The following is a 57,340-nucleotide window of genomic DNA, read 5'->3' on the forward strand; positions in this document are numbered from 1 at the left end:
CACGCACGTCGGCGAGAACATGCTCTCCCGGCTGCGAGACGGCGAGCTCGAGCTCACCCCGCACCGCACCAGCGTCCTGCTGCAGATGGTCGACACCGTCCGCTCCCTGCTGACCACCATCGAGGCCAGCGGTGGCGAGGGTGGCGTGGACGTCTCCGCCGTCGTCGCGAACATCAGCGCCGCCATGGAGAACGGCGACGGGCCGGCCACCGAGGCTCCCGCCGCCGAGGCCGCCCCGGCCGCGAAGGCGCCGGCCGCTAAGAAGGCCCCCGCTGCCAAGAAGGCCCCCGCCAAGCGCACCACCCGCGCCAAGGCCGCCCCGGCCCCCGTCGTCGAGGAGACGATCGAGGAGCCGGTCGCGGAGCTGCCCGTAGACCTGCCCGTGGAGCCGGCGCCGCCGGCCGTCGTCGCCGAGGAGAACCCGGTGTCCGAGCCCGCCGTCGCAGACCACCCCGAGGGGGAGGCTGCGCACCCCGACGCCGCCGGCGGCCAGGCCCGCCGGGCCGTCGCCGACAGCACGATCCGGGTGGACGTCGACCTGCTCGACGAGCTCATGCTGCTCGTCGGTGAGCTGGTCCTCACCCGCAACCAGATCGTGCAGTACGTCGGACGCTCGACCGACACCGACCTGGTGCGCGCCTCGCAGCGCCTGAACCTGATCGCCAGCGAGCTGCAGGAGGGCGTCATGAAGACGCGCATGCAGCCGATCGACCACATCTGGTCGAAGCTGCCGCGCGTCGTCCGCGACCTGGGCCTGCAGCTGAAGAAGTCCATCCGCCTGGAGATGGAGGGCCGGGAGACCGAGCTCGACAAGACCCTCCTCGAGGCGGTCAAGGACCCGTTGACCCACCTCGTCCGCAACTCGGTGGACCACGGCATCGAGGCGCCCGAGGACCGCAAGAAGCTCGGCAAGCCGGCCGAGGGTGTGCTGACCCTGCGCGCCCGCCACGAGAGCGGCCAGGTCGTGGTCGAGGTGGCCGACGACGGCGCCGGGATCGACCCGGTGAAGCTGGGCGCCAAGGCCGTGCAGCGCGGTCTGCTCACGCAGGAGGCGCTGGGCCGGATGAGCCCGGCCGACATCCTCCAGCTGATCTTCCTCCCCGGCTTCTCGACGGCGGCGGCGGTCACCAACGTCTCCGGCCGCGGTGTCGGCATGGACGTCGTCAAGACCAACATCGAGTCCATCGGCGGCACCATCGAGGTCGAGTCCGACCCGGGCGTGGGCACCGTCTGCCGGCTGCGCATCCCGCTGACGCTGGCGATCGTCCCGGCGCTCACGGTCGAGTGCGCCAACGACCGCTACGCCATCCCGCAGATCAGCCTGCAGGAGCTGGTCAGCCTCGACGCCGAGAAGGCCGCCAACGCGGTCGAGGAGGTCGGCGGCGCCCAGGTCTACCGCCTGCGCGGCGAGCTGCTCCCGCTGGTCCGCCTGACCGACGTCCTGGGTCTCACCTCCGAGCGGCACGACGGCCACGTCGTCATCGCCGTCCTGCGGTCCGAGGGCCGGCGGTTCGGCCTGGTCGTCGACCGGGTTATCAACACCGAGGAGATCGTCGTCAAGGCCGTCGGTGGCCAGCTGAAGGCGATCGGCCTCTACTCCGGCGCCACCGTCCTGGGCGACGGCACGGTGGCTCTCATCCTCGACGTGCAGGCCCTGGCCCGCCGGGCCCTGCGCACCGAGAGCGTGGACCGCCAGGAGTCCCGCGCCTCGGTGAGCGAGGCCGCCGCGGCCGAGACCGAGCGCCAGCGGATGCTGCTGGCGGCGATCGGTGGCGGCCGCCGGGTGGCGATCCCGCTCGACACGGTCACCCGCCTCGAGCAGGTCAAGACCGAGACGGTGGAGAAGGTCGGCAACCGCGAGGTGGTCCAGTACCGCGGCGCGATCCTGCCGATCGTCCGGCTGGACCGGCACCTGGGCGCCTACGGCGAGACCGACCAGGAGGTCCTCGAGGTCATCGTCTACTCCGACCACGGCCGCAGCGTCGCGATCGTCGTGGAGGAGATCCTCGACATCGTCGACGGCGAGGCCGCGGTGCGCAGCGACATCGACGACATGGGCCTGCTCGGCTCGGCCGTCCTCGGCGACAAGGTGACGGAGCTGCTCGACGTCCGCGCCGCGATCCTGGCCGCCGACCCGGCGTTCTACTCGCACCCCACCACGACGCCGGCCGGCGTCCCCGACTCCCTGCTGGAGGTCTGACATGACCGCCCCGACCGCAGCCCCCGCCACCAGCGGGCAGCTGGCCACCTTCCGGCTCGACGGCGACCTCTACGGCGTGGAGGTGGAGCACGTGCAGGAGGTGCTCCGCAGCCAGCAGCTCACCCGCGTCCCGTTGGCGCCCACCGCCGTCGCCGGGCTGATCAACCTGCGCGGCCAGGTCGTGACCGCGATCGAGCTGCGGGAGCGGCTCGGCCGCCCGCCGCGTCCCGAGGGCACCGACGCCGTCGTCATCGTCGTGCGGCTGCACGGCGAGGCGGTCAGCCTGCTGGTGGACTCCATCGCCGACGTCGTCGACGTGGACGCCAGCGACTTCGAGGCCCCGCCGGACACGCTGGAGGGCCAGGCCCGCGACCTGATCCGCGGCGCCTACAAGCTGCACGGTCAGCTGCTGCTCGCCCTGGACGTGCAGAAGGCGGTCTCCGCCTGATCTGATCACTCATGGTGATCGCGCAGTAACACAGCTCAGCCGAACACGCGGCCGTCATCCCCTCGCTCTCCTGCGATGGGGTGACGGCCGCGTGGCTTTTCCGGCCCCGGGGCACCAGCATGGGACGACGCACGAGCCCGAGACGCTGGAGGACCTGCCATGCCCTACTCGCTGGTCAGCGCCGCCACGCTGGGTTTCGACCTCGTCCGGCTGCCCGCCGGTCGCCAGGTCGCCGAGGTGCTCCTCACCGGGTTGGGCGCCGACGCGGCCGCCGTCGCCCGGCTCGCCGCCGTCCACTCCGCGCGCGGGCTGGACCGTGAGCGGCGCGGGGTCCGCGTCGTCCGGTCGCGCCGCGCCCGCGAGATGGCCGCCGGTGTCCCGCACATGCGCTCGGCCGCCGACGCCGCCCACGGCGCCGGGGACCGCACGGCGCTCCTGGTGGCCCAGCTCGAGCAGGGCACCATCGGTGACGCGCCGACCCTCGAGCGCCTGCTCCGCGAGGACGTGCTGGGTCGTGAGCACCCGCTGCGCGCCGACGTCGACGTCGATCTCTGGGACGAGGCCACCGAGGTCCTGGCCGACGCCGCCGTGGGCTTCTGGGCCGCCGGTGTGCTGCCGCCGCTCGTGCGGCGGGAGCTGACCGCCGCGTTCGACAAGGCCCAGGACGCCGGTCCACTGGCCACCTCCGCCGGCTGGGGCCTCGGCCCCGCCGAGCCCGAGCTCACCGCCTTCCTGGACGCGGTGCGCGACCTCGACGAGCTGGGCCGTACCCGGTGGCGGCTCGCCGTCGACGAGGGGCGGGCCGCGCACCGCCCCTGGGCGACCGCCATGCACGAGGCCTCCTGGGCCGCGCACGTGTCCGGGCGCACCCGGGCGCTGGCGGCCGCTCAGCTGCTCGCCGTCCAGGCGTTCCTCGACGGTGGCTTCGACCTGCGAGACGGCGCCGCGGGCGTCTGGAACGCGATCGCCGGCGTCGTGCAGGCGATCGTCCTGGACGACCTCCTGGGCGAGGAGTCCGCCACCGTCCTGCGCGCCCCGTCCGGGCGCATCGCCGGCGCCTGACCTCCGGCGTACTCGAGCCCGCCCCCGACCCGGGGGCGGGCCGCTCCGCGTCGGTCTCGACGCCCCTCCGGTGACCGTCCCGGAGCCGGCCCCCTGGCACCGGTCGGCGGCGCCGGCCGGCGCCCCCCGTCGCCCCTCCGCGAGCGCCCCGTGAGGGTGGAACCGCAGGTGGGCGCGGCGTCTCCCGTCGCTGCGGAGATCACCATTCCCGCCGTGTCGACAAATTGCTGAAATGTCAATTCGACAGGCCAGCGAAGGGTCGCCGGAATGTTGGTAACGGATGTGCGCGGCGGCTTCACATCGCGGTTGTTACAGGCGATGCTTCTGGTGCGAAAGGGGCGTCGGACATCCGCCGGCGAAGTATCCGGACGTGCACAATCGATCCCGCTCAAGCATCGGGAATTGTTGCCGATACAACGAAGAACAGCGCACCGGAACCACGGTGCGCGGCGGGGGAGGGTGCGCGTTGAATCCGATCAAGGTGATGGTGGTCGACGACTCGGTCGTCGTCCGCAAGATCGTCACCGATGTGCTCTCCGAGGACCCGGGGATCGAGGTGGTCGGCACCGCGGTCAACGGCAAGGTGGCTGTCGGCAAGCTCGAGCAGCTCAAGCCCGACCTGATCACCATGGACATCGAGATGCCGGAGATGAACGGCATCGAGGCGGTCCGGGCCATCCGGGCCACCCGCTCCCGCGTGCCGATCATCATGTTCAGCACGCTGACCGAGCGTGGCGCGACCGCCACCCTGGACGCCCTGTCGGCGGGGGCCAACGACTACGTCACGAAGCCGGCCAACGTCGGCAGCGTCGCCCAGTCGATGGAGAGCGTCCGCCAGCAGCTGATCCCCAAGATCAAGGCCCTGCTCGGCCGCCCCGTGACGCCGCCCCGCGGGGCTGCACCGCCGCCACCGCCGCCGAAGCCGGCCGGCCCCCGCACCGCGCCCGGCAAGAAGCCCGCCGTCCTGGTCATCGGTTCCTCCACCGGCGGCCCCGAGGCCCTGGCCCGGGTCATCCCGGCGCTGCCGGCCAACCTGCCCGTGCCCGTGCTCCTCGCCCAGCACATGCCGCCGGTGTTCACCCGGCAGTTCGCCCAGCGGCTCGACCGCCTCTGCGCGCTGCGGGTCGTCGAGGCCGTCGACGGCACGCCGCTGGCACCGGGCACCGTGCACCTCGCCCCGGGTGACCACCACCTCGTGGTGCGGGCCAACGGACGGGCCCAGTTCACCACCGCGCTCAACCAGAACCCGCCGGAGAACTTCTGCCGCCCGGCGGTCGACCCCCTCTTCCGCTCCGCCGTGGCCGCCTACGACGGCGCCGTGCTGGGCGTCGTGCTCACCGGCATGGGTGCCGACGGTCGCAACGGGTGCGGCGAGATCCGCAACGCCGGCGGCACCGTCGTCGTGCAGGACCAGGCGACCTCCGTCGTCTGGGGCATGCCGGGCGCCGTGGCGCAGGCCGGCTACGCCGACGAGGTCCTGCCGCTCGACCGGATCGCCGAGGCGATCCAGCGCCACCTCTCCGGTGCCGCAGTCCTCAACTCCGCATCAACCATGGCCGTGGGAGGTCGTCGATGAGCCTGACCGCGACCAGTTTCGACTGGGTCCGTGAACTCGTCCGCAAGGAGAGCGCCATCGTTCTCCAGCCGGGCAAGGAGTACCTGGTGGAGGCGCGCCTCCTGCCGATCGCCCGGCAGATGGGTCTGCCCGACGTCGCCAAGCTGGTGGAGACGGTGCGCTCGCGCCCCGACGCCGACAGCACCCGCAAGATCGTCGAGGCGCTCACCACCAACGAGACCTCGTGGTTCCGCGACGGCGACCCGTTCACCGCGCTCACCTCGACGGTGCTGCCGCAGCTGCTGGCGGCCCGTGGCGCCAACGAGCGGCTGCAGATCTGGTCGGCGGCCTCGTCCAGCGGGCAGGAGCCGTACACGATCGCGATGCTGCTGGACGACGCGCTGCCCAACGCGGCCACGCGGGTCTCCATCACCGCGACCGACCTGTCCCGGGAGATGGTGGCGCGCACCAAGGCCGGGCGGTTCAGCCAGCTCGAGGTCAACCGCGGTCTCCCCGCGCCGATGCTCGTCCGCCACTTCCAGCGGGCCGGCACGGAGTGGGAGGTCTCGCCGAACCTCCGCCGGATGGTCAACGCCAGCGAGTGCAACCTGGCGGCGCCGCTGCCCCGGATGGGCCCGTTCGACGTGGTCTACCTGCGCAACGTGCTCATCTACTTCGACCTGCCGACCAAGCAGTCGATCCTCCGCCGTGTGCGGGACCTGATGCGACCCGATGGGTGGCTGTTCCTCGGCGCCGCCGAGACCACCCTCGGCGTCGACGACTCCTGGGAGCGGGTCGTCATCGGCCGCAGCTCCGCCTACCGCCCACTGAAGGGGGCCTGACATGCGTGCCTTGGTGATCGACGACTCGCGCGCGATGCGCCGGATCGTCACCGGCATCCTCACCGATCTCGGGTACGAGGTCCGCGACGCCGGTCACGGCGGTGAGGGGCTGGACGTCCTGAACGAGGGCTGGGTCCCCGACCTGGCCACCATCGACTGGAACATGCCGGTGATGGACGGTCTGCAGTTCGTCTCCGCCGTCCGCTCCAACCCGGCCTGGCGCCGGATGACGATGATGATGGTGACCTCGGAGAGCGAGCACACGCAGATCGTCCGGGCCCTGGCCGCCGGCGCCCACGAGTACATGATCAAGCCGTTCACCGCCGACGCGTTCCGCGACAAGCTCGCGCTGCTCGGCCTGCTCCCGCAGGAGGTTGCCCTGTGACCGCCCAGGACACCGGCGAGCGGCGTCGCACCAGCGACGCCCGTCCGGTCATCACCGACCTGATGGACGAGGGCACGATCCTCGCGGTCGCCGAGGAGGCCTGGGTCTCCCTGGTGGGCGAGGAGGAGGTGCTGGTCCCGCTGGCCGGCGAGCTCCCGGCCGACGTCGTGTCCAGCTGGGTCGACGTCGTCGGCCCGTGGACCGGCAGCGTGGTGCTGACCACCGGCCAGGCCACCGCCGAGGCGCTCTCCCGGGCCCTGCTCCGTGAGGCCGCTCCCGAGGTGCTCGAGCCCGAGGACGTCGAGGACGCCTTCGGCGAGATCGCCAACGTCGTCGGCGGCAGCGTCAAGGCCGCCCTGCCCGGTCCCTCGGGACTGAGCCTGCCCCAGGTCGGCCACGCCCCCCTGGTCCGCAACCCCGTCGACGTCTGCCGCGTGGACGTCCTCTGGCGCGGCGAGCCGCTCACCATCTCCGTGCAGGGCGCGCTCCCGCCGCTGCCGGCCAGCCACTAACCCCAACACGCGAGAACGAGGTGCCACTGTGAAGATCCTGATCGCCGACGACAGCCGCGTGATGCGGCAGATCGTCATCCGCACCCTGCGTCAGGCCGGGTACGACGACCACGACATCGTCGAGGCCGAGGACGGCGCGGACGCCCTGGCCAAGGTCGGCTCCGAGGGCCCGGACCTGGTCCTGTCCGACTGGAACATGCCGAACATGACCGGCATCGAGTGCCTGCAGGCGCTGCGCGCCCAGGGCTCGCAGGTGCCCTTCGGGTTCGTGACCTCCGAGGGCTCCCCGGAGATGCGGGAGAAGGCCGCCAACGCCGGTGCCCTCTTCCTCATCGCCAAGCCGTTCAACGAGGACACCTTCAAGGAGCACCTGGACGGGGTGATCGCATGACCGCCCCCACGGAGGTCAAGCTCCCGGCCGTCAAGGACATCCGCGACATGCTGACCGGCCTGGTCGGCAAGCCGGTGACCGTCGCCCCGGGTGCTCCCGTGACGCCGACGCCGGAGCGCCCGGTGTCCGTGGCCGTCTACGTGGACCCGCAGATGAACGTCAACTCGCTGTGCCTGATGGACCTGGGTGCATCGGCCTACACCGGCTCCGCCCTGGCCCTGCTGCCCCCCGGCGGCGCCCAGGACGCGGTCGAGGAGGACGGCGAGCTGTCCGGCATGCAGGTCGAGGCGCTCTACGAGGTCGTGAACGTGCTCTCCGCACTGTTCAACGTCCCCGGGGCCCCGCACTCGAAGCTGCACAAGCTCTACGCCCCCGGCGAGGAGGTGCCCGGCGACCTGGCCGGCATGCTCTCCGCCTTCAACCGGGTCGACCTCGACATCGAGATCCCGACCTACGGCAAGGGGTCGCTCTCCTTCGTCATCCCCTGACGCCAGGGAACCCCGCACCACGCCACGACCCCCGTCGCTCCTGCGACGGGGGTCGCGGCATTCTCGGAGGGGCGTTGTCGGGAGAGCGTCGTCGGGGGAGTGGCGCGTTGCACGTGGAACCAGGGGCGCGCGGCTCAGGCCGACAGGGTCTGCTCCTCGGCCTCGGTGGGGAGGCAGGCCCAGACGTGCTTGCACTCCTCGTCGACGTACCACCCGTGGGCCACGGAGAGCCGGGCGACCAGCTGCAGCCCCATCCCGCCCTGCGCGGGATCGCGGTCGACGGTGGGGGCGGGCATCGTCTGCGGCGCGCGGTCGCTCACGTCGAGCAACCAGCCCCCGCTGCCGGCGACCACGCTCGCGACCACGGGGCGCTCGCCGTGCCGCAGGGCGTTCGACGCGAGCTCGTCGAAGGCCAGGATCAGCTGCTCGCTCGAGGGGTCCTCACCCTCGGGTGGGTGCCCGACGTGGCAGAGGCGTGCCCGGAGCGCCGCGCGAGCCGCCGGCAGCTCCGACAGGCCGGTGAGACGCCAGCGCCAGACCTCGCCCCGCCCATCGGGCAGCGGGCGTACGGGCCACGCGAGTCGCGCCATGCCTCCCCCTCGGCTCGGGTTGTCGACCTCGGCTCGTGTCGGGGACGGGATGCCCCACCGGGCGGCCCGTCAACCCCCGGATCCGGGCACGAGTCGTGTCGATGTGCTCAGAGTCACCCCCTCGGGATGAGGAGGGGATCGCCGGTCGAGCATTGCTTTCGGTCGCCCGAACGGTCACGCTGGGTGCATTGCTGCCATCAGCGCGGCCGAGTGGCTGGGGCGGGGGGGCGACGTGCGCGACGACACGGCGCTGCTGCGTGGCGACCTGCTGCTCCAGGCCGTCGAGGGCATGGACCGCCCGCTGTTCGTCCTCGACGAGGACTGGACCTTCTCCTACGTGAACCCCGCGGGGGCGTCGGTCCTTGACCGTTCCGTCGCCGGCCTGGTCGGGCGCGACATCTGGGTGGAGTTCCCCGAGGCCGTCGGCGGGCCGTTCGAGCGGCTCTACCGGTCGGTGCGCAGGTCCGGCCGGGCGGACAGCGTCGAGGCGTGGTTCGGGCCGCTCGGCAAGTGGTTCCGCGCCGACGCCTTCCTCACCGAGGCCGGCCTGGTGGTCAGCTACGACGACATCACCGAGCGTCGACGGAGCGAGGACGAGTGGGCGGCCGCCGTCGCCGCACGGGAACGCGCCGCCGCCGAGGCCGCCCGGGAGGCGCGGCGGGCCGAGGAGTCCGGCCGGCACCTGATGCTGCTGGGCGACATCAGCCAGGAGATGACCTCCACCCCGGACGTCGACGAGGCGGTGGGCCGCTTCGCCGCGCGGGTGGTGCCGCTGCTGGCCGACTGGTGCCTGGTCAGCGTGATCGATCCCGACGGCACGCGGCGCGACGTCGGCCGGGCGCACTCCGACCCGGCGATGGTCGAGCACATGCACCGCTACGCCGACGCCCGGGTCTCGTCCAACAACTCGAGTGCGCCGGTCCCGATGGCGCTGCGCAACGCCGAGCCCGTCGTCATCGCCCAGCTCACCCAGCACCACCTCGACACGATGATCGCCGACGACGCGAGCCGTGACGCCCTGGCACCGCTCGCGCCGTCGGCGGTGGCGACCTTTCCCTTCGTGGCGCGGGGCGAGGTGTTCGGCGCCTTCACCCTCGTCAACGGGGCGGAGCGAGGGCCGCACACCGCCGCGGAGCTGCACACCGCGCAGATCGCGGCCCGCCGCGCGGCGCAGGCGCTGGACAACGCCCGCCTCGTCTCGCTGAACCACCAGGTCGCCGAGCGGCTGCAGCTGAGCCTGCTCTCGCCGCCGGTGCAGCCGGACCACCTGGAGCTGGCGGTCCGCTACCGCCCGGCGACGCAGGGCGTGTCGATCGGCGGTGACTGGTACGACGCCTTCCTCCAGCCCGACGGCGACACGGTGCTGGTGATCGGCGACGTCATGGGTCACGACATCGAGGCCGCGGCGGCGATGGGGCAGATCAAGACCCTGGTCCGCGCCATCGCCTACGACCGGCAGGAGGACCCGGCCGGCCTGCTGAGCCGGGTCGACCACGCGCTCGTCGGGCTCGGCCTCCCCGCGATGGCCACCGCCCTGGTCTGCCGGGTCGAGCAGGACGAGGCCGAGCGCGCCGCCGGGATGCGCCGGCTGAACTGGGCCACGGCCGGGCACCCCGATCCGTTGCTGCTCCTGCCGGACGGGCGGGTCGAGGACCTGAGTGCCCCCGTGGGACCGCCGCTGGGGATCGGCTGGCCGGGGGAGCGCCGGGACGGGAGCGCGCCCATGCCGGACGGCAGCACCCTGGTGCTCTTCACCGACGGGCTGTTCGAGCGCCGCGGGCTGCCGCTGGACGACGGGCGCGCACAGGTACGGGCGCTGCTGGCGTCGTCGGCCGGGCTCACGCTCACCGAGCTCTGCGACCGGCTGCTGGCCGAGATGCTGGGCGACGGCGTCGAGGACGACGTCGCCGTCCTGGCCGTGCGGGCGCACCCGGCCCGCGGCGAGCGCCCACCGGAGGCGGGCCCGGAGATCGTCCCGCCGCTGCCCGGCTGAGTGCTCAGAGCTGCTCGATCGCGAAGGCCACGAGGAAGCCCAGGGTGGTGATCAGGCCGGTCCAGACCCGGGTCCGCTCGAACGCCTCCGGGATCATCGTGTCGGCGATCATCGTGAGGATCGCGCCGGCGGCGACCGCCGTGATGACCGCGACCGCCTCCGGCGGCGCTCCGCCCAGGGCCAGGTAGCCGATCAGCGCCGACAACCCGCTGGCCACCGCGATGCCGATCCACACGCCGAACACGTAGGCCGCCGAGCGGCCGCTGCGCTTCATCCCGGCCGCGGAGGAGAGCCCCTCCGGCACGTTCGAGATGAAGACCGCGGCCAGCACCGGGGCGCTCACCGTGCCGCCGCCGAGCAGCCCGAGCCCGAGGACGACCGACTCGGGCACCCCGTCGAGCAGCGCACCGATGGCGATCGCCGCCCCGCTGCCCGACTGCTGCTCCTCGCTGGGTTGCTGCCCACCGGAGCGCTTGCGGTGCCGCGCGCCGCGCCGGTCGAGCAGGGCGTTGGCGCCGAGGTAGGCCGCGGCGCCACCCCCGAAGCCGACGGCCGCGGGCAGCAGGCCCCCGGTGTCTGCGGCCTCCTCCATGAGGTCGAAGGCGACGGCGGAGATGAGCACACCGGACCCGAACGCCATCACCGACGCGATGACGACCTGGGGCACCCGGAGGAACCAGGCGACGAGCGCGCCGAAGACGAGCGCGCCGCCACCGAGGAGCCCCCACAGTCCTGCTTCCAACCACGTCGGCATGGAGGACTGTTGCCCCAATGCAACGATCGCGAACCGTCTCAGTCGGGGTGGCGCAGCAGGTAGCGGCCGAAGTGGGGGACGGTGAACGCGATCTGGCCGCGCTCGGCCGAGTAGACGAGGCCCTTCTTGATCAGGGAGTCGCGGGCGGGGGAGAGGGACGCGGGCTTGCGCCCCAGCGACACCGCCACCTCGGAGGTGGCCACGGCGGCCCCGCCCGGGCCACCCAGCTCGGCCATCGCGTGCATGTACTCGCGCTCGGCCGGCGTCGCCCTGTCGTAGCGGGAGCCGAAGAAGCCGACGGCGAGCTCGGCCTCGGCGACCGGTGCGGCCATCGCGACGTCGGCGGCGGTGATGGGGGAGGAGGCGGCGAGGTCCCAGGTGACCTTGCCGTAGGCCTGCACGAAGTATGGGTAGCCGTCGGCGGCGTCGTAGAGGGCGTCCAGGGCGCCCTGCTCGAACTCCACGCCCTCGCGCTCGGCGGGCGCGATGAGCGCGCGGTCGGCGGCGTCGCGCTCGAGCCGGTCGATGCGCAGGTACCGGAAGAGGCGCTCGGAGTAGCTCTTGGAGGCGCTCAGCACCGCGGGCAGGTGGGGGAGTCCGGCACCGACGACGATCAGCGGGGCGCCCTGCTGGGAGAGCTCGTGGCAGGCCGCGCAGACCGCCGAGACGTCGTCGGGCTGGATGTCCTGCATCTCGTCGATGAACAGCGCGATCCCGCTGCCGATGTCGGCGGCCACTCCTGCGGCGTCGCTCAGCAGCTCGACCAGGTCGATCTCCATGTCGCCGGAGTCCGCGCGCCCCGTGGCGGCCGGGACGTCGATGCCCGGGGACCAGCGGTCCCGCACCTTGGCATCGGCGGGGGAGACGCGGGAGGCGAACGCCTTGACCACGCCCAGCACCTCGGCGACGGACTCCTGGTCGCCGTGCCGGGGGCCGAGCTCGCGCAGCGCCATGTGCAGGGCGGAGGAGACGGGACGGCGCAGCGACTGCTCGGGTCGCGCCTCGATCTTGCCGGTGCCCCAGCCGCGGGAGATGGCCGCCGACCGCAGCTGGTTGAGCAGCACGGTCTTGCCGACGCCGCGCAGCCCGGTGAGCACCAGGGACCGCTCGGGCCGCCCGTGCGCGATCCGCTCGAGGACGACGTCGAAGGCCGACAGCTCGGTGTCCCGGCCGGCGAGCTCGGGCGGGCGCTGACCGGCGCCGGGGGCGTACGGGTTCCGCACGGGATCCATGTCGACCACCGTATGGGGTTCTCTAGCTCGATCCGTAGAGATCGGTAGAACGGTCCAGCGCGTGTCGAGCCACCGCCGCCCCTCCCGGGCCACGCTGCGCGTGGAGCGCTGGTCGCGGACGACGATCCGCCCGTCGGCGCGGCCCCCGGTGGTCGGCGCGCGCCACTCCCGCACCGTCGCCGAGCATGCGGCTCTCTGTCGTCGTCTAGCACGTGCGGTAGACACCGCTAGGTAACCTGATATCCCCCTGTCGGTCCGGCGGGACCGCTAGCGTCGGTGCCGTGATCAAGTTCCTGCTCAAGGTGGTCCTCCTCGGCGCGGTCTTCTTCCTCCTGACGAAGTACGACGTGCTGCCGGGGCTGGACGTCGTCGAGAACCCGGACGGGCCGCTCGGGATCTACGGGACCTACCTGTGGATCGCGCTGATCTTCGGTGTCGTCAACGCGGTCGTCGGGCCGGTCCTCCGGCTGCTCTCGCTGCCGTTCGTGCTGCTCACCCTGGGCCTGTTCCTGATCGTCATCAACGCGGCCCTCCTCGGGCTGACCGCGGCGCTCACCACGCGGCTCACGATCGACGGGATCGGCACCGCGATCCTCGGCGGCCTGATCCTTGCGATCGCCGGCTGGGTGGCCGATCAGCTGCTCGACCGCTGAGACCGCAGGTCCCGGGACCCTCGTCGCGTCGCCGTGACGACGGTCTCAGGGGGCAGTAGCGTGGCCTTTCATGGCCCATGACACCGGTGTCGCCCCGGGGACCCCGGTGCGCGACCGGACCGGCGGCTCCACGAGCAGCTCCCTGACCGAACTGGCTGCCCTGGAGGCCGCGCGCGACGAGAAGCGGCAGGTCCTGGACCGGGCGGCCCAGGCCGCCGGGGCCGGCTCGGAGCAGCCGGACGCGCTCCCCGCCGGGTGCCGCGCCGACGACCTGCCCGCGTTCCTCCGGCGGTACTACTGGAGCGAGCCCGCCGAGGAGGTCGTCGGGCACCCGCCCGAGCAGCTCGCCGAGCTCGCCCTCGGCCACCTCGCGCTCGCCGAGGTGCGGCCCCCGGGGGCGGCGACGGTCGACGTGCACCAGCCCGCCGGCGAGCGGGCCCGGGCGATCGTGCGGCTGGTCACCGACGACATGCCGCACCTGGTGGACTCGGTGACGGCGGAGGTCGTCCGCCAGGGGTTCGCCCTGGAGCACATCGTCCACCCGGTGCTGGTCGTCCGTCGCGACCTCCGCGGCCGGATCACCGCCTTCTGCGACAGCGACGACGCGACCTCGTGCGGCGCCGACGCCGTCGCCGAGTCCTGGATGGCCGTCGTCCTCGACGGCCCGCTGGACGCCGAGGCCGCCGAGGACCTGGTCGCCGGACTGCGCACGGTCCTCGACGACGTGCGCGCCGTGTGCGAGGACGGCGACCGGCTGCGCGAGCGGGTGCGGGAGCTGGCCGCGCGGCTGGAGCAGATGTCGGTGCCGGCCGGGGTGGCAGACCCGTCCGACGACCCGGCCGAGGCCGCGGCGCTGCTGCGGTGGCTGGCCGAGGGCAACTTCGTGCTGCTGGGCGCCCGTGAGGTGGAACTGGCCGAGGCCGGCGTGCGCGCGGTGCCCGGCACGGGTCTCGGGGTGCTGCGCAGCGACGCCGACATGAGCGGGGACTCGGCCACGCCCGAGGCCGTGCAGGCCCCGGCGGACCACCTGCTGAGCGTCACCAAGGCCGACGCCCGCGCGACGGTGCACCGGCGCGCCTGGCTCGACCTCGTCGCCGTGACCGCGCCGGCGGACCCCTCCGGCGCGCGGCGGCAGTACCGCTTCGTGGGCCTGTTCCCCTCCTCGGCCTACACCAGCAGCGTCCTCGACGTGCCGCTCGTGCGCCGCCGGGTCGCCGAGGTGGTCGCCCGGTCCGGCGTACCGGCCGACAGCCACACCGGCAAGGAGCTGCTCGACGTCCTGGAGACCTACCCGCGCGACGAGCTCATGCAGGTCGACGCCGACGAGCTGCTCCCCGTCGCCATGGCGGTCCTGCACCTGCAGGAACGCCGTCAGACCCGGCTGTTCCTCCGCCAGGACCCCACCGGTCGGTTCTGGTCCGCGCTGGTCTACCTGCCGCGCGACCGCTACACCACCGAGGTCCGCCTGGCGATGCAGCACACCCTGCTCGAGCGGCTCGGCGGTGCCAGCATCGAGTTCACCGCCCGCTCGACGGAGTCCGTGCTCGCGCGGCTGCACTTCGTCGTCCGGGTGCCGGTGGGCCGCAAGGGTGCGCCGCGCCGGGTGAAGGTCGACCCGGAGGCGCTGCAGGCCGAGCTGGCCGCCGCCGCGCGCAGCTGGACCGACGAGCTCCTCGACGCGCTCGCCGCCCGGTACGGCGCCGACGCGGAGAAGGTGTTCGCGCGGGTCGCGGCCGCGTTCCCGGCGGCGTACCAGGAGAGCTTCACCGCCGAGCGCGCCGTGGAGGACCTCGTCCGCCTGGAGGCGCTGCCGCCGGGTGGGCTGGCGCTCCGGCTGTGGACGCCGACGGGTGCGGCGCCGGGTGAGCGCCGGCTCACCGTCTACCGGGTCGGCGAGCGCCTGCTGCTCTCCCAGATCCTCCCGATGCTGCAGAACATGGGCGTCGACGTCGTCGACGAGCGGCCCTACGAGCTGGACCGGATCGGCGCACCGCCCACCTGGATCTACGACTTCGGCGTGGCCGTGCCGCCCGTCGAGCTGCCGCTGCTGCGCTCGCTGCCGGAGCGGTTCACCGAGGCGGTCGGGGCGGTCTGGCGTGGCGAGGCCGAGGACGACGGGCTCGGCGCGCTGGTCATGCTCGCCGGGCTGAACTGGCGCCAGGTCACGGTGGTGCGGGCCTACGTGCAGTGGCTGCGCCAGGCCGGGCTCCCGTTCAGCCAGGCCTACGTCGAGCGCACCCTGGCCGCCCACCCCGGCGTCGTCGCCCGGTTGGTCGCGCTGTTCGAGACCCGGTTCTCCCCGGGCCGGATGAACGGTCGCGAGGGCCGGCAGGCAGACCTGGTGGAGGCGCTGCGCCGCTCGATCGGTCAGGTCGCCTCGCTGGACGCCGACCGCGTGCTCAGCTCGCTGCTCGCCGCCGTCACCGCCACGCAGCGCACCACCTACTACGCCATGTCCACCCCGGCCCGGCCGGCGCTGGCGCTCAAGCTCGACCCGGCCGAGGTGCCCGACCTGCCCGACCCGCGCCCGCGCCACGAGGTGTGGGTGAGCAGCCCGCGGGTGATGGGGGTGCACCTGCGGTTCGGCAAGGTCGCCCGCGGCGGGCTGCGCTGGTCCGACCGGCGCGAGGACCTGCGCACCGAGATCCTGGGCCTGGTCAAGGCGCAGATGGTGAAGAACACCGTCATCGTGCCGACCGGCGCCAAGGGCGGGTTCGTCGTCAAGCACCCCCCGGGTGAGGGCGCCTCGCGTGACGAGGTGCTCGCGGAGGGGCAGGCGTGCTACAAGATCTTCATCGGCGCCCTCCTCGCGCTCACCGACGATCTCGTGGACGGCGAGGTCGTCCCACCGGCCAAGGTCGTCCGGCACGACGGCGACGACTTCTACCTGGTGGTCGCCGCCGACAAGGGGACGGCGACCTTCTCCGACCTGGCCAACTCCGTCGCTCTCGAGCGCGGCTTCTGGCTGGGCGACGCCTTCGCCTCCGGCGGGTCGGTCGGCTACGACCACAAGGCCATGGGCATCACCGCCCGCGGCGCCTGGGAGTCGGTGACCCGGCACTTCCGCGAGCTCGACCTCGACGTCCAGCGCCAGGACTTCACCGTCGTCGGCGTCGGAGACATGTCCGGCGACGTGTTCGGCAACGGGATGCTGCTGTCGGAGCACATCCGGCTCGTGGCCGCCTTCGACCACCGGCACGTCTTCGTCGACCCCTCGCCGGACGCGGCCACCTCGTTCGCCGAGCGCCGCCGCCTCTTCGAGCTGCCCCGGTCGAGCTGGGAGGACTACGACCCGCAGCTGATCAGCGCCGGCGGTGGCGTCTGGCCGCGGTCGGCCAAGTCGATCCCGGTGTCGGACCAGATGCGCGCCGCCCTCGGGATCGCCGACGGCGTGATGGCGATGAGCCCGGTCGAGCTGATGCGCGCCATCCTCCTGGCGCCGGTGGACCTGCTGTTCAACGGCGGCATCGGCACGTACGTGAAGTCCGCCGGGGAGAGCCACCTCGAGGTCGGCGACAAGGCCAACGACGCGCTGCGGGTGAACGGCGGGCAGCTGCGCGTCCGCGTCGTCGGCGAGGGCGGCAACCTCGGGCTCACCCAGCGCGGGCGCGTGGAGTACGCGCTCGCCGGTGGCCGGGTGAACACCGACGCCATCGACAACTCCGCGGGCGTGGACACCTCCGACCACGAGGTGAACATCAAGATCGCGCTGAACCGGCCGGTCGCCGAGGGCGCGATCGACGCCGAGGGCCGGGCCGCGCTGCTGGGCGAGATGGCCGACGACGTCGCCGCCGCCGTGCTCACCGACAACCACGCGCAGAACGCGACCCTCGCGGTGGAGACCGCGTCGGCGCGAAGCCTGATGGACGCCCAGGAGCGGTTCATCCGCTCGCTCGAGCGCTCCGGCCGGCTGTTGCGCGCCGTCGAGGCGCTCCCGGACGACCGCGGGCTGGCCGAGCGCCGCCGCGACGGGCAGGCGCTCACCAGCCCGGAGCTCTCGGTGCTGCTGGCCTACGCCAAGCTCGAGACCGACGACGCCGTGCTGCACTCGACGCTGCCCGACGACCCGGCGCTGGAGGCGCTGCTGGTCGACTACTTCCCGGCACCGCTGCGCGAGCGCTTCCCCGCCGCGGTCACCGGCCACCCGCTGCGCCGCGAGATCATCGCCACCGCCCTCACCAACCGGGCGGTCAACGTCGCCGGGGTCACCGGTCTCTTCCGGCTGGTGGAGGAGACGGGGGTGCCGCTGGCGGTCGTCGTCCGGGCGCACGCGGTGGCCCGCGAGGTGTTCGGGATCGACCGGATCTGGGACTCGATCCGGCCGCTGGACAACCGGGTTCCCGCCGCCCTGCAGGTCGAGGCGCGCACCGAGGCGACCCGGCTGGCCGAGCGGGCCACCCGCTGGCTGCTGCGCCAGCCCGACCTCACCGCGGAGGACCCGCCGCCGCTGGCCGACGTCATCGCCCGGTTCGCCGGTTCGGTGGCCGAGGTCCAGACCGGTCTGCCCGGCTGGCTGCTGGGCCGGGAGGCCGAGCAGTACTCCGCCCGCGCGGGCAGGCTGCGCGAGGCGGGGATGCCCGGCGAGCTCGCGGCACGGGTGGCGGCCGCGCCCCTGCTCCCGGCGGCGCTGGATCTCGCCGTCGTGACCGAACGCACCGGGGCACCGGTGCCACTGGCCGGTCAGGTCATGCAGCGGCTGGCCGAGCGGCTGGGGCTGGGCCCGCTGCGGGACCAGGTGACGGCGCTGCCCCGCGACCGGCGCTGGCCGTCGATGGCCCGGGCCTCGCTGCGCGACGACCTGGCGATGGAGCAGTCCTCGCTCACCGAGGACGTGCTGGGGCTGCGTACCTCGGACACCGAGTCGCCCGCGCAGCTGGTGGAGCGGTGGGAGGAGGCGTGGGACACCGCGCAGCGCCGCGCGGCCGGCCAGCTCGCCGACATCACCTCCGGCGAGCGGCAGGAGCTCGCGGAGCTGCTGGTCGCGGTGCGGACGCTGCGGGGCCTGCGCAAGCGCCGCCAGGCCCGCCGGATCCCGCGCCCGGACGAGGAGAAGAAGTAGCGCTCGCCCGACCGGATGACCCCGGGGGAGGGAGCCACCCGGATGCGGATGAGCGCGGTCTCGAGGCGCGCGTCCCGACCGCATGCGCGTGCGCGTCGGTATCACGTCGTCTCGCGTCTTCTAGCCTGGATGCTAGAGAATCGTAGAAGCGGTCAGAGGGGTGGTCGCCGCTCCCCGAAGCGGGTCGCCCGCTCGAACGCGTGCCCGACCTCCAGCACCCGCCGGTCGGCGCGCGGCGCCCCCACGACCTGCAACCCCACCGGGAGGCCGTCCGGCGTGAAGCCGCCGGGCACGGACAGCGCCGGGCAGCCGGTGGGGGAGAGCAGGGTGCACGACCGCATCCACGCCAGGTAGTCCTCCTGCGGCTCCCCGGCGATCTCGGTCGGGTACTCCAGCTGCACGGGGAAGGGCAGCACCTGCGTCGTCGGGCAGAGCAGCACGTCGAAGTGCCCGAAGAACTCGACGACCCGCTCGAACAGCCGCGTGTGCTGCTGCTCGGCCCGGGCGAGGTCGCGCCCGGTGAGCCGCGCGCCCCGTGCCGCGTTCCAGCGGATCGTCTCCTTCACCTGGCCCGGGTCGCGGCGGACCAGGTCCGAGAAGGTGGCGTCGAACAGCCACGCGCGCAGCGTGCCGAACACCTCGTCGGCACCGTCCAGGCGCGGGCAGGCATCCTCCACCACCGCGCCGAGCTCCTCGAACACCGGGATCGCCGCCGCCAGGACCGCGGTGATCGCCGGATCGACGGTCACCCGGCCGCCGAGATCCGGCGCCCACGCCACCCGCAGTCCGTCCAGCCGCTCGGGCAGGGGCGCGACGAAGCCCGCCGGGTCGTCGGACAGCGACAACGGCACCCGCCCGTCGGGCCCGGCCAGCACCGACAGCTGCAGTGCGACGTCGGCCACCGTGCGGCCCATCGGCCCCTGCACCGACAGCGTCGACCATGCCATCGGGGCAGGCCAGGTCGGTACGCGCCCGGGCGTGGGCCGCAGCCCGACCACGTTGCAGAACGCCGCCGGGTTGCGCAGGGAGCCGCCCATGTCACTGCCCTCGGCCAGCGGCACCAGCCCTGCGGCCAGCGCGGCCGCCGCCCCACCGCTGGACCCACCGGCGGAGAGCCCGTGGCGGTAGGGGTTGTGGGTCGCACCGAAGACCGGGTTCACGGTGTGCGACCCCGCGGCGAACTCCGGCACGTTCGTCTTGCCCACTCGGATCGCACCCGCCGCGCGCAGCCGGGCCACCACGAGCTCGTCGCGCAGCGGCACCGTGTCCCGGTGCAGCGGTGATCCCCACGTGGTCCGCATCCCGCCGGTCGCGTGGGTGTCCTTGTGCGCCACCGGCAGCCCGTGCAGCGGCCCCAGCGGCTCCCCCGCCGCCTGCGCGGCATCGGCGGCGTCGGCGGCCCGTCGGGCTCCCGCGGCGTCCCGGGTGACGACGGCGTTGAGCGCCGGGTCCAGCCGCTCGATCCGGGCCAGGTGCGCCTCCAGCAGCTCGCGCGCCGACACGTCGCCGGAGCGCACCAGCCCGGCCAGCTCGGTCGCGGGACGGGCGCACAGCTCCTCGTCGGGGGTCACCCGTGGAGCGTCGCAGAAACCCGGGTGCGCGCGACCGCGGTCACCGGTGAACGATGGAGGCGATGAGCGACGAACGAGCCACCACCGGCGAGCACGCCACCTTCGAGACCCTCGGCCTGCGCGAGGAGCTGCTCAAGGCGCTGACCGCCCTCGGCTACGAGGAGCCGACGCCGATCCAGCAGGAGGCGATCCCGCCGCTGGCCGAGGGGCGCGACCTGCTCGGCCAGGCGGCGACCGGGACGGGCAAGACGGCCGCCTTCTCGCTGCCGGTGCTCCAGCGGCTGGAGGCCCACCGGAGGGCGAAGCCGCCCGTCGCCCTGGTGCTGGTGCCCACCCGTGAGCTCGCCGTCCAGGTGTCGGAGGCCCTGCACCGCTACGGCAAGGACCTCGGCGCTCGCGTGCTCCCGGTCTACGGCGGCGCCCCCATCGTGCGGCAGCTGCGCAGCCTGGAGTCCGGGGTCGACGTCGTCGTCGCCACGCCCGGTCGTGCGCTCGACCTGGTCAACCGCGGCGCGCTGCACCTGGGCGACATCGCCACGGTGGTGCTGGACGAGGCCGACGAGATGCTCGACATGGGCTTCGCCGAGGACCTCGAGGCGATCCTGGACGAGACGCCGCAGGACCGGCAGACCGTCCTGTTCTCGGCCACCATGCCGCGCCGCCTCGACGCGCTGGCCCGCCGGCACCTCTCCGACCCGGTGCGCATCACCATCGCCCGCGAGAAGGCCGCCTCGGGCGAGGCCCCCCGCGTGCGGCAGACCGCCTACGTGGTGCCCCGCGGCGCCAAGCCTGCCGCGCTCGGCCGGATCCTCGACGTGGAGGCGCCCACGGCGGCGATCGTCTTCTGCCGCACCCGCGAGGAGGTCGACACCCTCACCGAGACCCTCAACGGCCGCGGTTACCGCGCCGAGCCCCTGCACGGCGGGATGAGCCAGGAGCAGCGGGACAAGGTCATGGGCCGGCTCCGCAGCGGGACGGCGGACCTCCTGGTCGCCACCGACGTCGCCGCCCGCGGCCTGGACATCGAGCAGCTGACCCACGTCGTCAACTACGACGTCCCCTCCGCGCCCGAGTCCTACGTGCACCGGATCGGGCGGGTCGGCCGTGCGGGGCGCGAGGGCGTGGCCATCACGCTGGCCGAGCCGCGCGAGCACCGGATGCTCAAGACGATCGAGAAGGTCGCCGGCTCGCCGATCACGGTGGAGAAGGTTCCGACGGTCGCCGATCTGCGCGCCCGCCGGCTGGACCTGACCCGCGGGGCGCTGCGGGAGAGCCTGCTCACCGACGACCTGGACCGGTTCCGCGTGGTCGTCGAGAGCCTGGCCGACGAGTTCGACCTCATGGAGGTCGCGCTCGCGGCGGTGAAGCTCGCGCACGAGGCCGGGAACGGTGTCGACGACGACGAGGAGATCCCGCAGGTCGCCTTCCGCCCCGACAGCGGCGGCGGCAAGGCGCCCCGGGCCGGGAACGGCCGCGACGCCGGTGCGCGAGGTGACGGCGGACGTCCGCCGCGCCGGGCAGCGAGCGGTCCGGCCGGCCGGCTGTTCGTCGGACTGGGCCGGGAGGCCGGTATCCGCCCCGGAGACCTGGTGGGCGCCATCACTGGAGAGACCGGGCTGACCGGCCGCGACGTCGGCTCCATCGAGATCCACCAGCGGTTCGCGCTCGTCGAGGTGCCCGAGGGCGCGGTCGACGAGGTCGTGCAGGCGTTGCGGGCCACGATGATCAAGGGCCGCAAGGCCACCGTGCGCCGGGACCGCTCCTAACCGGCGGGGTCCGCCGGCACGGTCGGCGGGACCCGGGTCGGTCCGGCCTCCGGCGGCCGCGGCCGGTCCTGCGGGTGCAGCCGGACGGCGACCAGCGCGACGTCGTCCTCCGGCCGGCCGTCGACCAGCCGCTCGAGCAGCTCGTCCAGCAGCGCCTGCAGCGGCCGGTCGGCCAGCTCGAGGAGCGTCTCGCGCAGCCGGTGGATGCCCTCGTCGAGGTCGGAGTCGCGCCGCTCCACCAGGCCGTCGGTGTACAGCAGCACGGTGGAGCCGCGGTCCAGGGTGATGACCGACTCCCGGCGGCGGGTGGTGGCGTCCACGCCCAGGAGCAGGTCACCGTTCCACTCGGCCAGCTCCGCCACGCTCCCGTCGCGGTTGATGACGAGTGGGGGCAGGTGCCCGGCGTTGGCCCAGCGCATGCGGGTCAGCCCGCGCTCCAGCTCGTCCGGCGTCTGCTCGAACCGGGCCACCGCCGCCGTCGCGAGCGTCTGCATCTGCAGCGTGGTCATCGACGTGTCCAGGCCGCGCAGCACCTCGACGGGGCCGGCGTCGCTGTAGGTCGCGATCCCGCGCAGCAGCCCCCGCAGCTGGCCCATGGCCGCGGCCGCCTCCGTGTCGTGGCCGACGACGTCGCCGATCACGAGCATCGTCGTCCCTCCCGGCTGGAGGAACGCGTCGTACCAGTCGCCCCCCACCCGGGCGGCCTCCGCGGCCGGCAGGTACCGGACCGCGATCTCCGCGTGGTCCGGTTCCGGCGGCTCGGTCAGCAGGCTGCGCTGGAGTCCCTCGGCGAGCTGCCGCTGGGCGCTGTACAGGCGCGCGTTGTCCAGCGCGAGGCCGGCGTGGTCGGCGACCTCCTGCGCGGTGGCCAGGTCCTCCTCGAGGGCCGGCCGGCCGTCGTCGTAGTAGATGGTGAGCAGCCCGACGGTGCGGTTGCGGCCGCGCATCGGGATCACGACGGCCTCCCGGGAGCCCAGGCGGGCGTGCAGCTCGCGGGCCTCACCCGGGGCGAGCAGCTGGCGGACCTCCGCGCCGTCCCGCCGGGTCGCCTCCCCGGTGCGCAGCGCGACTGCCGCGGGTGAGTCCGAGGGCATCGCGTCGAGCCGGAGGGCGGCGTAGCGCTCGAGCACCGGACGGAGCTCGGGGTCCCGGTGCCAGCAGCCGACGTCCCGGGCGCGCCCGTCGCCGTCGACCACCGTGACGATGCAGTAGTCGGCGAGCTCCGGGACGACGAGCTGCGCCAGGTGGGCGGTCGCCGTCGAGGCGTCCAGCGCACCGGCCAGCTCGGCGCTGACGTCGGCCAGCAGGGCGAGACGGCGGGCGGCGTGGTCGGCCTGCTCCTGCACCCGGCGGCGCTCGGTGACCTCGAGGAAGTAGACCGACAGGCCGTCGGGGCTGGGCCAGGCGCGCAGCTCGTACCAGCCGTCCAGCGGGGCGGGGTAGTAGGCGTCGAAGGCGATCGGCTGCCCGGTGCGCACGGCCTCGCGGTAGCGGTCCTCGAAGATGCTGTTGACCGCGTCGGGGAAGGCCTCCCAGAGGACGCGTCCCAGCAGCTCGTCGCGGGAACTCTGCAGGAGCCGCTCGGCGACGGCGTTGACGTAGGTGAACCGCCAGTCCCGGTCCAGGCTGTAGAAGCCGGCGGGCATGGCCTCCAGGACCCGGGTGACCAGCGTGGCGGCCTCGCGCTCCCCGGTCACGTCGTACGCGGTGCCGAGGATGCGGGCCGTCGCGCCGTCCGGGCCGACGAGCGACCGACCGCGGGCGTGGATCCACCGCGTCTCGCCGCCGGGCCAGACGATCCGGTACGTGGCGTCGTACTCCCCGCCGGTGTCGACCGCTGCCTGCAGCGCCTCGCCGACCCACGCGGCGTCGTCGGGGTGCAGGCGGGCGTTGAAGGCGTCGATCGTCCGGCCGAAGTTGCCCGGCTCGTAGCCGAACATGGCGATCAGCTGCTCGTCCCAGGTCAGCTCACCGGTCTGATGGTCCCAGTCCCAGGTGCCCACCCCGCCGGCCTCGGTGGCCAGTTCCCACCGCACCCGGTCGTCCTCGTAGCGGTGCAGCAGCGCCGACAGCTGGAGCTCGGTCATCACCGATCCGGCCAGCTGCTGCAGGGTGGCGATCTCCGAGGGAGCCCACGGCCGTGGCTCGGCGTCGAAGACGCAGAGCGCACCGAGCGGCCGCCCGGCGTCGTCGGAGAGCACGGTGCCGAGGTAGGAGCCGACGATCCCGGCGCGCACCGGCGGCAGGTCCCGCACGCGGTGGTCGCTCGCTGCATCGGCGACGACGAGGGCCTGACCCGGCGCCAGTGCGGCCGTGACGGTGCAGAGGGACTCCTCGAGCGGGCCGCTGGTGCCGACGGCGGCAGCTCCCGTGCCCGCGGCCACGTGCTGGACGTCGGTCAGCAGGGAGACCTGGCTGCCCGAGGTGCCGAGGAGCCGGGCGGCGAGCTGGGCCAGGCGGTCCAGGCCGGGGCGCGCGTCGACGGGCAGGACATCGCGAGCGGTCGCCACCCGGGCGGGGTCCTCGCGCAGCTGGGCCGCCGCGCGGTCGGCCGGAGTGCCCGCTGCGACCTCGCGGTGCGTGGGTCGGTCCACCGATGCCTTCCTGCCCGGCCGTCGCCGGATGTCCTGACCGGTTCCACCCACCTGCTCGAGCAGCTCGGCCCGAGCAGTTATGTCACGCCCGGCGCGTTGTGCGCAACCAACCGGGCGGAATGCGAGCCACGTCTCGCTACTCGCGCACCACCAGCGTCAGCGCCGTGCCGCCGTCGTGTTCCACGTGCAACCCCGCCCGGCGGAGCAGCGCGCGCAGCCGCACGACGGAGTCCGGCTCGCCGCTCGTCGTCGCGAGGAGCCGGGCGAGGCGCCCCTTGTGCGCCTTGTTGAAGTGGCTGACGACGGCCCGGGTGCCGTCGGGGCGCTCGCTGAGCACGTCGACCGTGACCGCCCCGGGCACCGGCGCGAGCGCCGCGTACGCGCCGCTGCGCAGGTCGACGACCACCTGGTCGACGGCGGCCAGCACGGGGGAGAGGACCGGCCTCCACAGCGTGCGCAGGCCGGGCAGCCCGGGGAGCGAGGAGCCGGCGGAGAGCCGGTAGGCGGGGATGGGGTCCGCCGCCGCCACGACGCCGAACAGTGCCGAGCCCACGGCCAGCCGCCGGTCGGCGCGGGCCCGCTGGGCGCGGGTCAGGGAGCGCACGTCGAGCGCGTCGTAGAGCACGCCGGTGTAGCGCTCCAGCGCCGGGCGGGTCGGGCTGGTCCACAGCTGCGCGTTGCGGGTGATCTCGGCGTCCTGCTTCGGCGACAGCCCGAGGGCCGCGCGGGACGCCGGCAGGTCGCCGGCCAGGTCGACCAGCGCCTCGGCGACCGTCGTCCGGACGCCGGTGAGTTCCGGCGCGGTCAGGGCGCTCAGGTCCAGCGGCGGACCGTCGCCCCCGGGCGCCTTGGTCTCGGACGGGGGGAGGAGCAGGAGGACCACGTCCTACCCACCCGTCGCAGGCTCGGGGCGGGACCCGGGACGCGGCCGCACCGTCAGGCTCACGAGAGGTCGACGACGACCGGCGCGTGGTCGCTGGCGCCCCTGCCCTTGCGCTCCTCGCGGTCGATGAACGCGTGCTGCACCCGGCCGGCCAGCGCGGGGGAGCCGAGCACGAAGTCGATCCGCATGCCCTCGCGGCGCGGGAAGCGCAGCTGCGTGTAGTCCCAGTAGGTGTGACCGGGCATGCCTGACCAGGTCAAAGGCGGCGACTTGCAGCCTGAGCTGCATGAATACATCACAGCCAATCAGTGCCCATCGGTCTCAATAGCAAGATCATGTGCCCCAAGTGTGCCCCAGCGAGCCGAACTCCATCGAGGTGCCCATCCGGGTGTACGGGGGCGAGCGACAGGCAGGCGCCGCGACCGCCCCCCACGACCGCCGGATTCTGTCCGTCGGTTCCGGCCGCCGGAAGGGCGCTGACGCGTCCCCTGCGGGGATGGGCCTCCGGCCCACCCTTCCCCCGGCCGCAACCGACGGAGAGGGCGGGTTATGGGGTCGGACAGGGAGAACTGGGCGGAGGGCAACCACGCGGACGGTAGCCGGTACGTCGGTGGGGCAGCGCCGTTGCTCGGCCCAGCCACTCCGCGACTGGCGCGTCATGAGCGGAGAGCGGTGACCGTCTCTACGAGGCCCTGGTTGCTCAGGGCGGTGAGCACTTCGTCGATGCTCATCGGCGGGCGTCGCTTGCTGTCAGCGATGCGCTGGACCTCGCCGAAGACGACCTTCGGGTTCAGGTCGACCATCGAGAGCAGGAACTCGTCGGCGCTGCGGGCCTCGATGTCCCACGAGTCCAGGCTCTCGACCGGGAAGTCCTTTAGGTTGTTGGTGACGATCATCTGGGCGCCGACCTTGATCGCGGCAGCCAGGACGTGCCGGTCGTCGGCGTCGGGAAGGTCGAGGACCTCCTTCAGCGGCTCGTAGCCGGTGACCAGGACATCCCGGATGGCGTCGTTCATCAGCGTGCGGGTGCGAGCCAGCCGCTCGGGGTCCAGATCGGGACGGTCCTCGGTCAGGTTGCAGAAGACCTCATCGAGGATCTCATCGGTCCACCGGGCGCGGACCAGTCCTGCCTGCGCGACCCGGATCAGCAGGTCGCGCAGGAGGCTGGGGTAAAGGACGTTCGCGTCGTAGATGACGATGAACGAAGCCACGTCAGAGGAGGTCCATCTCCTCGCTGAGTGCGGTCAGTTCGTCGGCGGCGGCGCGCCGCGTGCGGTCGTCCTCGCGCATGTATCGCAGCAGAGACTCCGCCTTGATCCGGCGGTGGCTGCCGACCTTGCGGTATTCGATCTCACCGCGCTCGAGCAGACTGATCAGGTAGGGGCGGCTCACGTTGAGCATGTCGGCGGCTTGCTGGGTGGTGAGTTCGGCGTGGGACGGGACCACCGAGACACCTTCGCCAGCGGCCATGTGCGCGAGGACTCGGGCGAGGAGTTCGACCGCCGCCCGGGGGACGACGAGGGTGTCCCGGTGCTCGTCCTCGACGACCAGACGCACGGCGTCCTTGCGCTTGTGGGTGCGCAGATAGTTTTTGACGCTCTTCACCGCGTCGGCCGCGGTCGTCACATCGGTCGCGTCGGGCTGGATCGGTGGGTCAAGCAGCGATGTCATGATCAGCCTCTTCCTCTTTCTAGTGTGTCGGCGAAGCCGCAGCCTTGGGCTGCGTCGTCGCCGGGAGAGCACCCCCGACGCCCCCGAAACACCTGACAGCAGTATCCGCAGCAATCGCAGTAAGCGCAACGCTCGCAGTGTCTATCGGCCGAACCCAGCTTCTACTTGACCCGGCCGGGTGACCGGGCGCCCTTGCTTGGGTGACGTCCCGCCACGTGGTCGGAGTCCGGCGAGGCCCCGCCCGCCGTCGTGACGCGCACTCACCGTTACGGTCCTCCAGCACGTGTGACGCGGGGGGGATCGACGATGGTGTGGTGGCGGCGAGGGCCGGGCTATCGGAACGCCGGGGACGCGTACCGGGAGCCTGCCACTGCGGGACGCCGCGGTGTGGTCTTCGACCGGCTGTCTCTCGATCTGACTGCAGTCCGCGAGGTCGGCAGAGAGATGGTCCGGCTGTCCGGCGACGGGGCCGAGCTCGTGATGCGCAGTCTTACCGGTCATGAGGTTCGACCCGAGCGGCTCGACGATCCCAGCCGCGTCGACCTTGAGTTCTTGACCCTGGAGACCGGGCGGCGCCTGCCCGAGGGTGTGCTGCAGTTTGAGGGAGCGGGTCCTCAGGACCCTTTCCCGTTCATTCGGGTCGGCACGGAGGAAGTCGGCCTGTACGGCTCCTTGTCAGTCACCTGCGGCGACCCCGTCCGGCTGAACCAGGTGACGGACGAGATGGCTCGACTGATCGTCAAGCTGGGTCGTCCCCGGCCGACGTTCGCAGGCTGGCCGTGGGTTGCCGCCGGGCTTGCGATGGCGGCACTAATCCTTCTCCCTGCCGCCGCAGCGTCTACCGGCGAGCTATCCCCCCTGCTATGGCCGCCGGCCGCGGTCGTCGGGGTGTTGGGAACGGTCGCTCTGTTGCGCTGGGCCCGCCCCCTCGCTACTCGGTCGAGGAACCGTCAGAGCGTGCTGATCGTCGACCCAACGCCGCGAAGGGAGATCCGGCTTATGCGCGCCAACCACCGCAGGGACGCCAGGGTCGCGCTCCTAGGCTTCATCGTCGGTGCGGGGGTGGCCCTAATCCCTAACCTAAGCGACATCTTCGGCTCATCTTGATCAGTTCCCCGGCCTCGTATCGGGAACCTCCATAGCGGCGGCTGCTACCCGGCGGAGAATGGAACGGCGCGCTTCGAACTGAAAGCGAGCCCCGGTCAGGCTTCGGTCCGTGAAGCTCATAAGGCGGACTGTCGCGCGGGGTGCGCGCAAGGGGATCGCCGTGCGGGAAGCGCACAAGGGGATCGCCGCGCGGGACACACACAAGCCGATCGCCATCCGGGGCGACGACGGTTGACCTTGGCTTATCGGCTGATACGCGAAGATGTCCGCGTGGATGCGTCCGTGGCGGAGGCGGTGCCGCGCCCGTTGACCTCTCGGGAGCAGGCCGCTCTCGTCGCGCTGATCACGCGCGGCGTCTCTGCGGACGGCGACGTCGTCATCACGGGTGAGGACCGCGACCGCTGGCTGCAGCAGGTGCCGGACACGCGCGCTGGGGACCGCTGCAACTGCGGGACGTGCCCGTCCATCGAGCTGACCGATCGCTCCGGCACGACGCCGGGCGAGTGGGACCGCCGCGTCGTTCTCGAGGCCGGCGCCGCCGGGGCGCTGCTGCTCCTGTTCGTCGATGACGACCGGCTCAGCTACCTCGAGCTCGCACCTTTTGGACGACAAGGCGACCTTCCGCGAGTTCCCCCACCCAGAGGAGTTCGACTTCACCGCGCAGGTGACGGGCGAGCCGTGCCGGGCTGCCCTTGCGGCGCCACTGCGTTTCTCACTGACGATCGCTACGCGAGACGCGGGCAAAGGGATCATCGTGCGGTAACAAGCACGACCTGGACACTGCTAGTGATGTCGTTGCCGATCGAGTTGAACAAGGCTGTACTCGGCGACGCTGCATGCTTCCCGAACCACCAGTAGCGCCAGGTCCGCGCTAACGCCCGTCGGCAAGGTGCGACCGTGCCCGGTGCCCTGCAGGACCCGGAGCTTGTTAACTTGTTCGGCGATCTTCCAAGAGCTCTGCAGGATCGCTTTGATGTTGCTAGCGCCGGGAAGGGCTGGGTCGACCTGCTCGGGAAGTATCCCGAGGCGCTCCCGGGCGAGATACCACAGGTGATCGAAGCCCGCACCCTTCGGTTCCTCCAGGCCAAGTTCCTCCAGGACAAACTTCGCCACCGCTTCGAGCAGATCTTTGGCGCTACCCAGCAGCTGCCCTGGATCCTCGGTCGACCGGCGAAGCCGGTCAACCTGCTCATCAAGCGCCTCGCGGCCGCCGGTCGCCAGGTCAATGGCACCGGCCACGCTGAGGATGCCATCATCTGTCAGCGTCCATCCACACCGGCCGAACGCCCGCTGGGCAGTCTTGACCGTCTCGCGGGAGGCGAAGGCAGGCCGGTCGGGATCGAAGCTTCCATGTACACGCAGCTGGACCAGAAGGGCGTCGACAAGTTCTCTCGCGCGAGCTCGCCGACGTCGGGCAGCTCCCAGAACGGTCCGTACTCGGACTTCCTTGTTCGGGGTCTGGGTCGTCGCCGAGTACGGATCATCGGCGCCGTAGCCGGCGCCAGTGAAGGCGTTGCTCAGCTTGGAGTGTGACGGGCCGTCACCCGAGAAGAAGAACCGCGCCAGGGCGGCGCTGACCTCGTCGCTGACGGGCGGCTGCGTCACTGGCTCATTCTCCTTAACCTGGAAGGCGCACGCCATTGTCCACTTTCAGGCGCTTACCGAAGACGATGCACCCTGACGGCTTTGGCCATGCCGTCGACCTGCATCTTGCCTCCGCTAATGACCGCAAAAGGGCGATACTTGTACTGGTAGCGGTAGTAGTACTCCGCCTGCTGCCATACCGACCCGTTCTCCAGCGTAACGACGGTGCTGCCATCCCAGCCCGTCCACGCGCCAGCTATCCGTGATCTCACCGCTTACTCCACCTTCAGCCCTTTAGTGCGTTCGGCGCATCTTGCAGCACAGCTCTGACCGTTTCGCGTGCCCTCGGAGGGTTCTCTTTCACTCCAACCACGTCACGGCCGTGCTCGGGCAAGGCCCTCGGACATCTCGTGACCGCCAACGTCATGAGCGCCCAAGGAGTCGGCGCAGCCAGCGGCTCAGCTTCCTCAGCACACCGGCACGGGGAGCAACGTCCCCGTAGGTCTGTGCGCGCTGTGCGGTGTCGAGCGTGTGGGTGGCTAGTGCAGCACTTCGCGTCATGGGCTTGCACCACACGACTCGGTTCTTCCGGATGAGGTAGTGCGACCCGCACGGAAATTGTCCGTTGCCCACCGACGGGGACAGGGTGACCTGCCCGTCGAAGGTCAGGATCCAGTCGGCGGGGCCCAGCGGAGTCACGATCCTGACGCCACATCCGCACGCGCATTGGTGGGAGGCGGTCGCGTACTCCATCGAGACGTACAGGATCCCGCCGGCCAGGTCCATCGGCACGTACTCGACGAAGACGGGCTCGAGTTCTTCACTCTTCACCGGTCGTGTCCGCCTCCGTCGGGCCGTCCTCTTCGGCTTCGTCGTTGCCGTACCGGTTGATGATCTCGTTGGTGTCGATTCGGTAGAGGGAGTGCAGTTCGTTCTGGCTGTCGCCGTAGAACCCGTAGCGCTTCTTGAAGGAGATGACGGCCAGGGTGGCGGTGAGCGCGTTGAGCTCGGCCACCTGGATGTTCGATTCGTACTCGTCGCCGTCGCCGAGCTCGTAGGAGATCAGCTGGTGTTCCTGGATGTGGCTCTGCTGCCCGGGCAGGCCGGTTGTGACGCGGAGGAGCCCGGCCAGGCCGCTGGTGTCGTGGCGCACACCCAGCCCGGTGTCGATGAACGGCACTCCCGCGTCGGTCAGCGCGTCGATGATGACTTTCTTGTCCTCGTTCGCGTCCATGGCGAGGAACACGAAGCTCATCTCGAGCAGCTCGTCGACGTTGTCCGCTGTGACGTACTGCGGGTGTGGCACGACGCCCCATCGCAGTTGTCCGTACCGGGCTGCGTGGTAGTCCACCTTGAGCGGGGCGGCGTTGAGTTCCTCGATGCTGGCCGCGCCCGGTGACCGGTAAGAGTTGTGAGTGGAGAAGACGTCGCCGTCGTAGACGTGCAGCTCACGGATCGGCGTCTTGGCGAGCAGATCGAGCAGGTATGCGCCGGTCCCTCCAAGACCGACGATCGCGACCTTGGGCAGCGAGATTTTCTCCGCCAGGACGGTGATGCCTGCACGGCTGGAGTTCGTGTCCAGGTACTTGAACACGCTGTCGGTCTCGTCCGACACGACCGGCTTGAACGTGGTGGGGATCGCCGTGGGGTCGATGGCCTGGGCGTGGCCGACGATCAGCCCGGCGTATGCGACCACCTTGTCGTAGTAGTTGGTGTAGCCGCGGCCGTGCGCCTTCATCGAGGAACTGCACGCCGCCATCAGGCCGCCGGCGAGCTGCATCGGTCCGCGCTGGTGGACCAGAGCCTGGAGTTCCATCCCCTCCTTGCTGTGCGGGATCTCGGTGAACCACATCACGTGGGTCTGCGGCGGAGTAGTGGTCTCGCCCTGGATGTCCAGGGGGCAGACGAGACTGCCGCGGACGACGGTGCCCCCGGCGGTCACGAACGGGATGTCGTCGACGACCAGGTGGCCGGCGCAGATGCGGACGGCGTACCCCTCGTTGACGAGCCGCGACAGATCCGGGCTGTCACGAACGAGTCGTGGCAGTGACATCGAAGCTCGTCCCCTTCTTCTTCACGGTCACCGAGGTGCCGGGCACCAGGGTTCCGCTACCGCCGTGCCCGCCCTTGGCCTTGCGATAGGCCACCGAGTAGATGACGTTGGGGTCCCCGTGGGGGAATCCCAGGTTGACCACCTGCTCGTAGGTGACGGTCTCGGCGTCGACCTCGAAGCGCGACCCGTTGATCACGATCTCGTAGTCCTTGTCCTTGGTCGGGTTCTTGGCCGACAGCTCGACTTCGGTCATCACGCGCTCGCTCCCTTGGTTCGTGCCTGGCCGCCCAGACATCGCTGGTAGACGGTAGCAGTCCTTCACCCCTGGGGTGATGGCATAGTTACGACCGGCGTGTCGGGGGCGAGGCGGGTCGGCCGCCGAAGTTCCCAGCGATACGTTGTGCCGCATCACCCAATGAGCGAAGGGCCGATGGAGATCGAGTACCTCGATCGCGGAGCGCGTGATGCCGCGACGCCGCCAGGGGTGCGGCCGCCGGGCTGGAGCCATGCCGAGGTCAGCCGCCTGCGCCTCGTCGTTCAATGCATCCGAGCCGGGCGGATTCCCAGCGACGTCCTGTCGCTGCGCTCCCTGCGCCTGCGCACCGATCCCGACGATCCCGGACGGTTCGGCACTGAACTGAGCTCCGACCGCGCCCTCACCCTTGCCTTCAAGGCGGACAGCACTCCCATCACAGCGATGCTGGATATCGCGCCCACCAGAACGGACTCAGGACGATGAGCGATCGCGTGCCCGACCCGGTGCCTGTCGGCAGATTCCTCGCCGAGGAGATCGAGGCGCACGGGTGGACCCAGGCGGAATTCGCCGCCGTGCTCGGACGACCGGTGCAATTCGTCTCCGAGATCGTGAACGGCAAGAAGGAAGTAACTCGCGAGTCGGCGGCACAGATCGGGGCAGCCCTGGGTCAGACGCCCGAGTTCTGGCTCAGCTTTCAAGATGAATACTTGCTGAGCGAGCAGGCAAAAAGCGCTAGGACACAGCAGGAGTTGTCAGAAGTACGACGCCGCGCGCGCCTCAACCGATTGGTGCCGGTCGCGACATTGCGCAAACGCGGGGTACTGGTTGGGGGCAATCTAGATGAGCTCGAAGAAGAGGTGGCCGAACTCTTAGAGTTGGACAACATCGACGATGACCCCGCCTTCCACATAGCAGCTCGGCGGAGTAACCACGACGAGCCTGTATCCTCTGTGCAAGTCGCCTGGGTGGCATGTGTTAGGCGCGCGGCCCGCAAACGCACAGGCGTCAAGCCGTTCTCCAAATCCAAGCTAGAGAGACTGGCGGCACAACTGCCCACACTGCTCAGTAGTCCGGCCGGCTTCCGCGGCCTGCCCGAAAGCTTCGCGGACACTGGCGTCGTCCTCGTCTACGTCGAGGCATTATCGGGCGCCAAAATTGACGGTTGCGCCTTCATGCTTGATAAGACCCCGACCATTGCGCTCTCTGGGCGAGGCAAGCGCTTGGACAAAGTGTTGTGGACGCTATTGCACGAGGTGGCCCACGTCATTCTCGGCCATGTCTCGTCCGACGTGTTAGTGGAGACGCTGGACGACCATGACGAGACCGACGCGAAGGAGAACGAGGCCGACAGACGAGCCGGCGGATGGCTCTTGCCTACACCGCTCCCGACACCGCCGGCGCGTATCGGCGCGGGGTGGGTCGAGACCGTGGCGAGCGAGCGCCGCCTAGCGCCAATCGTGATTGTCGGCCAACTCCAGCAGAGCCAGGTGCTGGACTGGCGCACGACCCTCGCGCGCAACGCCCCGACCGTTACGGGCGTCCTCGAGACTTGGTGACCCTGTGCGCCGGCTCTTCTTCTTTGGTTGACCGCTGATGGCAGGGGGCGCCGCGCGAGGTCAGGGCGCCGGCCTCGCGCTGGGCGACCTGCCTGTGACACAAGGGACGCAATTCGCGAGGTTTGCGGGTCCTGCCTGAAACGCTGTGCGTGTGCCGGACATGTACAGGACGTGAGCGTCTCGCCGGGCCCTGCGGCCCCTTCCCTCGGTCCACCCCAATCCGATCCCGAACTCCAGTTCGACCGGCTGTACCGTTCGGCAGGCACCGCTGTGCTGGGCTATGCCTTAGGCCGGTGTGCCAGCCGCGAGGACGCCCTCGACGTCACCGCCGAGACCTTCCTGGTGGCTTGGCGACGACGTGCTGAGCTGCCCAACGAGCCCGAGGAAGCCCGAGCCTGGCTGTTCGGCGTCGCCCGGTGGTGCCTGGCCAACGCCGCCCGCGGCGATCATCGAGCGCAGCGGCTCGGCCAGCGCCTGGCCGAGCACCTCGACGTCGCCGCGCTTCCGGATCCGGCCCGGATCCACGAGAGTCGGGCCGACACCCGGCAGGTCCGCCAGGCACTCGACGCACTGCCGGCCGACGACCGGGAACTGGTCACCCTTACCGCATGGGAGGGGTTGAGTCCCACCGAGGCCGGCGCCGTTCTCGGCCTGACACCGGGCGCAGCCCGCAGTCGGCTACACCGCGCCCGCCTGCGACTGCGGGCCTCCCTCACGTCCGACCACGCCGAGCTGCAGGAGCGCCGCCGCCATGACCACTGAACACGATCTGGACACCCGCCTGCTCGCCGCCCGCGGCGTGCGCGCCGAAGACCTGCCGGCCCTGCCGGAGGCCTTCCTCGACTATCTGCACACCACCGGCGACGAGCAGCCGACCGCCACCACCGCGCCGGGACGGGTTCTCACCACAGTTCCGGCGGCGGAGACGCCGGCCAGCGTGTTGGCCGCCCAGCAGTTGGTCGCCGACGCCCGCCAGCGCCGCAGCGGCACAACCGCACCCCGGCGTCGGCGCCCCACCCGAAAGACTGTGCTCCGGATGGGTGCCGCCGTTCTCGCCGTCGCGGCGGCCTGGACCACGGCTGTCGTCGTCGCCCCGGCCGAGCCGCCGAGCGGCGAGGTCGCGGCACCCTCGGAGTCCCCGGTGTCACCGGACCACGGGATCAGGCTGGTCGCAGCCCAGCAGCTCGCCTTCCCGCTGTCACTGGAGCCCGCGCCGGAGGACCTGACGCCAACCTTCAGCCGCGTCGGCGGAGAGCCCCTGCACGAGGGGCATCCTCTCGTGTACACGGCCGACTACTTCAACGCCACCACCGGGGACAGGCTCCTCATCAACCTCTTCCCCGAGGACCCCCGCACGTGGGATTCCGGGTGGTCGGAGGGCGAGGCAGCCGGGACCGTGACCGTCCATGGCGCGGCCGCCGACCTGCGGCGCGGCAACGGCTTCGCCTCCCTCATCTGGGAACGGCCGGATGGTCAGTGGGTGCGGATCATGGGCGAGGACGCGTATGGGGAGAGCACGGCGCTGGTCGCCGCTGCTGAGACAGTCGTCGACCGCCCTCAGCCCACCAACCTGCAGTTCACCCTCGCTCCCGCCGGCTGGTCGGTGAGCGGCTACGAGGAGAGTCGGAGCCTCGACCTCACCAATGACACCGATCCGACGCAAATGCTGCGGCTGAGCGTGTACGACCCCGGCCCGGGCACCACCATCGACAACTTCCTCGACGGAACCACCTTCCTGGCGAGTCCGGCGGAATCGGTGACGATCCAGGGACGGCCAGGCTGGTTGGCGCTCGCGAACGGCGACCCGGGTTATCCGGACTACTGGTACACCGTCGGGCAGCTCCACGAGGGGCAGCTGTTCCTGCTCCTGGCGCCGTTGACCCTGACGCAGGAGCAGGTGGTACAGATCGCCGACCAGGTGACCTACACGCCGTAACGGCCGTGGTCCGGCGCTCCTCGCGAATTCCGGACCACGACTACCGACTCCTTCAATCTCGCGAAGGGCCCACCCCGTAGGGGGTGGGCCCTTCGGCTGCCCCGCTGGATGCTGACCATTTCGGGCAGCTGGTGTCTCACAGCCTTGTCGTCCGGCTGGCCGCTCGACATCCGCGCCATCGGGTCGCAGGAGGCCGGTGGCGCGACCCCGGGGGACCCGAGACTGGTTGTCCTCCGCGCCTGCAACTCGGAGAGATGAATCCACTCTAAGTCGACAATCGCCATAGACATTGACGACATGGCGCCCGCGGCATCTTTGCGCCCGGCACTTCAGCCTTTCCCGAGCCAGCCTGACGTCTTCACCAAACGACGGCACGCATGCTACCAATAGAGGTAGTCCGGGCCCCGCTTCGCGGGGCCCATCGCCGTTTCTAGGGGTGACCTGTTGGTCATTGTTGGGTGGCGTTGAAATGCACGGTGGAATGAAGGTGTACGCCGGATCGCCAGCCGCCGCCCGGGCGTATCTGGAGACCGACCGCGGCCGGGCCGATGACTACTACCTGACGGAGGGCACCGGCCTGGCCCGCCGCTATGAGGCCCGCGACGGACGGGTGTCCGAGCGGGCGCCGCTCACCGGGGAGACCTACGAAACCTGGGTGACCGGCCGCGACCCGGACACCGGCGACCCACGGGGGCGCCTGCGCACCGATCAGCGTGCGGTGCGCTTCGTAGAGGTGGTAGTCAACGGCCCGAAGTCCTGGTCCCTGGCCGCCGCGATGCATGAGGACGTCGCGGCCGCATACGACGCCGCGCAAGACCGCGCCGCCGCCCAGATCATCGGCTGGCTCGCCGCCCACGCCACCACCCGGATCGGACCGCGCGGCGGCCAGGTTCAGGTGCCGGTGGAGATGCTGGAGGCGCTGACGGTGCGGCACTACACCTCCCGGGCCGGAGACCCGCACCGGCATCTGCACCTGCAGATCGGCGCCCGGGTATTCGCCGCCGAACAATGGCGCGGGCTGCACACCGTCGGCGTGCGCGACTTCCTCGCCGCCATCGACGGAATCGGGCACGCCGCGGTCGCCTGCGATCCGCAGTTCCGGGCCGCACTCGCCACGCACGGCTACACCCTGGATGCGACTGGAGAAATACGGGAGCTTGCCCCCTACATCGGCCCGTTCAGCGCACGGGCCGCGCAGATCGGGCGCAACCTGGACCGCTACGAACGCGACTGGAAGGCGGCGCACCCCGGAGAACAGCCCGGTCCGGCGCTGCGGCGGGCCTGGGACGCCCGCGCCTGGGCCGAGGGGCGCCCGGATAAGGTCATCCCCCGCTCCGGGGCCGAGCTGGTGGCGCGGTGGCGGGCCGAGCTGGGGTCACTGGGCCATCGCGAGCCCGCCCACCCCGTCTCGCTGGCGTCGACCCCGGTCGGCGCGCTCGACCGCGAGGCTGCGGTCAACACCGTGCTGACCCGGCTGGCCGCCGGGCGCTCGGCCTGGAACGCCGCCGACGTCCGCGGCGAGGTCGAGCGGCTGATCGCCGCGGAGGGCATCGTCGCCGACCCGGCGGTGCGCCTCGAGTTGGCCGAGGACCTCACCGCCCGCGCTCTCGACCGGTGCGTCCCCCTGGTGGACCCGGAGGGGGTGCCGGAACACGTCCGGTCCTGGACCTCGCGGCCGGTGCTCGAAGTGGAGGCCGACCTGCTCACCCGGTTCGCCGCCCGCGCCGGTCAGCCACCGGGAGGACCGCCGCCGCTAGCGCCGCTGCCGGCCGGCGGTATCCGGGGCGTGGATGTCGGCCAGGCCGCGGCGGTCGCAGTCCTGGTGGGCGACCGACGGTTGGTTGTCGTGGAGGGCGCGGCCGGCGCGGGTAAGACCACCACGCTGGCCACCACGCGCGCCCTGCTCGAACGGCAGGGACGGCGACTGCTGGTGGTCACCCCGACGCTCAAGGCCGCCCACGTCGCGCGTACCGACGTCGGCGCGCCCGCCAGATCGGCCGCGTCCCTCGTCTTCGCCCACGGCTGGCGCTGGAACGAGCACGGCGAATGGACCCGACTCACCCCCGGCGAGGTCGACGCGGTCACCGGCCGCATCCACACGGCACCCCAGGAGGAGGACCGGCTGCTGCCCGACGATCTGCTGATCGTCGACGAGGCCGGCATGCTCGACCAGGACACCGCCCGCGCTCTGCTCACCGTCGCCGACGAGGCCGGGGCGCGGCTGGCGCTGCTGGGAGACCGCCACCAGCTCGCCGCGGTCGGCCGCGGCGGGGTTCTGGACCTGGCCGCCGCTCAGGTCGACCCGGCCGCCTGCCTGACACTGGAGTCGGTGCACCGCTTCATCCACACCGACAGCACCGGCCAGTCGGTTCCAGACGGTGAGTACGCCGAGTTGACATTGGCGATGCGGCGGGGTGACACCCCGGGTGTGGTGTTCGACGCCCTCCTCGCCCGCGGCCGGATCCGGCTGCACCCGGACCACGCGGCGCTGCAGGACGCCCTGGCCGCGACCGCCGCCCGCGACCCCCGGGCGGCCGACGTCGCCGTGGTGGCGGACACCCGCGAGCAGGTCAACGAGCTCAACGCCGCCATCCGCGACCGGCTGGTCCCCGACGGCCGCGTCGACGACGTCCGGGTCGTGACCACGCGGGCGGGTCAGCGGATCGGCGCCGGCGACAGGATTGCCACCCGGCGGAACGACCGTGACCTGGAGGTGGCCAACCGAGACACGTGGACCGTCACCGCGGTCGGCCGACGCGGCGGGCTGCTGGTCACCGCCGGCACGGCCACCGGTGACGTCTCCCCCGGCGATGTCACCCCGGCCGGCGCACCGGTCCGAGTGCTGCCCGCCGACTACGTCACCCAGCACGTGGAGCTCGCCTACGCCAGCACCGCGTACGGCGTGCAGGGTGACACCGTTCCCACCGCGCACGTGGTGATCGGTGACCAGACCGGCGCGGCCTCGGCCTACGTCGGCATGACCCGCGGACGGTTGTCCAACACCGCGCACCTCGTCGCGGCCGACGTGGCCGAGGCCCGGGCGCTGTGGATCGCCGTCTTCGGCCGCGACCGGGCCGACCTCGGCCCCGGCCACGCCGCCGAGCTGGCCGCCCACGAGGCCGCCCGCGACCGCCAGGACCCGTCGCGCGACCGGACGGCAGCCGCTCGGCCGCGGCCGGCCCCGCCGGTGCCGAGCGTCCCCCGGCCCGAGGCGGAGCGGCGGGGACCATCCCTCGCCCGTGGAGTCGCGCCGGGCATCGGTCGATGAGCAGGGCCGCCTCCACCGGGCCGGCCGCGGGCGGGACACCGGCAACAGGAGGAGAACTGGAGAATTTCGGAAGCCATCGGTGGTCGGCTGTCACCAATCGCGCCCAAATGGCGCCTTCTCCAGTGACGGAGCACATCCCACCCGAGCCCACCGGAGCCAGCCATGTCCGACCACCCCGCCCTCGAACCCGAGCTGCTCACCATCACCGAGGCCGCCGAACTGCTCCGCGCTCCGGTGGCCACCCTTCGGTACTGGCGTCACCTGGGCACCGGTCCGCGCAGCTTTCGCCTCGGTCGCCGTGTCCTCTACCGCCGTGATGACCTCCATGCGTGGGTCGAGGAGCAGTCGGGTTGAAGTGCCGCCGGCTAGCGAACCGGCGAAGGGCGCAGTCCCGTGGGCCGTCGCCCTGGCCTCGTCGGACCTCTTCGGCATGCTGCGTGCCGATCCGTTCCGTTTCCCGAGAAGCAAGGACGCCGACGGCCTGCCAGGCCGCGTCGAAGACGTTGAGGAGTCAGCCATGGCGAGCGTTGAGAAGCGGGTCCGCAACGGGCGGACGACTTACGAAGCGCGGTGGCGGGACGACCAAGGCAGGCAGCGCAAGAAGTCCTTCGGCAAGAAGGGCGACGCCGATCGTCACGCGGCCACGGTCGAGGCGGACAAGGCGCGCGGCACGTACGTCGAACCCTCGAAGATCACCGTCGCCGAGTACGCCAGAGGGTGGGCGGAGACCCGCCCGCACCGGCCGACCACGGCGCGGCGGACCGAGATGATGATTCGGCTGCACATCGACGGGACGCGTCTCGGTGGCCGGAAGCTCGCGGACGTTCGCCCGTCCGAAGTTCAAGCGTGGGCCACCGATCGTTCGAGAGTGCTGGCCCCCACCACTGTGAGGCAGGCAGTCGGGCTGCTCCGGAGTGTGTACGGGGCCGCGGTCCTCGACCGACTGGTGGCCTCCTCGCCCGTCGTCCGCATCCAGCTCCCCCGACACGAGAGGGAGCGGGTCGTGCCGTTGTCAGTTGAGCAGGTGGCGGCGCTTGCCCGGGCCATGCCGGAGCGCTACGAGGCCATGGTCCTCACCCAGGCTGGGCTCGGGCTCCGGATCGGCGAGCTGCTCGCGCTCCGCGTCCAGGACGTCGACTTCCTGCGCCGCGCCGTGCGGATCGAGTGGCAATTCACCCAGGGGTCGAAGGGCGAGCGGAGCGAGCCGAAGACTCCCCGATCGAGGCGGACAATCCCGCTTCCTCGGGTTGTCGCCGAAGCGCTTGCCTCCCACCTGGCGGCGTCCCCAGCAGCCGAGGACGGAACGATCTTCACGACGCGGACGGGTGCTCCACTCGGGCACGTCTACTACGGCCACAACCTGATGGGGCGTGCGGTGACCGAGGCGGGGCTACCGAAGGGCACCACCAGCCACGACCTCCGGCACCACTACGCCAGCGTCCTGCTTGCCGCCGGCGAGTCGGTCGTGGCCGTCGCCGAGCGGCTGGGGCACGAGGACGCCTCGCTGGTCCTGAGCACCTACGGGCACCTGATGCCGGACTCTGACGACCGGACGCGGAGTGCCATAGACGCGGCGTGGGACGCAGCCAGCGCCTCGTGTGCCCCCGATGTGCCCCAGGACGCCCAGCCGGTCCGCTAGTCCGCCAGGTCCACCACCACGGGGGCGTGGTCGCTGGCGCCTTTGCCCTTGCGCTCCTCGCGGTCTATCAGCGCATTCGTCACGCGCGAGGCGAACGCCGGCGAGCCGAGGACGAAGTCGATCCGCATGCCCTCGCGGCGGGGGAAGCGCAGCTGGGTGTAGTCCCAGTAGGTGTACACGCCCGGCCCCGGTGCGTGGGGCCGCACCACGTCGCTGTACCCGGCCTCGACCACCGCGCGGAAGGCGGCCCGCTCCGGCGGTGAGACGTGGGTCGAGTGCGCGAACACGTTCATGTCCCAGACGTCGTCGTCCTCCGGGGCGATGTTCCAGTCCCCGACCAGCGCCACCGGCGCCGCGGGGTCCGCGGCCAGCCAGCCCGCCGCGGTCTCCTTCAGCGCCGCCAGCCACTCGAGCTTGTACTGCAGGTGCGGGTCGGCGAGGGTCCGGCCGTTGGGCACGTAGAGGCTCCACACCCGCACGCCCCCGCAGGTGGCGCCCAGCGCCCGCGCCTCCGGAGCGGGGTCCTGGCCCTCCTTGGCCGCCCACGAGGGCATGCCGGCGAAGCCGACCTGCACGTCCTCCAGCCCCACGCGGGAGAGGATCGCCACCCCGTTCCACTGCGAGTGACCGACGTGCGCCACCTCGTAGCCCAGCGAGGAGAAGACCATCTCCGGGAACTGGTCGTCGCGGCACTTGGTCTCCTGCATCGCCAGCACGTCGACGTCGTGCCGCTGCAGGAAGGCCGCGACGCGGTCGGCGCGGGTGCGGATCGAGTTCACGTTCCAGGTCGCCAGTCGCACGGGACCCGAGCTTACGGAGCCGCCCGGAGCGCTCCCGGCGGCACGGGCTGTCCCCGGATCGGGCGGTTGCGGGGGCTGCCGCGGCGGTCGGGCCGCCGACCTGGCCCGACGGTGCGATCATGGCCGGATGAGCGGGCGGCGGAAGGTGACGGGATGACCGCCGACACGGCTCCGGTCGCCCCCGAGCACGAGGGCCGGGCGTCCGGGCGCGGCGCCCGCCGCGCGCCGCGCAGCTTCGGTGCCGCCCTGGGGTGGACCGTCCTCGGCGCGATCCTGCCGGGCACCGGGTACCTCGCAGCCGGGCGACGCCGGCTGGGTGGCGTCGTCCTGGGGGTGTTCCTCCTCCTGGTCGCCGGCGTGGTCTGGCTGGCGACCGGCGGACGCCGGTTCACGGCGCGGACGGCGGTCGACACCGACGTCCTCCTCGGGGCGACCGTCGGCATCGGGGTGCTCGCGCTGCTCTGGGCGGTCGTGGTCGTGACCGGCTACCGGATGCTGGTGCCCCGGGGGACCGGACGTGGCCGGCACGTGCTGGGCGGCCTCCTGGTGGCGCTCCTGGTCGCCGGTGTCGCCGGCCCGGCCGTGCTCGCGGGGCGGTTCGTCATGACCTCGCGGGATCTGATCGACGACGTCTTCGCCGACGACCGCGAGTCGGCGACCGTTCCCGACACCCCCGACCCGTTCGGCTCCAAGGAGCGGGTGAACGTCCTGCTGCTCGGCGGCGACGGCGGGGTGGGTCGCGAGGGCGTGCGGACCGACACGGTCATCGTCGCCAGCACCGACACCGAGACCGGCGACACGACGCTGTTCAGCCTGCCGCGCAACCTGGAGAACCTGCCCTTCCCTGCCGACAGCCCGCTGCGGGAGGTCTACCCCGACGGTTTCGAGGCCGGCAGCGAGAGCGAGAGCCTCCTCAACGCGGTGTACCGGAACGGGCCGGCCGAGCACCCGGACATCCTCGGGCCGACCGACGACCCCGGGGCGGACTTCCTCAAGCTCGGCGTGGGCGAGGCGCTCGGCCTGGACATCGACTACTACGTGCTGGTCAACCTCGAGGGCTTCAGCAGGCTGGTCGACGCGCTCGGCGGGATCACCGTCAACGTCAACTACTACGTGCCGATCAACGGCGACCCCGGGACGCGCGAACTGCCGGACGACTACATCGAGCCAGGGCCGAACCAGGAGATGGACGGGTACACGGCGCTGCAGTTCGCCCGCGGGCGGTTCGGTCTGACCGACTACGACCGGATGGCCCGGCAGCGCTGCACCATCCAGGCCATCGTCGATGCCGCGGACCCGGTCACGCTGCTGCAGCGCTACCAGGAGCTGGCGGCCACGACCGAGGACATCGTGAGCACCGACATCCCCCGGTCGGTGCTGGACGACTTCGTCGACCTCGCGTTCCTCGTCAAGGACGCCGACCTGCGCAGCGTCGTCTTCGACCAGCAGGTGATCGACCCGGCCTACCCGGACTACGACCGGGTGCGGCAGCTGGTGCAGGAGGCCCTCCAGCCGCCGGTGGCGCCGGCCGCGGGCACGTCGGCGCCCGCTCCGACCGCAGGCGCTCCCGCGCCGGCGCCGGACCCGGTGGCCGACGTCGGGTCCGCCTGTGCCTACGACCCGGCCATGGCCGCCGAGGCGCGGGCGAAGGGGAAGCCGCCCACGCGGCAGGGCTGATGAGGGAGGCGGCCCTCCGGGGTCAGAGCCGGACGTCGTCGAACGACCGGAGCTCGACCCATGCGTTCCGCCGGGCGCCGGGTGGCGGTGCCTCCTCGACCACCGGCCCTGCCGGGAGCAGGTCGACGGCGGCCGGTCCGCTCAGGTCGACCCCCGCCAGGGCCGCGATGTCGGCGATCGGCACCTGGAACGTGCGGTAGGCGCCCAGCGGCGGCGGCTCGCCGGCCGCGAGTGCTTCCGCCACGGCCGCCTCGGCGTCCTCGACGAGCGGTGACTGGTCCAGCAGGTAACCGGTCGCGGCGAGCTCCTCGCCCTGGCGGAAGACGACGACCTTCCAGAAGCGCAGCGGGATCGCCACGCCCCGGTACGGCGGGTCGGCCGGGTCCAGCACCGGGCCGGCGAGGACCACCAGCCGGCGGGCGTAGGCCGCGGCGTGCTCCTGCACGTACTCCTCCAGGCCGAGCCACAGCTGCTTGCCCTGGTTGAACAGTGCCGCCTGCGGAGCGGCGTTCGGGTAGTGGAAGGAGTCGACGTTGGCCCGCTCCGCCTCGGCCCGGTCCCGGCCCCAGCACGCGGATGCCCGACGGACGAGGTGCCCGCGGTCCAGGTCGTTGTGCGCGTACACCGCCGGTCCCGCCTGCTGGTCGGCGGGCAGCCGCGGGTCCAGCGACCAGGGGATGCCCTCCCGGTCGAGCTCGCGCAGCAGGCCGCCGTCCATCGCCAGGGCCGTGACCGCCGCCAGTCGCCGGTCGGGCCGGTGCAGCACGGTGAAGTGCGTGTAGGGCAGCGACACGGTCGGGTGGTCGGTGGTGAGCGCCGGGAGCGGGACCGGGGGCCCGAGGAAGTCCGGGTCGTAGCCCGCTCGCCCGGACAGGTCCTCGTGGCGGAGCGCGCCGGTGCCGGTCATGGCGGGACGCTACGGCCGTCCTGGCCGGACGGGGGTCCTGGGCGCTTCCGCGGGGCCGCGTCCCGGCGTGTCGGGACGGGGCGGAGAATGGTCGGGTGCCCGCCGCAGTCGTCCGTCCCGTCACCGCCGTCGACGAGGGACTGCGAGAAGAACTGCTGGCGTGCTGGACCGACGTCAGCAACGCCGGGGGTGCGGTCGGGTTCGTGCCCCCGGTGACCCGCGACGACGTCGCCCCCGTGCTGGACCGGCTGCTCGACGGCGTCCACTCGGGCCGCGACGTCATCTGCCTGCTGACCGTCGACGACGCCGTCGCGGGGTTCGCGGCCCTGGTCGGGTCGGCGGGCCCGCTGCGCCGCCACTGGGGCACCGTCCTGCGGGTGCAGGTGCACCCGTCGCGGCAGGGGCAGGGTCTGGGCCGGGTGCTGATGGACGGCGTGCACGGGGTCGCCCGCGCCCGGGGCCTCGAGTTCCTGCACCTCACCGCCCGCGGGGGGACCGGCGTGGACGCCTTCTACCTGCGGCTGGGCTATCGCGAGGTGGGGCGGCTGCCCGGAGCGATCCGGGTGGCCCCGGGAGACGACCGCGACGAGATCTCGCTGGTCCGCCCGCTCTGACCCGCGCGGCCGGGAAGGCCGGTGGTCTGGCACCGTGAGGACCATGTCCGCTCCGGAGCCGTCGCCCCTCGCCCGTCGCGAACGCCTCGTGGGGCTGTTCGTGCTCGGCGTCGCCTTCGTGCTGCTGGTGTCCTCCCCGACCTGGTTCGCCAGCGACCGGGTCGGGGTGGGGGTCGCCCAGCTCGTCGTCGCCGTGCTGCTCGGCGGGGTCGGCGGCTTCCTGCTCCGTCGCGCCGGCCGGGGCTGAGCGCTCCGCCGTCTTGCCACGGGGTGTGAGCCGCAGCACACTCCGGCAGATGGAGCTGGCGAAGCAGGAGCTGGTGCGCGTGCTGCGCACCGAGGGCGACAACGACACCGCCGACGCGGTCGAGGGCTCGGACCTCCCCGACCGGATCGACACCGAGCGGGATGCCGATGCGCTGACCGCGGTCGGCCTGGACCGGACGCAGCTGATGAACAAGCTGGCCGGCGGGTCCCTGGGGACGACGCTCAGCCCCTGAGACGCCTGTGGCCCGGACCGCGCACGGTCCGGGCCACCCTCGTCGCGTCCGTCAGCCGGCGTAGGGGCGCTCCCGGGCCAGCTCCTCCTTGGCCACGCCGCGGATGTGCACCGCGTCGGGACCGTCGACGATGCGCAGCGTGCGGGCGCTGGCGTAGAAGCGGGCGAGCACGGTGTCGTTGCTGACGCCGGCCCCGCCGTGCACCTGGATGGCGCGGTCGATCACGTCGAGGGCCACCTTGGGGGCGGCCACCTTGATGGCGGAGATCTCCGTCTTGGCGCCCTTGGCCCCGTACTTGTCGATCAGGTCGGCCGTCTTGAGCACGTAGAGCCGGGCCTGGTCGATCTCGATGCGGGAGAGCGCGATCGCCTCGCGCACGGTGCCCTGATCGGCCAGCGGCCGACCGAAGGCGACGCGGTTCTTCGTGCGCTCGACCATCAGCGCCAGGGCGCGCTCGGCCATGCCGATGGCGCGCATGCAGTGGTGGATGCGGCCGGGGCCGAGACGGGCCTGGGCGATCATGAAGCCGTCGCCCTCGCCGGAGAGGATGTTGCTGACCGGGACGCGCACGTCGGTGAAGCGCAGCTCCGAGTGGCCGTGCTGGTCCTGGTACCCGAACACCGGCAGGTGGCGGATGATCTCCAGCCCGGGGGTGTCGCGGGGGACCAGCACCATCGACTGCTGCCGGTGCGGCGGGCCGTCGGGGTCGGTCTTGCCCATGACGATGAAGATCTGGCAGCGCTCGTCGGCGGCACCGGAGGTCCACCACTTGCGGCCGTTGATCACGTACTCGTCGCCGTCACGGACGATCGACGTCTGGATGTTCCGGGCGTCGGAGGAGGCGACGTCGGGCTCGGTCATCGCGAAACCGGAGCGGATCTCGCCCTCCAGCAGCGGGCTGAGCCAGCGCTCCTTCTGCTCGGGCGTGCCGAACAGCATGAGCGTCTCCATGTTGCCCGTGTCGGGCGCGCCCACGTTCATGGCCTCGGGGGCGATGGTCGGCGACCAGCCGGTGATCTCGGCGACCGACGCGTACTCGAGGTTCGACAGCCCGCCGAGCTCGTGGTGGAACAGGTTCCACAGCCCGCGCTTGCGCGCCTCGGCCTTGAGCTCCTCCAGGACCGGCGGGTGCTCGTGGTTGTCGTGCCCGCGCTCGGCCCGCCACTGGTCGTACACGGCCTCGGCGGGGAAGACGTGCTCACGCATGAAATCCCAGGCGCGTGCGCAGACGTCCTCGGCCTTGGCGGAGAGAGCGAAGTCCATGTCGGCAACGTAGCGCCGGACGTGACCGTCGTCGCACCGGGGGTCGTGCCGGCTGGGGTGGGTCCGGAAACGGGACGAGCCGGGCCCCGACGCCGTGGAGGGCGTGCGGAGCCCGGCTCGCACCGGGTGTGCGTGTGCTTACGCGGTGCGCCGGCTGTCGACGGCGTCGCGGACCGGCAGCAGCGCGATCACGAGGCCGACGATGGCGGTCAGGAGGTGCAGGACGTTGTCGGCACCGTTGATGCTGAGGAAGTCCCAGTCCTTGCCCACGGCGATGAGGCCGTAGATGAAGGCGGCGCCGTAGCCGACCGCGAGCAGCCAGCCGTAGGTGCGGGCGCCCGCGAGCGTGCGGGACAGCGCCAGGCCGGCGAGACCGATCAGGATGTGCACGACGTTGTGCATGCCGTTGATCTCGAAGAACAGCAGGTTCTTCCCGGTGTCGTGCGAGAAGAAGTCGTCGAACCCGGTGATGAAGAAGCCGACGATCCCGACGAGCAGGTAGATCGCGCCGAACGCGAGTCCGAGGATCTCGGGGACGGTCTTGCCCCGGCCCGTGGCGTTGTGGCCAGCGGAAGCGGCCATGGTGTCCTCCCAGGTGGTGGTGCCCGTCAGGTCCTGACGGGTGCTGGCAGGGCTCTACCCCCGGCGTGATCAGGAGTAACGGTCGTCACCCGCGTGGGCGACGGTCGTTGCCGAACCGTCACCTGCGCGGGCCCGCCCGGCGGCCCTCGTTCCCGGTGTTCGGGCCCGAGGGGTCGATCGGTTCACCGCTGCCCGGACCGGTCCTGCGCCGGGCGGGGCGTGCGCTTCGTGCGGCGGACGACGAACGGCCCGATGGCCAGCAGGTCGACCGGGGCGGACCCGAAGCACTCCAGGGCGTCCCGTGGGTCGTCGACCATCGGCCGGCCGGCCGTGTTGAGGCTCGTGTTGACGACGACGGGAAGACCCGTGCGCCGCTCGAAGGCCGCGATCATCCGGTGCACCAGCGGCTCGGTCCCCGCGTCGATCGTCTGGATGCGCGCGGTGCCGTCGACGTGCGTGACGGTCGGGATGCGCTCGCGCCACTCCTCGGCGACGTCGTGCACGAAGAGCATGTAGGGCGAGGGGATCGGTCCGCGGCTGAAGATCTCCGGGGCCTTCTCCAACAGCACCATCGGCGCGACCGGGCGGAACTGCTCCCGGCCCTTGACGTCGTTCATCCGCTCGAGGTTGGCCTCGAAGCCGGGGTGGGCCAGCAGCGACCGGTGGCCCAGCGCGCGCGGGCCGTACTCGCTCCGGCCCTGAAACCAGGCGACGATGCCGTTGTCGGCGAGCACCTCGGCGACGGCCTCGGCGACGTCGTCGGGGCGTTCGTACTCGATCGCGGCCGTCTGCAGCTGCTGCTCGATCTCCGCATCGCTCCAGCCGCGGCCGAGCGCCGCGCCGGCCATGGGCTCGGTGCGCTCACCCAGCTCCGCGGCCACGTGCAGGGCGGCGCCGAGCGCGGTGCCGGCGTCGCCGGCGGCCGGCTGGACCCAGACCTGCTCGAACGGGCTCTCGGCGAGGATGCGGGTGTTGGCGACGCAGTTGAGCGCGGTGCCGCCGGCCATGGTGAGGGTCTTCTCGCCGGTCTGCTCGTGCACCCATCGGGCGAGGTCGACCAGCACCTCCTCCAGGCGGGTCTGCACGCTGGCGGCGAGGTCGGCGTGCGCCTCGGTCCACGGCTCGTCCTTGCCCAGGCGGGGGGCGAACTCGGCGAAGTCGATCTTCTCCGTGCGGAAGCCGCCGTCGTCGGTGGCGCGGATGAGCTCGGACAGCTCGCCGAGGAAGCGTGGCTTGCCGTAGGAGGCCATCGCCATGACCTTGAACTCGTCGGAGCTGCGCAGGAAGCCGAGGTGGTCGGTGAGCTCCTCGTACATGAGGCCGAGGGAATGGGGGAGGGCCTGGCCGGCGAGGACCTCCAGCTGCCCGTCGACGTAGCGTCCGGCGAGGTGGCTGTGCGCCTCGCCGCGGCCGTCGAGGACGAGGACGGCGTTGTCCCGCTGGGGGGCGGCCTTGCCCGCCGAGGCGGCGTGGGCGACGTGGTGCTTGACGAACCGGACCTTCGCCGGGTCGAGACCGGGGAGGGCGTGGGCGAGGAAGTCGGGCGCCATCTCGGCGTACTTCTTGCGCATGGTGTCGCCGTCGTCGAACAGGCCGGTGTCCTCGGGCGTCGTCATCAGGCCCGGGTCGAAGGAGTAGGCCACGGCGTCCAGCTCCTCGGGGCGGATGCCGGCGGCCTTCAGGCACCAGGCGGCAGACAGCTCCGGCAGCTCCCACGCACTCCACGGCAGCGGCCGCTTGCCGTGCTTGCGCCGGCTGAACCGCTCCTCCTCGGCGGCGGCCACGATCCTCCCGTCGACGACAAGCGCCGATGCGGGGTCGTGGTAGATCGCGTTGATGCCGAGGACCTTCACGCATGCACTCCTTCGTCCGGGACCGGTCCGTCTCCTGCGGATCGCGTCCCTCGGCTGATCATCGGGGGGCGGGCGCGGGGCCGCAGCTCGGAGCAGCGTGAGGGGTCAGGGGCGGGCGCGCAGCAGCCCGTGCTCGACGACCGCCGTCAGGCCGAGCGTCTTGTAGCCGACGTCGTCGAACAGCACCGTGATCCGGTCGTCCTCCACGCGCATGACCGCACCGGCGCCCCACTCGGTGTGCTCGACGGCGGTTCCCACGGGGAAGGGGACCTCGTGGCCGGCCTCGTCGGTCTGCTCGTGCGCGGTGCCCGCCGCGCAGTTGTCGCAGTTGCCGCAGGGCTGGTCCAGCTGCTCGCCGAAGTAGCCGAGGAGGAACTGCCGGCGGCACTCGGTCGTCTCGGCGTACCCGCGCATCATCTCGACACGGCTCTGGTCCACCTTCTCGTGGTGCTCGGCCAGCTGCCGGGCCCGCTCGGCGGCCTCCCCGGGCGGTGGCGCACCCTCGACGGGGAACGCGGCGCCCTCCTCGTCGAGCACGACGGCCGACACCTGCTCCAGCAGGTTGAGGTCACGCACCAGCGGAGTGGCGGCGCGTCCGGTCTCCTCGCGCAGCGCCTTCACGTCGACGCCGTCGTCCATCCCGGCGGCCGCGGCGGCCTGGACGAGACCGGCCACCTGCTGCAGCTCCTCCTCGGCGGGGGTCCCGGCGGCGAAGAACCGGCGGAGGCCGAGGTCCTCCTGCCGGTAGACGAGGACGGCGAGCGCCGGTTCGCCGTCGCGTCCGGCGCGGCCGATCTCCTGGTAGTAGCTGTCGATCGAGTCGGCGGGCTCGGCGTGGACCACGAAGCGGGTGTCGGGCTTGTCGATGCCCATGCCGAACGCGGTCGTGGCGACGACGACGTCGAGCTCGTCGGCCATCCAGACGCGCTGGGTCTCCTCGCGGTCGGCCTTGTTCAGGCCCGCGTGGTAGTGCCGGGCCCGCAGCCCGCGGTCGGCCAGCTCGCCGGCGATCGTCTCGGTGCCCTTGCGGGTGGCGCTGTAGACGATGCCGGGACCCCGGCCCTCGCCGATCTCGGCGAGCACGCGGTCGAGGACGCCCTGCTCCTTGCCGTGGGCGTCGGCGTAGTGGTCGACCTCCAGCCGGATCTCGGGGCGGTCGAAGCCGGCGACGACGATCTCGGCGTCCTGCATCTGCAGCTGCTCGACGATCTCGGCGCGCACGGGCGGTGCGGCGGTGGCGGTCAGGGCCAGCACCGTCGGGTGGCCCAGCTGCTCGATGACACCGCCCAGCCGCAGGTAGTCGGGGCGGAAGTCGTGGCCCCAGGCCGACACGCAGTGCGCCTCGTCCACCACGAACAGCGCGGGCTTCGACTCGGCGATGGCATCGACCACGTCGGGCCTGGTCAGCTGCTCGGGAGCGAGGAAGAGGAAGCGGACCGTTCCGTCGCGCAGGCCGTCCAGGGCTGCCTGCTGGTCGCCGGCCGTCATCGTGGAGTTCAGCTGGGCGGCGCGGCCGGCCCGGTCCTCCAGCTCGGTGAGCCGGTCGACCTGGTCGCGCTGGAGTGCGATCAGCGGGGAGACGACGAGCACCGGGCCGTCGAGCAGGTGGCCGGCGACCTGGTAGATCGCGGTCTTCCCCGCTCCCGAGGGGAGCACCGCCAGGGTGTCGCTCCCGCCGACGACGGCCTGCATCGCGCTTTCCTGCCCGGGCCGGAACTCCTCGTAGCCGAGCACCTCGCGGGCGAACCGGCGGATGCGGCGGGTGCGGACCGAGGCGCTCTTCCCCGCAGGATTGTCGTCGGACGCGGCGGGGGCGGGGGTGCGTGTCACCCGGTTCGGCTGCCCGGCCCCCGACTGCGGCAAACCGGGCCGCGGACCAACAGGTGCGAGCACTCCTGTGGCACTTGTAACGGAAAGATCTGGTGCAGTAACTTGGGGCAGTCGGGAGCGTTGGCCATGGTCGCCTTGGGCCGACGAGCCGGGGGCGCGGGCGGGATCAACCTGTGGGGTGGTGGAAGTGTTCTCGGAGGAGGCCTGTCGCCAGGCGCAGCACGACTGCCGAATGCGGTTCACGGAGTCGGAGTTGGAGATCCTGCGCCTGGTGGCAACCGGGATGACTGACGACGCCGTGGCCACCAGGCGAGGATCCAGTTCCCACACGGTGCGACATCACATGGCATCAGCTATGCGACGAGCGGCAGCGTGCTCACGCACCGAACTCGTTGCCAAGTGCTTCGCCGCGGGCGTCCTCACGTCCACCTGGCCCCCGGCGTCTCCGTGATCCATTGCCTGTGCAGACTCGACTGAATGCACCGGGAGATTCTGCCTAGTCGAAACCTGCGATGTGCGAGGGAGTGGTTGGCCGCCAGGATCTCCCTGAACCGGAAAACGGTTCCCCGACAGGTCGAGAGGTGAACATGTCCAGTGCACGAAATGCCACAGCAGGAGCGATGCTTTTCGCGGCGATGCTTCTGTCAGCTGCCCCAGCGACGGCCGGCATCGGTTTGATCTCGTATGAGGGGAGCGACTTCTCTCAGGACGTGAACACCTCGAGCGCGGTACGGGCCTGCGACGGCGAGAGCGACTCGCACGGCGTCCACGCTGACTTCACGACCAAGGGGTCCGGCGTCGTTCAGCAGATCCGGGACGGAAACGGGGCGAACAACAGCTGCGCGTACACCGGCAGCTACGGCGACTACAAGATCTACTCGCACCGGGCCGTCGAAGAGATCAACGGAGCCCCGGACAACTTCGGCGATTGGAAGTACCCGTCCTGATGCACCTGGGAGTCCATGTTCGGGAAGTGGTGGTGGAGGCCGGTGACCACCTGGTCCTGGCCTCTACCACCCTTTCCGCCGCTCCTGCGGAGGTCGTTGCCATCATGGGCCCGTCAGGATCGGGAAAGACGACCCTGCTGGCATGCGTGGGCGGAACGGCGGTACCGACGAGCGGCAAGGTCGAGGTCGACGGGAGCGTCATCTCCGAACTCGCCCCTGCTGCCCGCGCCCGGTTCCGGCGTGAGCACGTCGGCCTGGTCTTCCAGGATCCCGAACTGCTGGACGAGCTGACGGTCGGCGAGAACGTCGCACTGCAGCTGATCTTCTCCGGGGTGCCCCGATCGAAGGCGCGAGAGCAGGCCATGACAGCTTTGGATCGAGTCTCGTTGGCGCATCTGGTCGACTCGCCGATTCAGCACCTGTCCGGAGGAGAGGCTCAACGGGTCGCCGTGGCTCGCGCAACCATTCGGCGGGCTGCAGTGATCCTGGCTGACGAGCCGACTGCATCACTGGATGCGACCAACGCGCGCCTCGTCACCGACCTTCTCATCACGGCAGCCCGCGACCAAGGGTCTGTCGTGCTGTTGGCCACCCACGACGCTGACGTCGCTGCCGCCTGCGACCGAGTGGTATCCCTGCGCGAAACGAGAGTCGACACGGCGCAATGAGGTTATTGCTGCGCCTCGCAATGCGTTTTGCGTTCTCCCGTGACCGGACTCAACGATGGCGGCAGGTCAGTGTCAGCGTGTCCGCATTTCTGGCCATTCTAGCCGTCCTGCTCGGCATCGGAATCGTCGGTCTGGCTGCGGGAGCGGAGCAGCGCCGCGCGGACCGAATGCCCGTGCTGGCCACCGAGGAACCAGCACCTGCTCCATTGACGATGTCACTGCGAGGAGAGATCTGGGCCGATCGCCAATTTCCCGTGCTCTGGCTCGACCCCGGCTCCGATCCCGACCCATCAGTCCTGCCCCCCGGCCTGAAGCGATTGCCCGACCCGGGAACGGTGGTGGCATCACCAGGGCTGGTCGACTCCGGAGCCGTCGAGGGATTGGGTCTGGTCACCTCTCCGGCGGGCACCGGCCCCGACGGCACGATCGGGTCCGAGGGGCTGGCCGTCCCCTCGGAGTGGCTGGCATACGCGCGGCCACCCGCTGGCCGTTCCCTGGGCGCCGGCGGTGCACTCATGTTCGTCGACGGCTTCGGGCCTGGCCCAGGCGACCCGACGATCACCTTCGAGACCGACCCGGCCGCACCTTCTGTTGCAGCGGCGCTGCTCACCAGTGGGTGGCTGTTCCTGCTTCCGGCCCTGGTCCTGGCCTCGAGTGCCGCCGCTGCGTTGTCGCCACTGCGGACCCGCCGACTCCACGTCCTTCACCGGTTCGGTCTGACCGCAGTCCAGGTACGGGCTCTTGCCGCCCTGGAAACGTCCGCACTGGCTGCGGGCGGTGTCCTCGTCGCCCTCGCCGGCTGGGCGCTCGTCGCTGGGCGGCTGTCGAATCTGCCGTTCTCGGGCATCTCCCTGCCACCGGGCGGACTGGCGATCCCCCCGGCGCTGGTCGCGGGCGCCGCCGCCGGCGTGCTCGTCCTCTTCGCCTCGCTCGGCGGACTGAACACCGGGGTGAGCAGCTCGTCGTCAGCTCGGTCCAGCAGCCGCCGCCCCGCAGCGTCCGTCTCCGCTCGGAAGCTCGCGCCACTGGTCGTGGCCGGCCTGCTGCTGCTGCTCAGCCGTCTCCTCGGCGCCCAGTCCGGGGTTCCGCTGATCTGGGCTTCCCTCCTCGTCCTTCTCGCCGGCATCCCCGTGTCCCTGCCGTGGCTCGTGCAGCGCTTCGGCAGCAGACTCACCGCCTCCCCGCACGCCCCTCGCTGGCTGGCCGGTCAGCGGCTGCGCTTCTCCCCGTCAGCCCTCGCCCGGCCTGCGGTGGCCATCGCCGCGCTCGTCTTCGTCGCCGGTGCGCTCATCGGCATCCATCAGCGGTTCACCGCCTCGGCCGCACTCGAGGGCCCCCCGGGGAACGTGTACCTGCTGGACTGGCGGGATTCACGGCCGGACGACGTGGAGCTCCTCGCCGACCTCCTCGCTCCTGCTTCGGTCGTTCCGCTGCACCAGACCGGGGACGAGACCCCTCTGGCCTACCTGCCCACCTGTCAGGCCGTGCTGCGGGTCATCGGCGGCCCTGCCGCGGACGCGTGCGTCAACGGTGAACTCAGCGCCGCTGCCGCCCAGGCCTGGCAGAGCGCGACGTCCACCGTGCCGGTCCTCGGCTCCCCTCCCGAGCTCCCCATCGGAAGCGTCCAGAACGTCCTCGTCGCCGGCGATCCCCCGCCGAGCGACTCCGCTGTCTGGCGTGCCGTCAACCCGGCCTTGTCAGCCGTCAACCTGACCACCCTCGGCGCGCGGGCCCTCGCCCCACCCCTTGCCCAGCAGTGGCTGCTCGCCGCCAGCTCCGTCGGGCTCCTCCTGCTGCTGCTGGCCTTCCTGCAGTCCTATGGCAACCGGGTCCTCGCCGTCGTGGACGAGGATCGACGGCTCATTCGCGTGGCCCTCTCCGCCGGCGAGGTGCGGGCCGTCCAGCGCTGGACCCTCGCCGGTCCACTGCTCATCGCCGCACCCACCGGATTCGTCTGCGCCACCGTGTTCCTCATCGCCGCCAACGACCTCGAGCTCGCCGTGACCGCCACCGGTTGGGTCCTCGTCGAGACACTCGTCTGTGGGCTGACGAGCGCCCTCGTCGCCCTCGGTCTCGCTCGACTCCAGCGCTCCTGGCTCACATAGGCCGCTCCCCGCAGGGTGGCGAGTCGCCGCGAGGAACCCAGCTGGATGCCGACCATCACGCATTCCTCCGCACCAGCGGAGAGCTGCCCGCTTGTCGTCTCCGCATATGCGGGTCTACGGTGCGGACCGTGTCGACCTCCTACCGGATCGCCGAGGCGGCTGCTCTGCTCGGGGTGAGTGACGACACCGTGCGCCGGTGGATCGACGCCGAGCGCCTGCCGGTTCGTCGCGAGGGGGGGCCGGCCGTCATCGACGGCGCCGATCTCGCCCGGGTCGCCACCCAGCTGCGCGACGCCCCCGCGCCGGGGGCCACACCATCCTCGGCCCGGAACCGGCTGACCGGCATCGTCACGCGGGTCGTGCGGGACACCGTCATGGCACAGGTGGAACTGCAGGCGGGCCCGTTTCGGTTGGTGTCGCTCATGTCCCGCGAGGCGGCCGACGAGCTCGGGCTGGAGCCGGGCGTGCGCGCGGTGGCGACGGTCAAGGCCACCCAAGTCAGCCTGGACGTGCCGTGAGGGCACGGCTCGTGCTGGTGGCGGCGGCCGCCCTGTCGCTGACGGCCTGCTCGGGCTCGCCCGCTCCTCCCGGTGAGGAGGTCGAAGGCACGCTCACCGTGTTCGCCGCGGCGTCCCTGACCGACGCCTTCACCGAGCTGGGGGAGCAGCTGGAGGAGGAGAACCCCGGGCTGGACGTGCAGTTCAGCTTCGCCGGCAGCTCCGCGCTCGCCACGCAGATCACCCAGGGCGCCCCGGCCGACGTGTTCGCGTCGGCCAACGAGACGCAGATGAGCGTCGTCACCGCCGCCGGCCTGGCCGATGGCGACCCCGAGGTCTTCACCCGCAACGTGCTGCGGATCGCCGTGCCCGAGGGCAATCCCGCGGGCGTCACCGGCCTGGACGACTTCGCCCGGGAGGACCTCGCGCTCGCGGTCTGCGCGCCGGCGGTGCCCTGCGGCGCGGCCGCGGAGAAGGTGTTCGCCTCCGCGGGGGTGGCCGCGCGCCCCGACACCCTGGAGGAGGACGTCCGCGCCGCGCTCACCAAGGTCGAGCTCGGCGAGGTCGACGCCGCGCTGGTCTACGCCTCCGACGTGGCCGCGGGCGGCGACGCCGTCGAGGGCATCGCCTTCCCGGAGGCCGAGCGGGCGGTGAACGACTACCCGATCTGCGTGCTCGCCAGCGCCCCCAACCCGACGGCGGCCCGCGCCTTCGTCGACCTGGTGCTGTCGGCCGAGGGACGCCGGGTGCTCACCGACGCGGGGTTCCTCGCCCCGTGACCCTCCCCCGCGATCGCCGCCCCGTGAGCGCCGCCCTGTGAGCCGCGCCCGGGAGGGTGCCCGGGTCCCGGCGCCGCTGCTGGTGCCGGCCACGGTCGGCGTCCTGTTCCTCGCGCTGCCCCTGGTCGGCCTGCTGATCCGCACCCCGTGGTCGCAGCTCGTCCCCCAGCTCACCGCGCCCGGTGTCGGTCAGGCGCTGCGGCTGTCGCTCGTCTCGGCCACGCTGGCGACGCTCCTGTCGCTGCTGCTCGGCGTGCCGCTGGCCTGGGTGCTGGCCCGGTCCCGCGCCCGTGGTCGCGCGGTGCTCCGTGCCCTGGTGACCGTGCCGCTGGTCCTGCCCCCGGTGGTCGGCGGCGTCGCGCTGTTCCTGGTGCTCGGTCGGCAGGGGATCGTCGGCAGCTGGCTGGACGACGCCTTCGGGATCACGATCCCGTTCACCACCACCGCCGTGGTCATCGCCGAGACGTTCGTGGCGATGCCGTTCCTCGTCATCAGCGTGGAGGGCGCCCTGCGGGCGGCCGATGCCCGCTTCGAGGAGGTCGCCGCCACGCTCGGCGCCGGTCGCTGGACGACGTTCCGCCGGGTGACCCTCCCGCTGGTCGCGCCCGGGATCGCGGCGGGCGCGGTGCTATGCTGGGCCCGCGCGCTGGGCGAGTTCGGCGCGACGATCACCTTCGCGGGCAACTTCCCGGGGACGACGCAGACGATGCCGCTGGCCGTCTACCTCGCCCTCCAGCGGGACCCCGATGCCGCGATCGTGCTCTCGGTGCTGCTGCTGGTCGTCTCGCTGGGCACGCTCCTGCTGCTCCGGGACCGCTGGGTGGGCCGGGCGGGCGCCGCGTGAGCCTGCGCGCGTCGGTCCGCCTGCGTCGCGGCACCCTCGACCTGCAGCTGGACGTCGAGGTCGCCGATGGGGAGGTGCTCGCCGTCCTCGGTCCGAACGGCGCGGGCAAGTCCAGCTTCCTACGCGTCCTGGCCGGCCTCCTCCCCCCGGACGCCGGCCACGTCACCGTCGACGGCGCGGCGTGGGACGCCGACGGAGTCCACCTGCCCGCCCACCGGCGCGCGCTCGGCATGGTCTTCCAGGACGCGCTGCTCTTCCCGCACCTGTCGGTCGCCGACAACGTCGCCTTCGGGCTGCGCACCCGCGGCACCGGGAGGACGGCGGCCCGGCGAGCGGCGGGTGACTGGCTGACCCGGGTGGGCCTCGAGGGCATGGCGGACCGCCGGCCGGGGGAGCTCTCCGGCGGGCAGGCCCAGCGCGCGGCGCTGGCCCGCGCCCTGGTGGGGGAGCCGGCCCTGCTGCTGCTCGACGAGCCGCTCTCCGCCCTGGACGCGCGCACCCGCCTGACCGTGCGGGCAGAGCTGCGCCGGCACCTCGCGGACTTCGCCGGCAGCACGGTGCTGGTCACGCACGACCCCGTGGACGCGATGGCCCTGGCCGACCGGGTGGTCGTCGTCGAGGACGGGCGGGTCGTCCAGACCGGGACGCCGCAGGAGATCGCCCGCCGCCCGCGCACCGACTACGTCGCCCGCCTGGTCGGGCTCTCCCTGCTCCCCGGGACGGGCAGCGGGACCCAGGTGCGGCTCGACGGCGGAGGAGTGGTCGCGGTCGCCGAGGAGGCCCGCGGCACGGTCTTCGCGGCGGTGCGTCCCGAGTCGGTGACGCTCTACGTGGCCCGCCCGGAGGGCAGCCCGCGCAACGTCTGGCGGGCCACCATCGCCGGCGCGACGCCGCACGGCGGCACGGTGCGCTGCGACCTGGCCGGCGAGGTGCCGTTGGTCGCCGACGTCACCGCCACCGCGTTCGCCGAGCTCGGTCTGGCGGTCGGCGCGCAGGTGTGGGCCACGGTCAAGGCCTCCGAGGTGGCCGTCTACTCGCGATGAGAGGTCGCTGAGAGGGTGGAGGCATGAGCTGGGTGGGTGGGCAGTGAACGTCGCAGCCGTCGTCCTCGCCGCCGGGGGCGGCCGTCGCTACGGGATGCCCAAGGCGCTGGTCGAGTACGAGGGCAGCCTGCTGGTCGAGCGGGCCGTGCGGACGGCGCGGGCGGCCTGCGACGTCGTCCTCGTCGTGCTGGGCGCGCAGGCGGTCGACGTCTGGCGCGCCGCGGACTTCGGCGGGGCCACGGTGCTGGCGAACAAGGACTGGGAGACCGGCATGGCCTCCTCGCTGCGCACCGGGCTGGACGGGCTGCGCGGCTTCCCCGGCACGGTCGATGCGGCGCTGATCACGCTGGTCGACATGCCCGGGATGACGCCGGCGGCGCTGG

The 57,340-nt window shown here is 72.2% G+C and carries 52 protein-coding genes and 1 pseudogene (2 of these 53 only partly in view); 34 read left to right on the forward strand and 19 right to left on the reverse strand.

Going from position 1 to position 57,340, the window contains the following annotated elements; all coding sequences use genetic code 11:
* The 9 genes from DQ237_RS04600 to DQ237_RS04640 form a co-directional block, all read left to right on the forward strand.
* Positions 1-2,200, forward strand: the 3' portion of a protein-coding gene (locus tag DQ237_RS04600; protein ID WP_113797660.1) for a chemotaxis protein CheA. The gene continues 191 nt to the left of window position 1, outside the view; the window shows 2,200 of its 2,391 coding nt (coding positions 192-2,391); its start codon lies beyond the left edge, outside the window; the stop codon is at positions 2,198-2,200.
* Position 2,201: 1 nt separating this feature from the next.
* Positions 2,202-2,648: a chemotaxis protein CheW gene (locus tag DQ237_RS04605; RefSeq protein ID WP_113797662.1), complete on the forward strand. Its 447-nt coding sequence runs from the start codon at positions 2,202-2,204 to the stop codon at positions 2,646-2,648.
* Between the two features lie 159 nt (positions 2,649-2,807).
* Positions 2,808-3,710, forward strand: coding sequence for a hypothetical protein (locus tag DQ237_RS04610; RefSeq protein ID WP_113797664.1), 903 nt, complete (start codon positions 2,808-2,810; stop codon positions 3,708-3,710).
* Positions 3,711-4,176: 466 nt separating this feature from the next.
* The gene (locus DQ237_RS04615; protein ID WP_113797666.1) at positions 4,177-5,286 is read left to right on the forward strand and encodes a chemotaxis response regulator protein-glutamate methylesterase; all 1,110 of its coding nucleotides are present in this window, start codon (positions 4,177-4,179) and stop codon (positions 5,284-5,286) included.
* A complete protein-coding gene (locus DQ237_RS04620) occupies positions 5,283-6,107 on the forward strand; it encodes a protein-glutamate O-methyltransferase CheR (RefSeq protein WP_113797668.1) in 825 nt (274 codons plus the stop codon). Before DQ237_RS04615 ends, DQ237_RS04620 begins: the two co-directional genes overlap by 4 nt.
* A gap of 1 nt (position 6,108) precedes the next feature.
* Complete coding sequence (locus DQ237_RS04625; RefSeq protein WP_113797670.1) at positions 6,109-6,492, forward strand: response regulator; 384 nt, start codon at positions 6,109-6,111, stop codon at positions 6,490-6,492.
* Complete coding sequence (locus DQ237_RS04630; protein WP_240619413.1) at positions 6,489-7,004, forward strand: chemotaxis protein CheX; 516 nt, start codon at positions 6,489-6,491, stop codon at positions 7,002-7,004. Before DQ237_RS04625 ends, DQ237_RS04630 begins: the two co-directional genes overlap by 4 nt.
* Positions 7,005-7,032: 28 nt before the next feature.
* The gene (locus DQ237_RS04635; RefSeq protein ID WP_113797672.1) at positions 7,033-7,395 is read left to right on the forward strand and encodes a response regulator; all 363 of its coding nucleotides are present in this window, start codon (positions 7,033-7,035) and stop codon (positions 7,393-7,395) included.
* Complete coding sequence (locus DQ237_RS04640; protein WP_113797674.1) at positions 7,392-7,883, forward strand: hypothetical protein; 492 nt, start codon at positions 7,392-7,394, stop codon at positions 7,881-7,883. The genes DQ237_RS04635 and DQ237_RS04640 overlap by 4 nt, the downstream gene beginning before the upstream one ends.
* A gap of 134 nt (positions 7,884-8,017) precedes the next feature.
* On the opposite strand, the gene DQ237_RS04645 is transcribed toward DQ237_RS04640, so the two are convergent.
* Positions 8,018-8,473, reverse strand: coding sequence for an ATP-binding protein (locus tag DQ237_RS04645; RefSeq protein WP_113797676.1), 456 nt, complete (start codon positions 8,471-8,473; stop codon positions 8,018-8,020).
* Positions 8,474-8,705: 232 nt separating this feature from the next.
* Here DQ237_RS04645 and DQ237_RS04650 point away from each other — a divergent pair, with 232 nt between their 5' ends.
* Positions 8,706-10,466 carry a SpoIIE family protein phosphatase gene (locus DQ237_RS04650; protein ID WP_113797678.1) on the forward strand — a complete coding sequence of 587 codons (1,761 nt, stop codon included), beginning with the start codon at positions 8,706-8,708 and terminating at the stop codon, positions 10,464-10,466.
* Between the two features lie 4 nt (positions 10,467-10,470).
* Here DQ237_RS04650 and DQ237_RS04655 read toward each other — a convergent pair whose 3' ends face one another.
* Both DQ237_RS04655 and DQ237_RS04660 read right to left on the reverse strand, forming a co-directional pair.
* Entirely contained in the window at positions 10,471-11,220 is a 750-nt protein-coding gene (locus tag DQ237_RS04655; RefSeq protein ID WP_113797680.1) for a ZIP family metal transporter, read from the reverse strand.
* 38 nt (positions 11,221-11,258) lie between these two features.
* Positions 11,259-12,452 carry an ATP-binding protein gene (locus DQ237_RS04660; RefSeq protein ID WP_113798500.1) on the reverse strand — a complete coding sequence of 398 codons (1,194 nt, stop codon included), beginning with the start codon at positions 12,450-12,452 and terminating at the stop codon, positions 11,259-11,261.
* Between the two features lie 281 nt (positions 12,453-12,733).
* Between DQ237_RS04660 and DQ237_RS04665 the strand changes: the two genes are divergently transcribed.
* Together DQ237_RS04665 and DQ237_RS04670 are read left to right on the forward strand one after the other, a co-directional pair.
* Complete coding sequence (locus tag DQ237_RS04665) at positions 12,734-13,105, forward strand: phage holin family protein (RefSeq protein ID WP_113797682.1); 372 nt, start codon at positions 12,734-12,736, stop codon at positions 13,103-13,105.
* A 70-nt stretch (positions 13,106-13,175) separates the two neighbouring features.
* Positions 13,176-18,164 carry an NAD-glutamate dehydrogenase gene (locus tag DQ237_RS04670; RefSeq protein WP_205730075.1) on the forward strand — a complete coding sequence of 1,663 codons (4,989 nt, stop codon included), beginning with the start codon at positions 13,176-13,178 and terminating at the stop codon, positions 18,162-18,164.
* Positions 18,165-18,316: 152 nt separating this feature from the next.
* Here the strand turns inward: DQ237_RS04670 and DQ237_RS04675 are convergent, their stop codons facing one another.
* Positions 18,317-19,735: an amidase gene (locus DQ237_RS04675; protein ID WP_113797684.1), complete on the reverse strand. Its 1,419-nt coding sequence runs from the start codon at positions 19,733-19,735 to the stop codon at positions 18,317-18,319.
* Between the two features lie 62 nt (positions 19,736-19,797).
* Here DQ237_RS04675 and DQ237_RS04680 point away from each other — a divergent pair, with 62 nt between their 5' ends.
* Entirely contained in the window at positions 19,798-21,501 is a 1,704-nt protein-coding gene (locus DQ237_RS04680) for a DEAD/DEAH box helicase (RefSeq protein ID WP_113797686.1), read from the forward strand.
* On the opposite strand, the gene DQ237_RS04685 is transcribed toward DQ237_RS04680, so the two are convergent.
* The 5 genes from DQ237_RS04685 to DQ237_RS04705 all read right to left on the reverse strand — a co-directional run bounded on the left by DQ237_RS04685 (position 21,498) and on the right by DQ237_RS04705 (position 26,649).
* Positions 21,498-24,095, reverse strand: coding sequence for a SpoIIE family protein phosphatase (locus tag DQ237_RS04685; RefSeq protein ID WP_113797688.1), 2,598 nt, complete (start codon positions 24,093-24,095; stop codon positions 21,498-21,500). The genes DQ237_RS04680 and DQ237_RS04685 overlap by 4 nt on opposite strands.
* Positions 24,096-24,231: 136 nt before the next feature.
* Positions 24,232-24,978 (reverse strand): peroxide stress protein YaaA, encoded by a 747-nt coding sequence (gene yaaA, locus DQ237_RS04690; RefSeq protein ID WP_113797690.1) that lies wholly within the window; start codon positions 24,976-24,978, stop codon positions 24,232-24,234.
* Between the two features lie 59 nt (positions 24,979-25,037).
* On the reverse strand, positions 25,038-25,223 hold the full coding sequence (locus DQ237_RS04695; protein WP_240619414.1) for a hypothetical protein: 186 nt from the start codon (positions 25,221-25,223) through the stop codon (positions 25,038-25,040).
* A gap of 411 nt (positions 25,224-25,634) precedes the next feature.
* A complete protein-coding gene (locus DQ237_RS04700) occupies positions 25,635-26,189 on the reverse strand; it encodes a PIN domain-containing protein (RefSeq protein ID WP_113797692.1) in 555 nt (184 codons plus the stop codon).
* 1 nt (position 26,190) lies between these two features.
* The gene (locus DQ237_RS04705; RefSeq protein ID WP_113797694.1) at positions 26,191-26,649 is read right to left on the reverse strand and encodes a helix-turn-helix domain-containing protein; all 459 of its coding nucleotides are present in this window, start codon (positions 26,647-26,649) and stop codon (positions 26,191-26,193) included.
* 387 nt (positions 26,650-27,036) lie between these two features.
* Here DQ237_RS04705 and DQ237_RS04710 point away from each other — a divergent pair, with 387 nt between their 5' ends.
* Complete coding sequence (locus DQ237_RS04710) at positions 27,037-27,756, forward strand: hypothetical protein (RefSeq protein ID WP_113797696.1); 720 nt, start codon at positions 27,037-27,039, stop codon at positions 27,754-27,756.
* Positions 27,757-28,539: 783 nt separating this feature from the next.
* On the opposite strand, the gene DQ237_RS04720 is transcribed toward DQ237_RS04710, so the two are convergent.
* From DQ237_RS04720 to DQ237_RS19605, 4 genes are all read right to left on the reverse strand, one after another.
* A complete protein-coding gene (locus DQ237_RS04720; RefSeq protein ID WP_113797699.1) occupies positions 28,540-29,361 on the reverse strand; it encodes an abortive infection family protein in 822 nt (273 codons plus the stop codon).
* Positions 29,362-29,763: 402 nt separating this feature from the next.
* Positions 29,764-30,171, reverse strand: coding sequence for a DUF6527 family protein (locus DQ237_RS04730; protein WP_205730076.1), 408 nt, complete (start codon positions 30,169-30,171; stop codon positions 29,764-29,766).
* On the reverse strand, positions 30,161-31,393 hold the full coding sequence (locus DQ237_RS04735; RefSeq protein WP_113797703.1) for a ThiF family adenylyltransferase: 1,233 nt from the start codon (positions 31,391-31,393) through the stop codon (positions 30,161-30,163). Before DQ237_RS04735 ends, DQ237_RS04730 begins: the two co-directional genes overlap by 11 nt.
* Positions 31,368-31,646 carry a multiubiquitin domain-containing protein gene (locus DQ237_RS19605; RefSeq protein ID WP_166509497.1) on the reverse strand — a complete coding sequence of 93 codons (279 nt, stop codon included), beginning with the start codon at positions 31,644-31,646 and terminating at the stop codon, positions 31,368-31,370. The genes DQ237_RS04735 and DQ237_RS19605 overlap by 26 nt, the downstream gene beginning before the upstream one ends.
* Before the next feature lie 177 nt (positions 31,647-31,823).
* Between DQ237_RS19605 and DQ237_RS19610 the strand changes: the two genes are divergently transcribed.
* The 7 genes and pseudogenes from DQ237_RS19610 to DQ237_RS04775 all read left to right on the forward strand — a co-directional run bounded on the left by DQ237_RS19610 (position 31,824) and on the right by DQ237_RS04775 (position 40,048).
* Positions 31,824-32,132: a hypothetical protein gene (locus DQ237_RS19610; RefSeq protein WP_166509498.1), complete on the forward strand. Its 309-nt coding sequence runs from the start codon at positions 31,824-31,826 to the stop codon at positions 32,130-32,132.
* Positions 32,129-33,205: a helix-turn-helix domain-containing protein gene (locus tag DQ237_RS04750; RefSeq protein ID WP_113797709.1), complete on the forward strand. Its 1,077-nt coding sequence runs from the start codon at positions 32,129-32,131 to the stop codon at positions 33,203-33,205. Before DQ237_RS19610 ends, DQ237_RS04750 begins: the two co-directional genes overlap by 4 nt.
* Before the next feature lie 171 nt (positions 33,206-33,376).
* Positions 33,377-33,967, forward strand: a complete 591-nt coding sequence (locus DQ237_RS04755; RefSeq protein ID WP_166509499.1) for an RNA polymerase sigma factor — start codon at positions 33,377-33,379, stop codon at positions 33,965-33,967.
* Positions 33,957-35,141, forward strand: a complete 1,185-nt coding sequence (locus DQ237_RS04760; RefSeq protein WP_113797713.1) for a hypothetical protein — start codon at positions 33,957-33,959, stop codon at positions 35,139-35,141. Before DQ237_RS04755 ends, DQ237_RS04760 begins: the two co-directional genes overlap by 11 nt.
* A gap of 481 nt (positions 35,142-35,622) precedes the next feature.
* Positions 35,623-38,268: pseudogene (gene mobF / locus DQ237_RS04765) on the forward strand (MobF family relaxase); the annotation flags it as partial.
* A gap of 303 nt (positions 38,269-38,571) precedes the next feature.
* Positions 38,572-38,763 carry an AlpA family transcriptional regulator gene (locus tag DQ237_RS04770; protein WP_113797717.1) on the forward strand — a complete coding sequence of 64 codons (192 nt, stop codon included), beginning with the start codon at positions 38,572-38,574 and terminating at the stop codon, positions 38,761-38,763.
* A 76-nt stretch (positions 38,764-38,839) separates the two neighbouring features.
* Positions 38,840-40,048: a site-specific integrase gene (locus tag DQ237_RS04775; protein WP_240619416.1), complete on the forward strand. Its 1,209-nt coding sequence runs from the start codon at positions 38,840-38,842 to the stop codon at positions 40,046-40,048.
* Here DQ237_RS04775 and DQ237_RS04780 read toward each other — a convergent pair.
* Positions 40,045-40,848, reverse strand: a complete 804-nt coding sequence (locus DQ237_RS04780; RefSeq protein WP_113797719.1) for an exodeoxyribonuclease III — start codon at positions 40,846-40,848, stop codon at positions 40,045-40,047. The genes DQ237_RS04775 and DQ237_RS04780 overlap by 4 nt on opposite strands.
* A gap of 153 nt (positions 40,849-41,001) precedes the next feature.
* Here DQ237_RS04780 and DQ237_RS04785 point away from each other — a divergent pair, with 153 nt between their 5' ends.
* Positions 41,002-42,525: an LCP family protein gene (locus DQ237_RS04785; RefSeq protein ID WP_113797721.1), complete on the forward strand. Its 1,524-nt coding sequence runs from the start codon at positions 41,002-41,004 to the stop codon at positions 42,523-42,525.
* A gap of 22 nt (positions 42,526-42,547) precedes the next feature.
* On the opposite strand, the gene DQ237_RS04790 is transcribed toward DQ237_RS04785, so the two are convergent.
* A complete protein-coding gene (locus DQ237_RS04790) occupies positions 42,548-43,432 on the reverse strand; it encodes a DNA/RNA non-specific endonuclease (protein ID WP_113797723.1) in 885 nt (294 codons plus the stop codon).
* Between the two features lie 95 nt (positions 43,433-43,527).
* Here DQ237_RS04790 and DQ237_RS04795 point away from each other — a divergent pair, with 95 nt between their 5' ends.
* From DQ237_RS04795 to DQ237_RS04805, 3 genes are read left to right on the forward strand one after another with little or no spacing between them, the layout of a single operon-like run.
* A complete protein-coding gene (locus DQ237_RS04795; protein ID WP_113797725.1) occupies positions 43,528-44,046 on the forward strand; it encodes a GNAT family N-acetyltransferase in 519 nt (172 codons plus the stop codon).
* A 43-nt stretch (positions 44,047-44,089) separates the two neighbouring features.
* Positions 44,090-44,293, forward strand: a complete 204-nt coding sequence (locus DQ237_RS04800) for a hypothetical protein (RefSeq protein ID WP_113797727.1) — start codon at positions 44,090-44,092, stop codon at positions 44,291-44,293.
* 49 nt (positions 44,294-44,342) lie between these two features.
* On the forward strand, positions 44,343-44,546 hold the full coding sequence (locus DQ237_RS04805; RefSeq protein ID WP_113797729.1) for a hypothetical protein: 204 nt from the start codon (positions 44,343-44,345) through the stop codon (positions 44,544-44,546).
* Between the two features lie 51 nt (positions 44,547-44,597).
* Here the strand turns inward: DQ237_RS04805 and DQ237_RS04810 are convergent, their stop codons facing one another.
* From DQ237_RS04810 to DQ237_RS04825, 4 genes are all read right to left on the reverse strand, one after another.
* Complete coding sequence (locus DQ237_RS04810) at positions 44,598-45,809, reverse strand: acyl-CoA dehydrogenase family protein (protein WP_113797730.1); 1,212 nt, start codon at positions 45,807-45,809, stop codon at positions 44,598-44,600.
* Positions 45,810-45,947: 138 nt separating this feature from the next.
* Positions 45,948-46,391 (reverse strand): DUF4383 domain-containing protein, encoded by a 444-nt coding sequence (locus tag DQ237_RS04815; protein WP_113797732.1) that lies wholly within the window; start codon positions 46,389-46,391, stop codon positions 45,948-45,950.
* A gap of 182 nt (positions 46,392-46,573) precedes the next feature.
* Positions 46,574-48,244 (reverse strand): carbamoyltransferase C-terminal domain-containing protein, encoded by a 1,671-nt coding sequence (locus DQ237_RS04820; RefSeq protein WP_113797734.1) that lies wholly within the window; start codon positions 48,242-48,244, stop codon positions 46,574-46,576.
* A gap of 105 nt (positions 48,245-48,349) precedes the next feature.
* Positions 48,350-50,074, reverse strand: a complete 1,725-nt coding sequence (locus DQ237_RS04825) for an ATP-dependent DNA helicase RecQ (protein ID WP_113797736.1) — start codon at positions 50,072-50,074, stop codon at positions 48,350-48,352.
* A gap of 232 nt (positions 50,075-50,306) precedes the next feature.
* Between DQ237_RS04825 and DQ237_RS20590 the strand changes: the two genes are divergently transcribed.
* The 9 genes from DQ237_RS20590 to DQ237_RS04870 form a co-directional block, all read left to right on the forward strand.
* The gene (locus DQ237_RS20590) at positions 50,307-50,525 is read left to right on the forward strand and encodes a LuxR C-terminal-related transcriptional regulator (RefSeq protein ID WP_369832199.1); all 219 of its coding nucleotides are present in this window, start codon (positions 50,307-50,309) and stop codon (positions 50,523-50,525) included.
* Positions 50,526-50,784: 259 nt separating this feature from the next.
* Entirely contained in the window at positions 50,785-51,021 is a 237-nt protein-coding gene (locus DQ237_RS04835) for a hypothetical protein (RefSeq protein WP_147251743.1), read from the forward strand.
* Positions 51,021-51,689 carry an ABC transporter ATP-binding protein gene (locus tag DQ237_RS04840; protein ID WP_113797741.1) on the forward strand — a complete coding sequence of 223 codons (669 nt, stop codon included), beginning with the start codon at positions 51,021-51,023 and terminating at the stop codon, positions 51,687-51,689. The genes DQ237_RS04835 and DQ237_RS04840 overlap by 1 nt, the downstream gene beginning before the upstream one ends.
* A 77-nt stretch (positions 51,690-51,766) precedes the next feature.
* Positions 51,767-53,794, forward strand: coding sequence for a hypothetical protein (locus tag DQ237_RS04845; protein WP_147251744.1), 2,028 nt, complete (start codon positions 51,767-51,769; stop codon positions 53,792-53,794).
* A gap of 128 nt (positions 53,795-53,922) precedes the next feature.
* Positions 53,923-54,312 (forward strand): molybdopterin-binding protein, encoded by a 390-nt coding sequence (locus DQ237_RS04850; protein WP_113797745.1) that lies wholly within the window; start codon positions 53,923-53,925, stop codon positions 54,310-54,312.
* Positions 54,309-55,070: a molybdate ABC transporter substrate-binding protein gene (gene modA, locus DQ237_RS04855; RefSeq protein WP_113797747.1), complete on the forward strand. Its 762-nt coding sequence runs from the start codon at positions 54,309-54,311 to the stop codon at positions 55,068-55,070. The genes DQ237_RS04850 and modA overlap by 4 nt, the downstream gene beginning before the upstream one ends.
* A 37-nt stretch (positions 55,071-55,107) precedes the next feature.
* Positions 55,108-55,914: an ABC transporter permease gene (locus tag DQ237_RS04860; RefSeq protein ID WP_113797749.1), complete on the forward strand. Its 807-nt coding sequence runs from the start codon at positions 55,108-55,110 to the stop codon at positions 55,912-55,914.
* Entirely contained in the window at positions 55,911-56,957 is a 1,047-nt protein-coding gene (locus DQ237_RS04865; RefSeq protein ID WP_113797751.1) for an ABC transporter ATP-binding protein, read from the forward strand. The genes DQ237_RS04860 and DQ237_RS04865 overlap by 4 nt, the downstream gene beginning before the upstream one ends.
* A 43-nt stretch (positions 56,958-57,000) precedes the next feature.
* Positions 57,001-57,340, forward strand: the 5' portion of a protein-coding gene (locus tag DQ237_RS04870) for an NTP transferase domain-containing protein (protein WP_240619417.1). The gene runs 239 nt beyond the window's last position; the window shows 340 of its 579 coding nt (coding positions 1-340); its start codon is at positions 57,001-57,003; its stop codon lies beyond the right edge, outside the window.

It is taken from the genome of Blastococcus sp. TF02-8 (genome assembly GCF_003319175.1).
In the GTDB taxonomy this organism is placed as follows: domain Bacteria; phylum Actinomycetota; class Actinomycetes; order Mycobacteriales; family Geodermatophilaceae; genus Blastococcus.

Bases quoted from the DNA above. Each gene is read 5' to 3' on its own strand.
- DQ237_RS04605 (WP_113797662.1), top strand. From the start codon at position 2,202: ATGACCGCCCCGACCGCAGCCCCCGCCACCAGCGGGCAGCTGGCCACC.
- DQ237_RS04610 (WP_113797664.1), top strand. From the start codon at position 2,808: ATGCCCTACTCGCTGGTCAGCGCCGCCACGCTGGGTTTCGACCTCGTC.
- DQ237_RS04620 (WP_113797668.1), top strand. From the start codon at position 5,283: ATGAGCCTGACCGCGACCAGTTTCGACTGGGTCCGTGAACTCGTCCGC.
- DQ237_RS04625 (WP_113797670.1), top strand. From the start codon at position 6,109: ATGCGTGCCTTGGTGATCGACGACTCGCGCGCGATGCGCCGGATCGTC.
- DQ237_RS04640 (WP_113797674.1), top strand. From the start codon at position 7,392: ATGACCGCCCCCACGGAGGTCAAGCTCCCGGCCGTCAAGGACATCCGC.
- DQ237_RS04645 (WP_113797676.1), bottom strand. From the start codon at position 8,473: ATGGCGCGACTCGCGTGGCCCGTACGCCCGCTGCCCGATGGGCGGGGC.
- DQ237_RS04655 (WP_113797680.1), bottom strand. From the start codon at position 11,220: ATGCCGACGTGGTTGGAAGCAGGACTGTGGGGGCTCCTCGGTGGCGGC.
- DQ237_RS04660 (WP_113798500.1), bottom strand. From the start codon at position 12,452: ATGGATCCCGTGCGGAACCCGTACGCCCCCGGCGCCGGTCAGCGCCCG.
- DQ237_RS04670 (WP_205730075.1), top strand. From the start codon at position 13,176: ATGGCCCATGACACCGGTGTCGCCCCGGGGACCCCGGTGCGCGACCGG.
- DQ237_RS04680 (WP_113797686.1), top strand. From the start codon at position 19,798: ATGAGCGACGAACGAGCCACCACCGGCGAGCACGCCACCTTCGAGACC.
- DQ237_RS04695 (WP_240619414.1), bottom strand. From the start codon at position 25,223: ATGCCCGGTCACACCTACTGGGACTACACGCAGCTGCGCTTCCCGCGC.
- DQ237_RS04705 (WP_113797694.1), bottom strand. From the start codon at position 26,649: ATGACATCGCTGCTTGACCCACCGATCCAGCCCGACGCGACCGATGTG.
- DQ237_RS04735 (WP_113797703.1), bottom strand. From the start codon at position 31,393: ATGTCACTGCCACGACTCGTTCGTGACAGCCCGGATCTGTCGCGGCTC.
- DQ237_RS19605 (WP_166509497.1), bottom strand. From the start codon at position 31,646: ATGACCGAAGTCGAGCTGTCGGCCAAGAACCCGACCAAGGACAAGGAC.
- DQ237_RS19610 (WP_166509498.1), top strand. From the start codon at position 31,824: ATGGAGATCGAGTACCTCGATCGCGGAGCGCGTGATGCCGCGACGCCG.
- DQ237_RS04750 (WP_113797709.1), top strand. From the start codon at position 32,129: ATGAGCGATCGCGTGCCCGACCCGGTGCCTGTCGGCAGATTCCTCGCC.
- DQ237_RS04760 (WP_113797713.1), top strand. From the start codon at position 33,957: ATGACCACTGAACACGATCTGGACACCCGCCTGCTCGCCGCCCGCGGC.
- DQ237_RS04770 (WP_113797717.1), top strand. From the start codon at position 38,572: ATGTCCGACCACCCCGCCCTCGAACCCGAGCTGCTCACCATCACCGAG.
- DQ237_RS04775 (WP_240619416.1), top strand. From the start codon at position 38,840: ATGCTGCGTGCCGATCCGTTCCGTTTCCCGAGAAGCAAGGACGCCGAC.
- DQ237_RS04785 (WP_113797721.1), top strand. From the start codon at position 41,002: ATGACCGCCGACACGGCTCCGGTCGCCCCCGAGCACGAGGGCCGGGCG.
- DQ237_RS04790 (WP_113797723.1), bottom strand. From the start codon at position 43,432: ATGACCGGCACCGGCGCGCTCCGCCACGAGGACCTGTCCGGGCGAGCG.
- DQ237_RS04800 (WP_113797727.1), top strand. From the start codon at position 44,090: ATGTCCGCTCCGGAGCCGTCGCCCCTCGCCCGTCGCGAACGCCTCGTG.
- DQ237_RS04805 (WP_113797729.1), top strand. From the start codon at position 44,343: ATGGAGCTGGCGAAGCAGGAGCTGGTGCGCGTGCTGCGCACCGAGGGC.
- DQ237_RS04810 (WP_113797730.1), bottom strand. From the start codon at position 45,809: ATGGACTTCGCTCTCTCCGCCAAGGCCGAGGACGTCTGCGCACGCGCC.
- DQ237_RS04815 (WP_113797732.1), bottom strand. From the start codon at position 46,391: ATGGCCGCTTCCGCTGGCCACAACGCCACGGGCCGGGGCAAGACCGTC.
- DQ237_RS20590 (WP_369832199.1), top strand. From the start codon at position 50,307: ATGCGGTTCACGGAGTCGGAGTTGGAGATCCTGCGCCTGGTGGCAACC.
- DQ237_RS04840 (WP_113797741.1), top strand. From the start codon at position 51,021: ATGCACCTGGGAGTCCATGTTCGGGAAGTGGTGGTGGAGGCCGGTGAC.